This is a genomic window from Rossellomorea vietnamensis NBRC 101237, assembly GCF_001591825.1.
Lineage (GTDB): Bacteria > Bacillota > Bacilli > Bacillales > Bacillaceae_B > Rossellomorea > Rossellomorea vietnamensis.
In genome coordinates, this window is the sequence record NZ_BCVQ01000001.1 from 1 (window position 1) to 57,671 (window position 57,671).

General features: G+C 37.6%; 51 protein-coding genes (1 of these 51 running past the window's edge). 46 read left to right on the top strand and 5 right to left on the bottom strand.

Going from position 1 to position 57,671, the window contains the following annotated elements; translation table 11 throughout:
• The first annotated feature begins 128 nt into the window (after window positions 1–128).
• The 19 genes from BVI01S_RS00005 to BVI01S_RS00100 all read left to right on the top strand — a co-directional run bounded on the left by BVI01S_RS00005 (window position 129) and on the right by BVI01S_RS00100 (window position 13,764).
• Window positions 129–398 carry a DUF3949 domain-containing protein gene (locus tag BVI01S_RS00005; protein WP_034761663.1) on the top strand — a complete coding sequence of 90 codons (270 nt, stop codon included), beginning with the start codon at window positions 129–131 and terminating at the stop codon, window positions 396–398.
• Window positions 399–450: 52 nt separating this feature from the next.
• Window positions 451–723: a hypothetical protein gene (locus BVI01S_RS00010; RefSeq protein WP_034761666.1), complete on the top strand. Its 273-nt coding sequence runs from the start codon at window positions 451–453 to the stop codon at window positions 721–723.
• 289 nt (window positions 724–1,012) lie between these two features.
• Complete coding sequence (locus tag BVI01S_RS00015; RefSeq protein ID WP_061808723.1) at window positions 1,013–2,062, top strand: thermonuclease family protein; 1,050 nt, start codon at window positions 1,013–1,015, stop codon at window positions 2,060–2,062.
• Between the two features lie 128 nt (window positions 2,063–2,190).
• Window positions 2,191–2,682, top strand: a complete 492-nt coding sequence (locus tag BVI01S_RS00020; RefSeq protein ID WP_061808724.1) for an LURP-one-related/scramblase family protein — start codon at window positions 2,191–2,193, stop codon at window positions 2,680–2,682.
• Window positions 2,683–3,241: 559 nt separating this feature from the next.
• Window positions 3,242–3,523 (top strand): YwqI/YxiC family protein, encoded by a 282-nt coding sequence (locus BVI01S_RS00030; protein WP_061808725.1) that lies wholly within the window; start codon window positions 3,242–3,244, stop codon window positions 3,521–3,523.
• Window positions 3,524–3,535: 12 nt separating this feature from the next.
• Window positions 3,536–5,353, top strand: a complete 1,818-nt coding sequence (locus BVI01S_RS00035; protein WP_061808726.1) for a ribonuclease YeeF family protein — start codon at window positions 3,536–3,538, stop codon at window positions 5,351–5,353.
• A 6-nt stretch (window positions 5,354–5,359) separates the two neighbouring features.
• Window positions 5,360–5,797 (top strand): SMI1/KNR4 family protein, encoded by a 438-nt coding sequence (locus BVI01S_RS00040; RefSeq protein WP_061808727.1) that lies wholly within the window; start codon window positions 5,360–5,362, stop codon window positions 5,795–5,797.
• Window positions 5,798–6,072: 275 nt separating this feature from the next.
• Window positions 6,073–6,282 carry a hypothetical protein gene (locus BVI01S_RS00045; protein WP_061808728.1) on the top strand — a complete coding sequence of 70 codons (210 nt, stop codon included), beginning with the start codon at window positions 6,073–6,075 and terminating at the stop codon, window positions 6,280–6,282.
• Window positions 6,283–6,440: 158 nt separating this feature from the next.
• A complete protein-coding gene (locus tag BVI01S_RS00050; protein WP_061808729.1) occupies window positions 6,441–6,923 on the top strand; it encodes an antitoxin YezG family protein in 483 nt (160 codons plus the stop codon).
• 47 nt (window positions 6,924–6,970) lie between these two features.
• The gene (locus BVI01S_RS00055; RefSeq protein WP_061808730.1) at window positions 6,971–7,465 is read left to right on the top strand and encodes a hypothetical protein; all 495 of its coding nucleotides are present in this window, start codon (window positions 6,971–6,973) and stop codon (window positions 7,463–7,465) included.
• Between the two features lie 77 nt (window positions 7,466–7,542).
• Window positions 7,543–8,082, top strand: coding sequence for a T6SS immunity protein Tdi1 domain-containing protein (locus BVI01S_RS00060; protein ID WP_061808731.1), 540 nt, complete (start codon window positions 7,543–7,545; stop codon window positions 8,080–8,082).
• A gap of 126 nt (window positions 8,083–8,208) precedes the next feature.
• The gene (locus tag BVI01S_RS00065) at window positions 8,209–8,697 is read left to right on the top strand and encodes an immunity protein YezG family protein (RefSeq protein ID WP_061808732.1); all 489 of its coding nucleotides are present in this window, start codon (window positions 8,209–8,211) and stop codon (window positions 8,695–8,697) included.
• Window positions 8,681–9,109 carry an SMI1/KNR4 family protein gene (locus tag BVI01S_RS00070; RefSeq protein WP_244886811.1) on the top strand — a complete coding sequence of 143 codons (429 nt, stop codon included), beginning with the start codon at window positions 8,681–8,683 and terminating at the stop codon, window positions 9,107–9,109. Before BVI01S_RS00065 ends, BVI01S_RS00070 begins: the two co-directional genes overlap by 17 nt.
• Window positions 9,110–9,241: 132 nt before the next feature.
• A complete protein-coding gene (locus BVI01S_RS00075) occupies window positions 9,242–9,709 on the top strand; it encodes a DUF6985 domain-containing protein (protein WP_061808734.1) in 468 nt (155 codons plus the stop codon).
• A gap of 46 nt (window positions 9,710–9,755) precedes the next feature.
• Complete coding sequence (locus BVI01S_RS00080) at window positions 9,756–10,205, top strand: SMI1/KNR4 family protein (RefSeq protein WP_061808890.1); 450 nt, start codon at window positions 9,756–9,758, stop codon at window positions 10,203–10,205.
• 120 nt (window positions 10,206–10,325) lie between these two features.
• Window positions 10,326–10,868: a T6SS immunity protein Tdi1 domain-containing protein gene (locus tag BVI01S_RS00085; RefSeq protein ID WP_061808735.1), complete on the top strand. Its 543-nt coding sequence runs from the start codon at window positions 10,326–10,328 to the stop codon at window positions 10,866–10,868.
• Window positions 10,869–10,994: 126 nt separating this feature from the next.
• Window positions 10,995–11,132: an SMI1/KNR4 family protein gene (locus tag BVI01S_RS22820; protein WP_244886812.1), complete on the top strand. Its 138-nt coding sequence runs from the start codon at window positions 10,995–10,997 to the stop codon at window positions 11,130–11,132.
• 436 nt (window positions 11,133–11,568) lie between these two features.
• Entirely contained in the window at window positions 11,569–11,892 is a 324-nt protein-coding gene (locus tag BVI01S_RS00095) for a hypothetical protein (protein ID WP_061808736.1), read from the top strand.
• A 189-nt stretch (window positions 11,893–12,081) separates the two neighbouring features.
• On the top strand, window positions 12,082–13,764 hold the full coding sequence (locus BVI01S_RS00100; protein WP_061808737.1) for a hypothetical protein: 1,683 nt from the start codon (window positions 12,082–12,084) through the stop codon (window positions 13,762–13,764).
• Between the two features lie 43 nt (window positions 13,765–13,807).
• Here the strand turns inward: BVI01S_RS00100 and BVI01S_RS00105 are convergent, their stop codons facing one another.
• Complete coding sequence (locus BVI01S_RS00105; RefSeq protein WP_244886813.1) at window positions 13,808–15,508, bottom strand: sigma 54-interacting transcriptional regulator; 1,701 nt, start codon at window positions 15,506–15,508, stop codon at window positions 13,808–13,810.
• 291 nt (window positions 15,509–15,799) lie between these two features.
• On the opposite strand from BVI01S_RS00105, the gene ahlS reads away from it, so the two are divergent.
• The 4 genes from ahlS to BVI01S_RS00125 all read left to right on the top strand — a co-directional run bounded on the left by ahlS (window position 15,800) and on the right by BVI01S_RS00125 (window position 20,635).
• A complete protein-coding gene (ahlS, locus tag BVI01S_RS00110) occupies window positions 15,800–16,645 on the top strand; it encodes an AhlS family quorum-quenching N-acyl homoserine lactonase (RefSeq protein WP_061808739.1) in 846 nt (281 codons plus the stop codon).
• Between the two features lie 14 nt (window positions 16,646–16,659).
• On the top strand, window positions 16,660–17,841 hold the full coding sequence (locus BVI01S_RS00115; protein WP_061808740.1) for an iron-containing alcohol dehydrogenase: 1,182 nt from the start codon (window positions 16,660–16,662) through the stop codon (window positions 17,839–17,841).
• Between the two features lie 247 nt (window positions 17,842–18,088).
• Window positions 18,089–18,676 carry a hypothetical protein gene (locus BVI01S_RS00120; RefSeq protein ID WP_061808741.1) on the top strand — a complete coding sequence of 196 codons (588 nt, stop codon included), beginning with the start codon at window positions 18,089–18,091 and terminating at the stop codon, window positions 18,674–18,676.
• Between the two features lie 57 nt (window positions 18,677–18,733).
• Window positions 18,734–20,635, top strand: coding sequence for an SH3 domain-containing protein (locus tag BVI01S_RS00125; protein WP_167562085.1), 1,902 nt, complete (start codon window positions 18,734–18,736; stop codon window positions 20,633–20,635).
• A gap of 139 nt (window positions 20,636–20,774) precedes the next feature.
• Here the strand turns inward: BVI01S_RS00125 and BVI01S_RS00130 are convergent, their stop codons facing one another.
• Window positions 20,775–21,389, bottom strand: coding sequence for a hypothetical protein (locus BVI01S_RS00130; RefSeq protein WP_061808743.1), 615 nt, complete (start codon window positions 21,387–21,389; stop codon window positions 20,775–20,777).
• Window positions 21,390–21,490: 101 nt separating this feature from the next.
• Between BVI01S_RS00130 and BVI01S_RS00135 the strand changes: the two genes are divergently transcribed.
• The 10 genes from BVI01S_RS00135 (at window position 21,491) to BVI01S_RS00180 (ending at window position 32,946) form a co-directional block, all read left to right on the top strand.
• A complete protein-coding gene (locus BVI01S_RS00135; RefSeq protein WP_061808744.1) occupies window positions 21,491–21,673 on the top strand; it encodes an alpha/beta fold hydrolase in 183 nt (60 codons plus the stop codon).
• 15 nt (window positions 21,674–21,688) lie between these two features.
• Complete coding sequence (locus BVI01S_RS00140; protein WP_280512974.1) at window positions 21,689–22,357, top strand: alpha/beta hydrolase; 669 nt, start codon at window positions 21,689–21,691, stop codon at window positions 22,355–22,357.
• 129 nt (window positions 22,358–22,486) lie between these two features.
• On the top strand, window positions 22,487–23,383 hold the full coding sequence (locus BVI01S_RS00145; RefSeq protein ID WP_061808746.1) for a hypothetical protein: 897 nt from the start codon (window positions 22,487–22,489) through the stop codon (window positions 23,381–23,383).
• Window positions 23,384–23,410: 27 nt separating this feature from the next.
• On the top strand, window positions 23,411–24,400 hold the full coding sequence (locus BVI01S_RS22825; protein WP_244886814.1) for a hypothetical protein: 990 nt from the start codon (window positions 23,411–23,413) through the stop codon (window positions 24,398–24,400).
• A 102-nt stretch (window positions 24,401–24,502) separates the two neighbouring features.
• Window positions 24,503–24,733, top strand: a complete 231-nt coding sequence (locus BVI01S_RS00155) for a helix-turn-helix domain-containing protein (RefSeq protein WP_061808747.1) — start codon at window positions 24,503–24,505, stop codon at window positions 24,731–24,733.
• Between the two features lie 279 nt (window positions 24,734–25,012).
• The gene (locus BVI01S_RS00160) at window positions 25,013–25,780 is read left to right on the top strand and encodes a hypothetical protein (RefSeq protein ID WP_061808748.1); all 768 of its coding nucleotides are present in this window, start codon (window positions 25,013–25,015) and stop codon (window positions 25,778–25,780) included.
• Window positions 25,781–26,073: 293 nt separating this feature from the next.
• Entirely contained in the window at window positions 26,074–30,822 is a 4,749-nt protein-coding gene (locus BVI01S_RS00165) for a PDDEXK-like endonuclease domain-containing protein (protein WP_061808749.1), read from the top strand.
• Window positions 30,823–30,954: 132 nt separating this feature from the next.
• Entirely contained in the window at window positions 30,955–31,308 is a 354-nt protein-coding gene (locus BVI01S_RS00170; RefSeq protein ID WP_061808750.1) for a hypothetical protein, read from the top strand.
• A 50-nt stretch (window positions 31,309–31,358) separates the two neighbouring features.
• Window positions 31,359–31,754 (top strand): hypothetical protein, encoded by a 396-nt coding sequence (locus BVI01S_RS00175; protein WP_061808751.1) that lies wholly within the window; start codon window positions 31,359–31,361, stop codon window positions 31,752–31,754.
• A gap of 10 nt (window positions 31,755–31,764) precedes the next feature.
• Window positions 31,765–32,946, top strand: coding sequence for a phospholipase D family protein (locus tag BVI01S_RS00180; protein WP_061808752.1), 1,182 nt, complete (start codon window positions 31,765–31,767; stop codon window positions 32,944–32,946).
• A gap of 226 nt (window positions 32,947–33,172) precedes the next feature.
• Here BVI01S_RS00180 and BVI01S_RS21965 read toward each other — a convergent pair whose 3' ends face one another.
• Window positions 33,173–33,487 (bottom strand): helix-turn-helix domain-containing protein, encoded by a 315-nt coding sequence (locus BVI01S_RS21965; RefSeq protein ID WP_244886815.1) that lies wholly within the window; start codon window positions 33,485–33,487, stop codon window positions 33,173–33,175.
• Window positions 33,488–33,705: 218 nt separating this feature from the next.
• On the opposite strand from BVI01S_RS21965, the gene BVI01S_RS00190 reads away from it, so the two are divergent.
• From BVI01S_RS00190 to BVI01S_RS00240, 11 genes are all read left to right on the top strand, one after another.
• Window positions 33,706–35,658, top strand: coding sequence for a DUF2075 domain-containing protein (locus BVI01S_RS00190; RefSeq protein ID WP_061808753.1), 1,953 nt, complete (start codon window positions 33,706–33,708; stop codon window positions 35,656–35,658).
• A 251-nt stretch (window positions 35,659–35,909) separates the two neighbouring features.
• Entirely contained in the window at window positions 35,910–36,362 is a 453-nt protein-coding gene (gene brxF, locus BVI01S_RS00195; RefSeq protein WP_061808754.1) for a BREX-3 system P-loop-containing protein BrxF, read from the top strand.
• A gap of 15 nt (window positions 36,363–36,377) precedes the next feature.
• Window positions 36,378–40,058 (top strand): DUF6079 family protein, encoded by a 3,681-nt coding sequence (locus BVI01S_RS00200; protein ID WP_061808755.1) that lies wholly within the window; start codon window positions 36,378–36,380, stop codon window positions 40,056–40,058.
• Between the two features lie 11 nt (window positions 40,059–40,069).
• Complete coding sequence (locus tag BVI01S_RS00205) at window positions 40,070–42,850, top strand: DNA methyltransferase (RefSeq protein WP_061808756.1); 2,781 nt, start codon at window positions 40,070–40,072, stop codon at window positions 42,848–42,850.
• An 18-nt stretch (window positions 42,851–42,868) separates the two neighbouring features.
• Window positions 42,869–44,761, top strand: coding sequence for a BREX-3 system phosphatase PglZ (gene pglZ / locus BVI01S_RS00210; protein WP_061808757.1), 1,893 nt, complete (start codon window positions 42,869–42,871; stop codon window positions 44,759–44,761).
• A 19-nt stretch (window positions 44,762–44,780) separates the two neighbouring features.
• Window positions 44,781–45,497 (top strand): hypothetical protein, encoded by a 717-nt coding sequence (locus BVI01S_RS00215; protein ID WP_061808758.1) that lies wholly within the window; start codon window positions 44,781–44,783, stop codon window positions 45,495–45,497.
• A 120-nt stretch (window positions 45,498–45,617) separates the two neighbouring features.
• Window positions 45,618–48,836, top strand: coding sequence for a DEAD/DEAH box helicase (locus BVI01S_RS00220; RefSeq protein WP_061808759.1), 3,219 nt, complete (start codon window positions 45,618–45,620; stop codon window positions 48,834–48,836).
• Window positions 48,837–48,873: 37 nt separating this feature from the next.
• Window positions 48,874–50,538: a GmrSD restriction endonuclease domain-containing protein gene (locus BVI01S_RS00225; protein ID WP_061808760.1), complete on the top strand. Its 1,665-nt coding sequence runs from the start codon at window positions 48,874–48,876 to the stop codon at window positions 50,536–50,538.
• 23 nt (window positions 50,539–50,561) lie between these two features.
• A complete protein-coding gene (locus tag BVI01S_RS00230; RefSeq protein ID WP_061808761.1) occupies window positions 50,562–50,954 on the top strand; it encodes a hypothetical protein in 393 nt (130 codons plus the stop codon).
• Window positions 50,955–50,984: 30 nt separating this feature from the next.
• Complete coding sequence (locus BVI01S_RS00235) at window positions 50,985–53,084, top strand: AAA family ATPase (protein ID WP_061808762.1); 2,100 nt, start codon at window positions 50,985–50,987, stop codon at window positions 53,082–53,084.
• Complete coding sequence (locus BVI01S_RS00240; protein WP_061808763.1) at window positions 53,081–53,956, top strand: HNH endonuclease family protein; 876 nt, start codon at window positions 53,081–53,083, stop codon at window positions 53,954–53,956. The genes BVI01S_RS00235 and BVI01S_RS00240 overlap by 4 nt, the downstream gene beginning before the upstream one ends.
• A 290-nt stretch (window positions 53,957–54,246) precedes the next feature.
• Here BVI01S_RS00240 and BVI01S_RS00245 read toward each other — a convergent pair whose 3' ends face one another.
• Both BVI01S_RS00245 and BVI01S_RS00250 read right to left on the bottom strand, forming a co-directional pair.
• The gene (locus BVI01S_RS00245) at window positions 54,247–54,438 is read right to left on the bottom strand and encodes a hypothetical protein (protein ID WP_061808764.1); all 192 of its coding nucleotides are present in this window, start codon (window positions 54,436–54,438) and stop codon (window positions 54,247–54,249) included.
• A 40-nt stretch (window positions 54,439–54,478) separates the two neighbouring features.
• A complete protein-coding gene (locus BVI01S_RS00250) occupies window positions 54,479–54,763 on the bottom strand; it encodes a helix-turn-helix domain-containing protein (RefSeq protein ID WP_218000672.1) in 285 nt (94 codons plus the stop codon).
• A 185-nt stretch (window positions 54,764–54,948) separates the two neighbouring features.
• Between BVI01S_RS00250 and BVI01S_RS00255 the strand changes: the two genes are divergently transcribed.
• On the top strand, window positions 54,949–55,272 hold the full coding sequence (locus tag BVI01S_RS00255; protein WP_061808765.1) for a nucleoside triphosphate pyrophosphohydrolase: 324 nt from the start codon (window positions 54,949–54,951) through the stop codon (window positions 55,270–55,272).
• A gap of 4 nt (window positions 55,273–55,276) precedes the next feature.
• A protein-coding gene (locus BVI01S_RS00260; protein ID WP_061808766.1) for a DEAD/DEAH box helicase family protein crosses the window boundary here: on the top strand, window positions 55,277–57,671 show its 5' portion. Its footprint extends 29 nt past the window's final position; the window shows 2,395 of its 2,424 coding nt (coding positions 1–2,395); the start codon lies at window positions 55,277–55,279; its stop codon lies beyond the right edge, outside the window.

The window sequence follows — 57,671 nt, forward strand, 5'->3', positions numbered from 1 at the left end:
GTGGGTTGGAAGCGGGAGAACCGTCCCTGTGCTCCCCCTGTGCTTCCATAAACGAAACTTTCCAATTCAGTTAAACGTATACATATATAAGGAATAAAAACAGAGGTGGACTTGAGGAGGCAGTTAAAATGGAATTGTATATCTTTCTAGGTATTTTCGGTTTATATGTGTTGATTTCCCTGTTGATCTTACCTATGCAATATCGCTTCTTGATCGCTTTAAAAGCTGAAGAGGAGAAAAACCGATTGAAGGGAAAGAAACAGGGAGAGATGTATGATGATATGAATGCTGGTGAACTGAGTCTTCATGGGAATATGCAGGGGAACCCGTTGTTTTTTCTGGCTAATCTATTTGCTTCGATTTTGTATAGGGTGAGGCACGGTGGGGATCGGAAGTAGGGAAACGAATTCTTTTTCCTTGGCTTTCTTAACCTATCAAGGAGGTATTTCAATGAAAGGGAAAATGAAGAAAATAAGCATGGTAGAAAACCTAATAGGTAGTTTGTTATTATTTTGGGCAGGGTTTCAAGCCTTTTACTTCATAAAATATGGACATGAGACTGAATTCGCCTATTATGTGAATATTGCAGGCCCTGCCCTTCTATGCCTGCTATTATTAACTCTAGCTATCAAAAAAATCACGGATAAAAAGATTATAATGTTTTCCTTATACATAAGCCTTTCTATTGTTGTCGCTTATGTATCTTCTGCCTATTTTTTATAAAAGAATAAGATTATATATACTACTAGATCGAAAGCATGGGGGAACGATCTCCAAGCTTCTTTTTCTGGAGAGTTGGAAGCAGGAGAACCGTCCCTATGCTTCCGGTAAGAGCAGAGGCTGCGAGGCTTCTGCTCTTTTTCCAGTTCTGTGCAGAAAAATCTTCACTAAATTACGAGATTGTCAGATAAATAAGGGATTTTGTAATACAATTAATGTACAAATCTTTTATGAGTAACGCGGTTAGGCAGAGGGAATAGAGAACGACAAAATAATGTAATGAGGTGCTTGAATGAACGGATTACGTGTCACAATGGCTGCCGTGGCCATCATTTTCACCTTGCGCATGGCCATAATAACGCCTGTAGCATGGGTTGGATTATTGATCGTGGGATTTGGTTTATACCAAACTTTTCAAAAGAGGACCTCCTTTAGGAAGCCAAGATGGTTGATGACGATCGGAATTCTAGTGGTCATCACCGGAGGCTGTGCAGCTCCATCAGATCAAGTGGATAAAGCAGCTAGCGAGAATGCTGAGAATGAAGCCGACCAACAGGCGAAGGCAGACGAAGAAAAGAAGGCGTCTGAAGAGAAGAAAGCCAAGGAAGAAGAAGAAAAGAAACTGGCTGAAGAAAAGGAAAAAGCAGAAGCGGAGAAAGAGCAGCAAGAGCTTGCCGACACATTCGGAATGGAAGAAGTACTAATTACCCGAGTGGTAGACGGTGATACAGTCGAATTGAAGGACGGAAGAAAAGTACGATTGATCGGAGTTAACACCCCTGAGTCCACTACTAGAACAGAAGAATACGGAAAAGAAGCGAGTAATTATACGACGGAAAAGTTAGAAGGCAAAACGGTCTGGCTCCAAAAGGATGTGTCCGAGACGGATCGGTACAATCGTTCCCTGCGTCTTATCTGGCTTGAGATTCCTAAGGATGACATGGACGAAGAAGAAATCAGGATGAAGATGTTCAATGCCGACCTCGTATTAAACGGATATGCAGAGCCTTCCACCTACAATCCAGATGTGAAATACAGCGAGTACTTCGTAAAATTCGCCCGGGAAGCAAGGGAGAATGGAACCGGCCTCTGGGCTTACGGGGAAAATGGCACCACCAAAGGGGATCTGGATCCAAAGGAAGAAAAGAAAACAACGACAGCCGCCACACCTAAATCCAGTTCCAGTGCCACAACGGAAGAACCGGCAACTGGTCAAGGACAAGAGTATTATCAAAACTGTACGGAACTGAGAAAGGTCTATCCAGATGGAGTCCCATCTGATCATCCTGCTTATGCATCGAAGCATGATCGGGATAAGGATGACTGGGCGTGTGAGAGATAAAGAGAGAGTATGGCCATTCCTTTTGAGAGGGAATGGCTTTTTATATTTGCAAAAATGTTGATGAATGACTGGAACTTCCCCCCATCTCAATCGTATATAAAGAAAAGACGTAAAATGGGGGAACTGATATGAAACAACTTTACATCAAACAGAAAGTATTCAGTCTGAGCGAAAAATTCACCGTAAAGGACCAGGACGAGAAGGACGTTTATTATGTTGAGGGAAGTTTTATGAAGGTCCCGAAGACATTCACCATTATGAATCAAGACCGGGATGAAGTAGCCCTGATCACGAAAAAGGTGTTGAGCTTTCTGCCGACATTCTTTGTTGAGGTGAATGGTGAAGAGGTTGTGACAATCAAGAAGGAATTATCCTTTCTGAAGGCAAAGTATTCCATAGATGCGGCAGGCATTGAAGTAGAGGGAAACTGGATGGATATGGACTTTCAGGTGTTAAATCAGGGAAGAGTGATAGGCGAAGTGGGCAAGGAATGGTTCAGTTGGGGCGACAGCTACAGGGTGCAAGTTCTGGAGGAAGAAATGGAGACCATTATTCTTGCGCTTGTGATTGCGATTGATTGTGTGAAGGCGGATCAGGCAAATAATACTGCAACGTTTTAAAGAAGGAAGCACGGGAACCGTCCCCGTGCTTCTTTTAACCTTCAACCTTCTTCTTCGAAAATACATATCTAGCATTAATGAAAAATAAAGTGCCAAAGAAAAACAACCCGGTAAGCACCCAGCAGGCGATCGCCCAATATTCTCCGTTTAATAGATATCCACTTATCAAATTCACACATATCATCATAGACATAACCACATACATGCCGACTATGTATTTCATTTCAGACACACCTTTCAAGATTGTTAATAGAAGCAAGGAACAAGCATGATGCTTGCTACACCATTTGCCTGTTCCCAGTATAAACCAAATCGTTGGTTTAGTACCATAATGATCCATTAAAATAGGAGAGCATGGGGACGGTTCTCATGCTTCTTTTTACCAAAGAAGGTATCTCATTGTTTCTTTGTTACTTAAGAACTGTGAGTATTTTCCTATTTCTAGAAAAACCTGGGTTCATAATAGAATGACCACAGAAACGATGGTACGATATTCTATGAATTGGAATTTTATAGGATATTGAAAAATAAATAGATTTATATAGAAAGGACCGATCATATGCACACTGAAATCAAGATTCAGTATAACGAGACGGAGCGGGCACTCTCCAAGCTTCGTCAAACGATTGACGCTTGGAATACAGCTTACCCAATGCAGATTGGCGGGGCCAATGAACTCGAGGTCATCAACAAGCTGAATGAACTCAATGAACAATGCCAGAAGATGCTGGAGGGCTATCAACAGCTTCTGATGGAAAACCAGGCGGCCACGCAACTATCTGTAGAAGGCATGGAAGAAACCGATCGTACTCTTTCTTCTACCATGACCTTGAGCCGGTAAGGGAGGCACTCTATGAAAATACTTGATGTTGACGGCTTTCAACATGGAATAAAGGAGATAGAGGAAACCCTGTCCTCCCAGAAAGATCAGGTAGAACAGATTGAAAGAGCCGTTCAGGACGTGGTCAATCTGGATGAGGCGTTTAAGGGGGAGGGCGGGAATGCGATCCGGGATTTCTACCGGAGTCAGCACCTTCCCATGCTGGAACAGTACCAGTTGTTTTTATCCGACTATCAATCCGTCATCCGGCAGATGAAGGAGGCCCTTGATCACGTAGAGCCATCGCCTGACGGGTTCATAAGGCAGAGCTTTCTGGACAACGAAGTAGAAGAAGGTCTTCACCGGGCACGGCGGACAACGGTGGAATTGACAGGTGAAGCCAATGCTACCATCAGAAGTGTTTCAGACATCGTATCAGTGCCAAGAATCCAGGACTGGTCGTTTTTACAGCAGGTGACCCATGCCCAGGAGGAAAAAGAACACAGCCTCCGAAAGCTGTATGAGTTCGACCATACTCAAACGGCTTCCCTTGCGCCCCTCGAAGAACAGGTCCACACGATGACGCAGCAAATCGCTCGGCTCCAAACTGTTTTTCAAAAAGGAAAGCTTGGTATAATAGAGAAGAAGGCTCATCAGGAAGACTCATCGTTTTTATCCAAACTATCCGAGTTTACATCGGTCATGGCCAAAAATAAAGTATCCGAGTTTCTTGGAACCGTCGAAGGAGCCCTGTTTGCGATTGTCGATATCGTCAGCGATCTCGTCGACACGCTCATCGCCCTGTTCACCGATCCCATCGGATTCTTCAAAGGCATCATTCATACCGTCCTTCACCCTATCGACACGGCGAAGTACATATGGAAGGACCTGAAACAATCCTTTGAAGAAGAAGTCGTCAACGGAGATGTGCGTAGCCGGGCGAGATACTTTTCCTACGCGGGAACCTATATCGCCGCATCCATTTTCGGAGCGAAAGGCGTAGACAAAGTCGGCAAGATGGGCAAAGCCGGCAAAATGAGCTCCAAGACCGACATTCCCTACAACGTCATGACGACAGCCAAAATCAAATCCTTCATCCACAACGGAGTCAAAAGCACCTTTGGAAAAGTGGAGGACACCGCCCATCAGCTGCTTTCTTCCCGAACCGGAAAAAGGGCACTGGGACTGAACTCTTTTTCCGGACATCTTCAAGAGCTGTTCAGGAAAACTAAAAACGTCTTAAATCCGAAGAAAGTGAAATTGGTGATGGAGAAGACGTATCAAAAGGTGGTTGCCGGTCCGGTTTCGAGGGTTGCGCAGTCTGAGGCTTTCTCCAAGATGGGGAAGGTGTTGGTGAATGAGGATGGGCATGTGGTGGTGTCTGGGAAGGATAGGAATCGACTGATTGAGACTAAGGGCAAGGTGAAAATTGATTACGATTTGGCTAAAGATTATATTAGGGATGTTGAAGCAAAAACAGGATTAAAACTTCATAAATCACAAATAAATAATATAAAAAGTACTTTAAGGGAAAATGTGTACAATAAAATGACTCCACTGGAAACATTGAAACATAGAAATAAATTTAATAGTTTAAAAAACAAATTGATTAATGAGTGGGAAGAAGAGACTGGACAGGTATGGCCAAGATATACTGAGGAGATTTACGATAGAAAAGGAAGATTATTAAGGGATATAGGTCAACCATATGATGCACATCATATTATAGAAAATAATTTTGGGGGTCCCCATGAATGGTGGAATATACATCCTGCTAAATTTCCTGATGAACATCAGGCAGGTATTCATGGAAAAGGTTCTCCATCAAATAAGTTATTTCCGAGGAGGTAGCTTTTAATGGCTACATTTGATTTTATTAAAAATGAGAAGCATAAATTTATTAAACTACAAAATAAAGAACTGTTAGATGCTGAAAAGCGACTTGGATTTGGATTACCTAATGAACTTAGAGAATTTTATCTAGAAGTAGGTTATGGCTTTATTAAAGGTAGCAATATGGATGCAATAAATAGATTAATGGACCCTGATACTATAGTTGATATTACATTGAGAGAAGGTATTTACGAGTTTGACCCAGATTTAGACGGAATTTATGAGGAAGAAGATAAATTAGTATTTTTTGAAGTGAATGAGGGTGTATATTTAACGCTTGCTTTAGATACTTCTAAACAATCACCAGTATATTTTTTTGAAACACAAATTGCTGCATCGTTGGAGGAATTTTTAAGAAAAATTGACGATGATGCCGATTATTTTATTGATATGGTTGAATAATGCTCTAGGTTCTCAGCAATGACAAAGATATGAGATGTAATTTTATTTTAGGGGATAGATGGGGACGGATCAGATTTGGATTTTGTATCAATATTGAAAATGAATACGGTCGGAGAAATGTACCACCAGTAACATTATATTTACCACTATACCTTCTTTATAATTAGTGAGCAAACCTTCGGGTGGTCATTAATATTCAGGAGGTATTTTTTATGATTCATTATCTTGGCTAATAAGTCATAGCTTCATGGAACAGTGTTAAGGAGGAAAAAAATATGAGTATTTTACCTGAAAGACTGAATGAAGTATTACGAGAAGAAATATATACAAGGAATAATAGCAATCTAGTGAGGGATAGTATTGACAGGTTAGGTGTAGACACATCAGCTGCTTTTCAGGGGGGAGATGAACTGCTCTTTCAAGGAGCACTTAAGGAATCATGGCCAACGTTTTGGGATTTCCTGAAGGCGTATTTCAATTGTTAATTATACTTCAATCGTATGATATGGATGGCAGCGCTCAAAAAGATATAAAGTCGTATTTTGATAGGACTCTATTCAAATCAGATTATGATGAAATTGCTCATGAATAGATGGTAAAGAAGGAAAGGTAAAACCTTTGAAACCACAACAGGAGGCTGAGAATGAAAAAAGAAATGGATAGATTGTATAAAAAGTTAGCTGAAACAGTTAATGAAATGATTCCAGAGGATTGGAATGAATTTTACTTGTATGCCCAAATATCTGAAACCGGGGGAGGAACTTATTTTTTTTATAATACATTAGAAGATGAACAATATAAATATAGCTTGGAAATTCCCTTCAAATATCAAATTGATGAAGATGAATTTGAGAAAAAAGAAGATCACTTATATAAATTAAGTAAGGAACTTAGGAAAGTTTTTAAAGATAACGATCAAGAAGCTTGGTATTCTTTTACAATGTCTTTAAACAGTAGTGGGAAATTTACGTTACATTATGATTATACAAATTGGTTTGATACAGAGTATAGTTTTAGTGACCAGATGATCATTTGGAAATATAAATATTTAGGCGAGGTACCAACATGTGAAAAGAGTAAAACATTAATTGATAAGTATCTAAACAATTTATCAAAACTTTCCTAAAGGCTATTGATACAATCCTTGAATATCGAAAGCGTGGGGTGAGAGACTTGGGTAAAGTGTTTGAAGATTATTTTTCTGAAGTTCAAGCAGATATGGTGGCTGTTTGTTTAGAATATGTCGAAAATGAAGCAGATGATATTTATATTTACTGTTCATACGAGCCGGAAATGTATGCGTTTGACGTGTTTTTCAAGATAAATAATCATCTGGTACATAAGCATCATGTAAATGAAGCGGTGAATAGCGGAAGTTCGACAGGTGAGAAAGTGATGATTGATACTTCTACACATAGGCAAGAAGCGGTCTTAGATATTGGAATAGAAAATGTTAGGAGACTTCATGAAATCTGTAAAGAATATGGAAGGGAAATGCCTACAGAGATAAAATTACACTATAATGTAAAGAATGGTGATTTAAAAGGGAAATATAGATATGATTGCGTTTATTCAAATGATGAAGTACTTTTGCCGGATGATATCTTCGATTTATGGTTTGAAGAGGTCAGTAAAGGAATGATTTGGAATAGATATGGTGAAGTATAGGTGGAGAGATAGTAATGAGATGGTGCGAATGATAAAAACTGAAAATTAAAAATGATTCAAGTAGAATTTGGGAGGTAATTACTTTTAGAGATTTTATAAAAAATAAACCCGTTGATGAAGATGTTATTTTCCAATACAAAAATAAACTTCCTCAAGAATTAATCGAAACATGGATAAGGTATGGTTATGGCACTTTCGCAGATGGTTTTATAAAGGTGATTAATCCAGTTGATTATTTAGGGATTTTAAAGAGAAGCTATTCGAGGTATGAGCAGGCGATTCCCATTTTTGCAACAGCAATGGGGGATCTGATCGTATGGGAAAAAGGGAAGTATGTAAAGTTAATAAACTATCGAAAAGGATATGTTAGGGTGGTTTCATCCGGGTTTGAATTCTTTTTTGATGACTTAAAAGATCCAGACTTTATGAACGATGAATTAATGTGGCAGCCTTATCCCGATGCAATTAGAACATACAGTGCCCCTGACTATGATGAGTGTTTTGGATACACTCCTTTACTAGGGTTAGGTGGAAATGAAAAGGTAGAAAACTTAATCAAAGTGAAGTTGAAGGAACATATTCTTGTTATTACTGAGTTTATGGGACTGGTTCAGTAATGCTTGAAATTGTTGAACTGCTAAAACACATGCTTTTCTTTCAGCAGCCTAGATCGTTGTAATGATATCGATAAATAACCCATGCGAATTTCCAATGGTGGCATTTAATCCAGGAGGTTACAATTCATGAGTTTTGAATTAGAACTAAATCGTTTATACACAAAAATTGCTCAGCAAATTACTGATATGATCCCAACAGAATGGGAGAGTTTTAGTTTTAATGGAGAAGTGACAGATGAATCAGGAGGGGTCTTCTTCTTTTTTATTCCTAAAGATGAAAAGCACCAGATTTATTCGCATGAAATTCCGGAGTTATACAGTGTGGATAAGAAGGTGTACAACAAGGAATTGAATCGATTATTTGAATTATCTGTTGAGCTTCAAAAAATCTTTATTGAAAACAACCAAGAACCTTGGTTTTCAGTCACTCTATTAGTCAATGATGCGGGTAAGTTAAATGTGCATTTTGATTATACAAATTGGCATGAAAGCAAGTTTGGTCCGACAGATAGAATAGAATACTTTGAGTATAAGTACTTAAAGAATGAAGAGGTAGATTTAGATTTGGTGAAGAGAATGCAGAAATTTGAGGGGGGTGATGGAGTTGGATCATAATCTATTAAAAATGATTAATGAATATGTTGAAGAAGGAGACTTTACAGGGAGCATTTCTGAGAATGATATTATGAATGCAGAGATAGCATTAGAATTGAGCTTCCCTCAGGAATATAAGGAGTTTGTCAGAATGTATGGATCTGGAGGTATAGGTGGAGTTGAAATCCATGGTGTGGAAGGACCGGAATATGCATCGGTTGTTGAACATACAGTGCGTTACAGAAAGTTAGGATTACCGACTAAATATGTGGTATTGGAACATGCAGATGAGTTTGTCTATTGCTTAAATACGGAAGAGGATCATGTGGTTGTTCGATGGGATGCTGTATGGAAAAAGGAGATAAAACGATATAATTCGTTTGATGAATATGCGGAAGATAGTTTTTCAGAGGCGATAGATAATTTAGATTAAGTATTTTCACCAAAAATAATGGCCATTGATCTCGTGCTTCTTTTTATTTCGATCATAAGCATCGGAACGGAACAAATACAGATGTTTTGAACTTGGAGCCTTTGCCAATATGCAAAATAAGGAGATTAAAGCATGACGATAAAAAACGCAATTTTCGGAGAACTTGACTATGATTTTGGTTGGTCGAGAGTCATCACGTTAGATTTCTTTGGGATTAAAACTGAAATAGACCTTTTGATAGATGGTGAAGAGGATGGTCAGTTTGAGGAGGGGCAATACAAAGCATACCAATCGTTATTGACAAGTTGGTCTGATATACAAACCGATATCTTACATTCCATAGCAAGCTATTACGTACAAAAGAGAAGAGACATGGGTTTTAATTTGCTAGTAAATGAAGATTATCCTGAAGTTGAGAAAGCTGCTCAACTACTTGAAATGGTGAGATTGGACGGAATTGTTGTTCCGTACGCAGATATTTCTGCAGAAAGGCATATTGGTATCACATTTACCTGTACGTGGGATATCGAAAATGGAGTAGGACTGCGTTTGTTAAATGAAAAGGTAACAGAAGTTGGTTACCAGGAGGTTGCCATCTAAAGGAATGACACCATATATCACCCTGAACCGAAAGGAGGCATTCAAAATAAATAAACAGGAATTAACCCATTTTATTCAAGATCATATGGAGCCTGATGATTTCACAGGAGGAGTAGAGGAAAGACAGATCGATCATGTACAAGATATCTTAAAGTTAAAACTGCCAGAAAGTTATAAGTGGTTTTTAACTAACTTTGGTTCTGGTGGATTATATGGTGTGAATATTTTAGGAGTTGCCAAATCTTATACTCCTACTGTTGTGATTGAAACGAAAAGGTATCAGGATCTGGGAATGAGTGAAGATTTAATCGTCATTGAAAGCATTGATGAGTATGCATATTGTTTAAATGTAGCCAATATGGAAAATGGTGAGTGTCCAGTCATAGCTTGGAATCGGAATGGCGGACTTGATGACTACAACACCGCTGATCATTTTTATGAATTTTTATCGAATAGATTATTAGATGCTAAAGATGCATGGGAGGAAGGCTTTTAGGCAGGGCAGCATAGGTAACATTCCTGTATTGGTTAGAAAAAGCTTTCATAAAAACGATGACAGTAAAAGTATATAAGATGAATGTTTTTGGCCAATTCACACGTTAAGGAGGTTTATTTAATGGAAAAAACATTAAATGATTTTAAGATAACAAGTAAAGTTCCTGGCGTGGTAATAGAAAAATATAAAGATTTTGTTCCAAAAGAAATAATAGATTTGTGGCAGGAGTATGGATTTGGAACTTTTATGCAAGGTTACTTAAAAAGTGTTAATCCAGAAGAGTACGTTGATATTTTAAAAGAGGGTAGCCAAAGATATACGGATTCTGTCGTGCTGTTCGCTACTGGAATGGGAGATTTAGTTTTATGGGCGGATGGTTATGTAAGATTGCTTCATTTTAGATATGGAGTCATTAAAACAGTTATGCCGAATTTTTTACATTTTTTCAGAAGTCTAGAATCAGAAAAGTTTCGAGATGAGTATATGAAGTGGAAACCATTTCCCGAAGCTGTTGAAAACTATGGAGAACTATCTTATGAAGATTGCTTCGGTTATACACCCCTTCTAGGTTTAGGTGGAGAAGAAAAAGTCGAGAACTTAAAAAAAGTAAAACTTAAAGAACATATTTTTATTATTACTGAATTTATGGGGCCAGTTCAGTAATCGTATATTCTAATTTAGTTTAACAAAACATTTGCTTGGTTTAAGGCGACAGGAGTTTTATTTGGAAGTTGTAAGTATGCTTTAATAGATGAAAAACGACAGGTATGGGCACTAGGAGGACTGTATATGGTTATTGATAAATCAACCTTAGCACTACCTTTACCGACAGATGAATTATTTGCTAGGAAGGAAAAGTTTTGGCGTGTAGAATTACCTAAAGACTTTGTAGATTTTATGAAAAAAATAATGGTGGTAAACCAATAGATGGTACATTTAATTGTAATAAACATGAGTATGCAATTGATCGATTTCTCTGCTTTTTAACGACTCCAAGTGAAAGTGATTTAGGAATGTATGAGATAAGTGTTACATTAACACAGCTTGAAGATAGACTTACAGATGATGAAGATCTTATAGGTGCAGATATGATTCCGATTGCGGTTTTATTTGCAGGTGACTGACTTTGTATGTTTGGATTATAGGGAGAACAGAAAAAATCCAAGCGTCGTGGTATAGAGTCATGAAGAGTCAGCTGAATTAGATCCTGTAACCTATTTTATAACTAATACATTTTCGGAATTTATTTCTGAAGTTCAATAATGTTAGTTATTGGACTAGGATCCAGGTGACAACGATATATGGTGACGCAGAGAAGTACCCCTTGAGTATTTTATTTGGTTTCATGAAGGGAGTGATTTTAATGGCAAAAATAAATATACAGATAGAAAAAGATACTCATGAGGTCAAATACATTACTATTCTAAGAAAAAATACTAATAAGAGTTTATCTGAACTAAAAGAATTACTTAATAGTGATTATATTTTATCGTATAACTTAATAGATATTGATGAATTGTTAGAAATGAAAAAAATAGTACGTTTATTATCAAAAGCTGGTGCTAAAGTTCACGTATTTGAAGAAGATAGAAAGGTGAGTATTGAGTTTCTAGATATTGTAATAGAATCTCATTTAGATACGGAAAGGTATCTGGAAGAAGTTGATGAACAGATGTTTGATGATTAATATAGCTATGTTGGTATATTTGATTAGAAGAAGCGTGGGGACGAATCTCATGCTTTTTTAGGTTAAAAGGAGACAATTCTAACTGTAAAATATTTTTATTTACCTAGTTCCAAAGACACGTGTACTCCCCCCTCCCTCATAATAAAATAACAAAGAAATAATCAATTTTCTTACTAAGAAGGGGTACCTATGAACGAGATCAAGATGAGAAGTTTGGTAAAGCAGCTGCATAGCGAGGATCCGGGGAATCGGTATGAGGCGCTTGGGACGTTGTATGAGTTGAAGGGGCATGATGATCTGAAGATCCGCGTGGAGATGTTGAAGGATATGATGAAGGAGGCGGCGACATCGTTTCCTGAGCGGGTGGATGTGTGGGATAATCCTTCGCTTGGGTTGGTGGAGTTTGTGTGTGATTATCCGATGCCTGAGATCATTGATGAGATTCTGCTGCGCTTTGACGGGTTTGATCCGGATGCGAAGGTGCGGGCGCTCGAGTGTCTGCTGTTGACGAAGGATGAGGGGATCTTTCAGGAGATTCATGACAAGACGGTGCAGTTGGTTACCCATGAGGAAGTCGTGTTGCCGGTGGAGGAGCTGTGTGAGTTTCCGGTGCTGTTGAAGGGGATTGTGGATAAGACTTTCGATCAGTTGGAATCCCCTTATTATAAGTATATTTATTATGACTTCATTACGGCGATCAATGAGTCGGGAGTGGAGGCAGGGTATAGGAGAGCGAGGATCCTTCCGGTGCTGCTGGCTGATTATGCGACGCTTCGGGACGAGTATTTGAAGTATCACAAGGAATACCGGTCCGACTATGCGTATCAATCGTGGAAAGAGTCGTACTTCCGGCTGAGGTACCGTATCAATGTGCTGATCGGGTTGATGAACTTCTATTACTCCGAGGAGGCAGAAGGTTTCCTGAAGGAGGCCGTTTCGTTCAAGGATCCACGCATCAGCACGAATGCGGTAGTGGTTGCGATGAATAAGAACATCCCGGTTCAACCGAACATCCTCCAATCGCTTTCCACCCATGTCGAAAGTGCCGAGATGATGTACTGGGGGCTCGCGGAACATAATAAAGAGCATCTCTTCCCGGTCAGTCCGAAGCAGCCGGTGCTTGCAAAGGCGCATCTCTTCAACTATCTGGTCCATTTGCAGGATGAAGAAGGAGAGGATCTCAATATCTTTCCGGAAAACATCGAGGTCGTCGATTCCGTCGACACCGTGAATTCATACGGTCAGCCACTGCGCTATTATCTGATGAGCTTCTCCCATGGGGACGACGTGCTCGCTGCCTGGGTGGGTGGATATAGCCTTGAGGATGAGGATGACAGTGCGGAGATGTGGGAAGGCACCCATACCGACCTCGAGCAGATTGAGAAGAGAACAATCGAGGAGCACAAACAGCATTTCCTGAAAAAACGGGAAAAATACGCACGTGAGAATGAAGAGACCGTCTACTACGAGAGCTCACCAAGCCTACCTAAAGGCCTCTGGTTCTTCTATGCCATCCTGATTTCCCACTGGATCAGGGTCTTCATTAACGGAATTGATGAGGAGGTTTACATCTCTATCGGCTTCACTCTCCTTGGAGGGATCCTCACCCTCTATGAACTATGGAAGAAAAAGCGGAGTACCGTCGTCATTGTGGGCAGGGAATTGAGGAAGGTTACGGATGAGAAAAAGGAGATTATTCATCTTCAAGAGATTAAGAAGGTTACGTATGATAAGAAGCAAATTAGTGTGTATAACAAAGAGAATGTTCTTACGATGAAGGTTCCATTGCGCTGGGTGGAGTATGGTGAGTTTTATTATGCGATGGTGGAGCAGACGGGGCATTTGAGGGAGCAGCCTTATATTGAGGAGTGAGCCAAGGGGATCCTTGGCTCATTTATATTGTTGGAAAGAATAACTATCTCGAAGAGGGAATACCCCACCTTTTCAGCTTTTTAATTAATGTAGAGTGGTCAATGCCCAGGGTTTTAGCTGTCATTCTGATAGAATCATGGTTTTTAAGAGCATCTTTGACCAAGTTTTTTTCGTACTGTTCGACTTTTTGTTTCAGGGTTACTCTTGAATCAAAGGAAACTGCTTTATTCTTTGTTTCCCTATGGATATGCGGCGGCAGGTCTCCCACTTCTATGATGAGGGAAGGAACGGACACGATCATGCTTTCCACCAGGTTTTTGAGTTCCCTGACATTACCTGGCCAACTATACCGCTTCAGCATTTCTCTAGTTTCGGAGGACATCTCTTTCTGGATGTTATAGGATTTACAAAAAGAAGTGAAAAAGTGGTCCACCAGTACTTCGATATCATCGGGTCTTTCAACCAAGGGGGGAACGTGGACTTCTACAACCTGCAATCGGTAGTATAAATCGTCCCGAAAGGTGCCCTGGTCCACTAACTCTTTTAAATCTTTATTGGTAGCGGAGATGATGCGGATATCCAATTGTTTTACTTTGCTGCTTCCGATTCTCTGAATCTGTTTTTCTTGTATCACACGGAGTAGCTTCACTTGAAGGGAAAGGGGAAGTTCACTGATTTCGTCCAGTAGAACAGTGCCATTGTCAGCGAGTTCCAGTAACCCGATTTTCCCAGCCGAATGTGCTCCAGTAAATGCCCCCTTTTCATAACCGAATAATTCTGATTCGAGCAAATGCTCGGGGATGGCCCCGCAGTTTACTTTAATAAATGGTTTATCTTTTCTGTTGCTGTAATCATGGACTAGATTGGCGAGGACTTCTTTTCCTGCACCGGTAGGACCCAGCAGGAGGATGCTGGTGGGAAAGGGGGCGACTTGCTTAATTTTATGAATGATTTCCTTCATTTGAATGCTTTCGAAGATGATGTTATCTTGGCTGCCTTCCCCGGTGTAGGTGAATCGATTCTGATTCATCTTGGAGAAGCTTTTGGCCTTTTTCAATTCGTTGCTCATTTGAGTTAACTGTGTAATATCCCTGACGCTTGTGACAACCATTTCAATAGTTCCGGAGTCATTCATCACCGGATTTCCTGTTACGATGACGTCTTTTTTATTTTCGATTTTTTGGATGATGGACAATGGCTTTTCTTCTTCCAGAACTAATAGGGAAACAGATTGGTCAAAATAGCCCCCTTCCATTAAATCGGCCATATGATGGCCAATCAGTTCATCTCGCTTAAAGCCGGTAATGTCTTCATAGGCGGAATTGACGAATAAAGTGAGACCGTTCTTATCCACTACATAAATGCCGTCGGCAGAAGATTCGATGACCTGCTCCATCTGATTTAGAAGAAGCCGGTAATGTTCCATTTGTGAGATCTCCTGAAGAACACCGACTGCACCCATCAACGTTCCGTCCTGGTACAATGGTGTCCGGTTCACCATGTACTGCACGCCTGCAATACCCATTTTTACACCAATTGAACTCTGCTCTGTTTCCAACACTTTATGCAGTTCAGAATTAGGGATGAAGTTTCTGATATCCTGACCTGTATAGTCTTTATTTCCATTACATAATAGATTGCTTGCTGCATGATTCATGAATAATATTCTTCGCTCCCGGTCAATTACAATCACACCATTGGTCATGGAGTGAAAAGTGCTCGTAAACAGACCTATATCCAACATGACCTCCTGCAAAAATCATCCCACCATTTCCGTTGATATTTGTCACCATCTGGTGAAAGATGTCACCAGTGTAGAAAACGTTTACATAAATGTATAAAGATGTCTTTTGGTGAATTTTATCACCACCAGCAAGAAACTTCAATTTATAAATATGGTTATTTCAATATTTAGATAGTTGGTACAAATCTTGCATGGATTGAAGTAAAGGAGGGTAGGAATTGCCCATAAACCAAAGACTGCACTGGGAAAAGAGAGGTCCTGATTAAAGCCACCATTTAAGGAGGAGAAAGAATGAAGATTATCACACCAAAACCCAAGCTATATGTAATGGATAATGGAAGAATGAAAATGGACAAGAACTGGATGATTGCCATGCATAACCCCGCCACGAGCAGTAACCCAAATGCTCAGACCGAATTCGTTGAATTTCCTGTCTACACGGTATTAATCGATCATCCAGAAGGGAAAATCCTCTTTGACACAGCTTGTAATCCAAACTCAATGGGAGCTGAGGGAAGATGGGGAGAAGCAACGCAGCAAATGTTCCCGATCTCTATGAGCGAGGAGTGTTATCTTCATAACCGATTGGAGCAGTTGAATGTCAGACCGGAAGAAATTAAATATGTAGTCGCTTCTCATCTTCACCTGGATCACGCCGGATGCTTGGAAATGTTCACCAATGCCAAAATCATTGTCCATGAAGATGAGTTGAACGGAACCCTTCAGACATATGCGCGAAATCAAAAGGAAGGGGCTTATGTATGGGCGGATATTGATGCATGGATCAAAAACAATCTTCAATGGCAGACCATTAAACGTACAGAAGATAACCTTCAGCTTGCGGAAGGAATCAAGCTATTGAATTTCGGCAGCGGACATGCGTGGGGAATGCTCGGCCTCCATATTGATATGCCGGAAACGGGTGGGATCATCCTTGCCTCTGATGCTATCTACACGGCAGAAAGCTTCGGACCTCCTATCAAACCGCCTGGAATCCTCTATGATTCAGTAGGATACTCGAATGCTGTCGAAAAGATCAGGAGAATTGCGAGAGAAACCAATTCAGATGTGTGGTTCGGCCATGATTCAGAGCAATTCAAACAATTCCGCAAATCCACTGAAGGATATTACGAATAAAAGGAGGCACACAGATGAGTGTTTCAAAATTGGTTTTCGCTCCTTTAAGTTATACAGGGTGGGGTTCATTAGAGCAGCTAGTGCCTGAAGTGAAAAAGTATGCCCCCACGAAAATCCTCGTCGTGACAGATCCTTTATTGGCGGACATTGGTCTCGCCAAACGAGTAACAGACCCTCTGGAAGAGAACGGATTCGATGTTACGCTGTACACAGAGGTAGTGCCAGAGCCTCCTCTCGAAACAGGGGAGAAGCTCGTAACATTCACCAGAGAAGGGAAATTTGAACTGGTGATCGGCGTAGGGGGAGGAAGTGCGATGGATCTTGCGAAGCTTGCAGCAGTGCTCGCTTCACATGAAGGTCCGGTTGCAGACTATCTGAATTTATCAGGATCTAAACACATAGAACACAAAGGCCTGCCTAAAATCTTGATCCCCACCACCTCTGGTACAGGGTCAGAGGTGACCAATATCTCCGTCCTCTCATTAGAATCAACCAAGGATGTCGTCACCCACGATCATCTGCTGGCGGATGTAGCAATAGTCGATCCCGAATTAACGGTCTCGGTCCCACCGAAGGTAACGGCGGCAACTGGAATCGACGCCCTCATCCATGCGGTAGAGGCGTACCTGTCCGTCAATGCAAGCCCGACATCGGATGGCCTTGCCCTTCAAGCGATCAGACTGATTGCCCGTTCAATCAGAACGGCCGTGAAGGAAGGGGAAAATAAACAAGCCCGTATCGATATGAGTAATGGCAGCTATATCGCCGGCCTTGCCTTCTTTAATGCCGGAGTAGCAGGGGTGCATGCACTGGCCTATCCCCTTGGCGGGCAATTCCATATCTCTCATGGAGAATCCAATGCAGTCCTTCTGCCCTACGTCATGGGGTATATTCGAAAAAGCTGTACAACGCGCATGGCGGACATACTTAATGCTCTTGGAGGAAACTCGGCCTACTTATCGGATGACCAAGCTTCCTACCATTGTGTAGAGGAACTGGTGAGACTTGTAAAGGATGTCGGCATTCCCCAGTCACTATCGGAATTTAATATTCCTGAATCAGCTTTAGAAAGCCTGACACAAGACGGAGTGAAGCAAAAGAGGCTGCTGGCCAGAAGTCCATTGCCTTTAGGGGAAGAGGATATAAGGAAAATATACAGATCTGCTTTTGAAGGCAGGATTGTGGAGGCGGAATAGCCTTTATATAGACATCCCCATCCAAACAAGTCCGTAGCTTATAATGGCTGCGGACTTTTTATATACATTTACAGGGGAGATTTTACAAGGCTAGAATTTGGGAGCAGTCCCTCGGTATACTAATGCGTTATCGTGACGGGGGACTGGTATTTTTGGTATATACTACTAAAAAAGGTGTTTTTAGTCTTGTTACCACTTTTATGTAAATTTATAATAGTACTATACTCATAGGATAAGAGGTGCAGAAATGATAGGTTACGAATCTGGGTTATTAGGTGCTATATATGCAAATGATACCTTTAGCGGTTTAGGAAATGGAACCCTTCATGCGAAAGAGAACTTGCTGGGAGGTACTACTTTAACTGACGGTAATGGAAATGTGTTTCTAGAGACTATGCCAAATGTAACAGGTGGGGAAACGGTCACGTTTACCAATGGAGAGACCGGTACTCTTTCAGAAAATATTTATGGAGGCACTACTTTGGATATGCCAGGGATTGAGAATGATATTGTTGGCAGACCGTCAATTTTCAATGGTGAAAATTTTAGTCAAGGAGGAGAACATATTGGTTCCATTGAACCAGGGTTTATGGAGAATAGTATTGACTTTACAGGAACTTCCGGTGGAGTAGACATCACTGCAAGCCCGGATATCTTAGGAGGAACGCAATTCGACGTTTCTTCATCATTTATGGATCATAGTTCCAGTTGGCAGGCATATGATCTCAATCAACATTTTAGTGACATTGATACCATTTCTTCGCATTTTTCTGCAGCAGATTTAGGCTCTGTGACCGATGGTATAGATGCATTGAACTTTTTGGATTTGTTCTAAATGGGAGTTAGACAGCTTGACTCCTACTTCATCAATGCCAACTACGAGTACCATCAAATGGAACAGGATTTGAAGAATCGGTTGAATAATAGTGTTTCTGAAGAGGTTATTGCGTTCATCCAAGTTAAGACAAATGAAGCGATGGAGCATGTATGGGACGTATTGCATGCTCGGTATGAGGATTTGAAGGTGTTGGAAGAATCTATGCCTGATAAGCCTGCTAAAGAAGATCAATCCAATTATTTGAAAGAATTCTTCAGGCTCACAGATCCAGCAAGAGTTTCTGACGATTTAAAGACAGCGATAAGATTTACTTCCATTGAGAGTGACTATGTGGATTTCATCAATGCCATGTCCAGCCAGGAGTATGGAGAAATATTCAAACGGTACATCTATCCCACACATTTCTTTAATGGGTTGAAAAATGCAATTGTTCATCACATTGACCAGCTTACAACATCCTTGAAGGACTATGCTGAAATGATTGGGAAGCATGCGATTCTTCTTGATACCCTGAACAAAGGAAAAAGAGATAAAGCGTTCATTAAAGGTGGAGCATCACTGCTGGGTATGTTAATTGGAATTCCTTTTGCAGGTGCAGGGGTTGGTGCTTTAATGGGTGGAAATGATGAATCGCAAATTAATGATTCATTGAACAAGGTGTTTAAAAATTGGAATACATATATTGAGAAATTTAATACATTTCACCACTCTTTGGAAGAAAACTATCGCCTCGCCATGATGACCATTTATGGAGGAACCATCATTCGTGTCAGTGACCAATTTCAAGCCATGGAGTTTACATTTGCAGAGATGTCTCTACTAGAGTTTCAATATTACTTAACGTTAACTGATAAAGAAAGAAAAGAAACGAGAGAGTGGATTAGTGAAACAACTAAGGGAGTCACCGAACTCATTAAGAGAAAAAGCTGGAAGGAAGCACTTAGTGTCTCTCAAAAGCTATTTCACATTGTGAAACAACGGCCAATTACAGCAAGGACCGAGCTTCAAGATGGAAAGTCTGGTTTATACATGGCTCATGTGTACTATTATTCCAGCTATCAGGAAGCATTGTTAGAGGAATATAGGAATGGTCACCTAGATAGCTTCTATACAATGACTAAAAAACTCTATAATGAATTGCCCCTGCTTGTTCAGGATAAAGATGTAGAGAAGAATTTTTCTTCTTCTGGTCACCTGCTTTTACGTTTTATTAAAGAGAGTTTGAAAAGGAAAGAAACTGAAAGTCTCAAAGTAACTATAGAGTACTTAGAGAGGGTTGAGCATAGAGGTGAGAAAGAAGGCTATTATCCTGGAGAACTACCCGGATCAATAAAGGATTTTTCCCAACAGTTTAAAGTATACCTTTTAATAGAGAAATTCTTAGAAAAGGTTTATTCCATTGGTGATTCAAATAAAGATCCAGATGAACCAACAGTACACCTCTCTATAAAAAGCTTGAAAGAATTAAAAAGGATGGATGATGACATTGGCATCAAAGATGAGTTATCTATATTTATTAAGAAAGAATACATTAAATCGATTCTACTACCATGGCGTGGTGTTTCTTTCACCTGGTTGAAGGAAAATAAGAAGAAAGTAGCAATTAGCCTATTCATACTTTCATTACTGCTCTCTGGAATTACATATGGAAACGAACTGCTCAATCAAGGTAAGAATGTGTTAGGAAATTTAAGTTGGCCATTCTCATCAGAAACTTCTACAGAACAAGAGGAACAGCTCCTGACACATATGAAAATCACATCCGAATTCGGCAATATTCGTTCAGAACCTTCCTTAACAAGTGGTGTGGTTTATAGCGCGGATTCATCAGATAAATTGAAGTTTCTGAATGAGGAACAGAAGGACCAAGATGGGCGTACATGGTTCAAAGTTCAAACAGCTGATGAAACTGAGGGATGGATTAGCAGTAAGATTGTGAAGGAAGTCGAAGAATAAGTTTGATCCTAAGGGAGCTTTTTAACTGATTATAATATAACCATATGGAAGAAGCTGCTTACTCTATCAGTGTAAGCAGCTTTTTTTAAAAAAATTATTAATGATAGATTGACGGGTTGCTCTCTTACTTGAGAAGTTCCTACTCCAAACTCCGAGAATAATGATCCTTCACCCAATACGTCAACGTCCCATCCTGTTCGATTCTATATCGCAGATCTGCTTTCTGCAATCCCTCAATCATGAGAGGTCGTATTTCACTCATCTTTCGATTACTTTCTTCTATATAAGTAGAGAGTATTTCAGAATGATAGGTGTTGGCTTTCGCAGACGATACGAGATAATCGACGGCTGCCTGTTTGATGACGTATAGTTCGATGGTTTTGTCGTGCAGCTCCTTGAAATCATGGGGAGGATCCAAGTCGATGAGCTTCTGATAATTTTGAGTGAGCGTCGTATTGGTTTCGTTGATGTCGATTGAGAGGGATGAAAGATTACCGTTAGAAGCGTTGAGCTTGGTCATCAGCTGTTTGAAGCTTTGGTCACTGGAGCTGAAGTATTGCTCGCGCTCCTGTAGGTAGCTTCGTATCTTTTGTTCTTGCTGAATTGTGATTTCGTTGTAGATCTTAATTGGTAATCCGCTTGCGAACAACGCCAGGAGGATGAATCCGATGACGCCCCATGACCATTTGGGAGCTTTCTTGCTTTTAGGTCGATACCGGTTATCATTCCAGTAGTCTCTTTCAGCTATAGGCATAAGTGGTTCCTCGTTTCATTCGATACTAGTAAAATACTCCTTTTATGTTACCATAATATTACATAATTCTACATATAAATCGAACGGTCAGGAGGAAGTAAATGCACGATATCGACCTTGAATATCTCATCATAGGAGAAGGAAAACGGATTCTTGTCCTTGAAACGGGGATCGGGAATTCGTTCTACAGCTGGCTGCCATTCATCGACACCATCAAGAAAGAGTATACGATCATCCTGTACCATCGGGCCGGTTACGGTAAAAGCGCGATCTCCAAGCATTGAAGAACCACCGCCAATATAGCGAGGGAGCTTCATATGCTTATTGAAAAGTTACAGCTTGATCGGTTTCTATTAGTCGGGCATTCCTTTGGCGGACTCTGTGCTCAACAATATGCACGAATGTATCCTGAAAAACTGGATGGAGTCCTCTTGATTGACTCTACGTCACATCATTTTCACCGCCTTTATGATCTGGATCTGCCGGTCATGTATTCCATGATCTCTTTAGAGAAATTGATAGAAGCCAACAAGGAAACGTCAACGAAATCCAAGAATGAGTTAAAGGAAGAATTCATGGAGAGTATAGAAGAAAGTAAGGGGTATCTTCCCGAAAAGGAAGCGGCTGATTATGAAGCGTTCATGACGACTCCTCATTTCTACAAAACGGTTGCGGAAGAGTTTGAGAACTGGTCCACTAGCAGTGAAGAAATTAAATCAGGAGAAGCATTTCCGGACATTCCACTGATCGTGATAGCAAGAGATCAAGAGCTTTCAGCCAGGCCTTATGTTGAACATGGGATACCAGAGACAGAAGCAATCCTGCATGAAAGAGTGTGGAGGGAGCTGCAGGTGGAGTTGGCTGGGTTATCGAGTAAGGGAGAGCTGGTGATTGCGGAGGGGAGTGATCATGAGGTGCATAAGGATCGGCCGGGGGTTATTGTGGAGTGTTTGGGGAGGTTGGGGTGAGGGGTTTAGAAGACGTCGGCTCTTGTAACCTTCAATCACTTTGAAAAGAAGGATTTCCCTATATCTATTGTTCTATCGACACTTAAGAAGTACTATAGAATTAGCAGATTTTTGAAATTGGGGGATGACATGAGTACAACGGATAAAGTGAAATATGTTTCTACCACTGCACTTTCAAAGGAATTAAAAATAAATGTTAAAGAAATGTTTAATATTTTCCTTGCAAATGGGTTCATTAACAGAGTGGATGATAATTGGGTGTTAACTGAAAAGGGAAAGCAGATAGGGGGCACCATAAAAAAACTTCCAAGAGTGGGGGAGTATATTGCTTGGAAGGAAGATATAAAAGATCATAGCATGTTTAAATCCGATAGTCCTGATGTACTTATAAATGCTACTGCCTTAAGTAAACACTTCGGAATTTCAAAACTTAATATGAATCCAATCCTGTCAGAGCTTGGCTTTGTACAAAAAGGTCTAAAAGGGTGGACCGTAACTAAACTTGGTTTAAGTTTGGGTGGAAAACAGCTTGAATACGATAAAACAGGAGTCCCGTATGTAAACTGGCCAAACAGCATACTGCAGAACAGAAGGTTAGTAGAAACGATGAAGGAGCTTCAAGGGAATGGGACGGAAGAGAAATCAGATTCTCTCCAACACAACCCTTTGGAGTTCAGAGAAAAGTTTGAAGCCAAACATAGGGCAACTGATGGACATTATGTCAGGTCTAGAGCAGAGATGTTAATTGATAATTGGCTATACATGTCAGAAATTGCCCATGCGTACGAAAGAAAGTTGCCTGTAGAAGAAGATGTATATACGGATTTTTACCTGCCGGTTGGTAAAGTGTACATAGAATATTGGGGAATGGAAAACGACCCGAAATATGCAGCAAGAAAACAAGAAAAGTTACGAATCTATCATAAATATGGGTTTAATTTAATTGAGCTGAATGACGCGGATATCCAGAACTTAGATGATATTTTGCCTAAGAAGTTGTTGATGTTTGGGATTAAGGCTTATTAAAAGTAAAAAGTAATTGGGGGAAAAACATTGAACAACTTTGATTGGGTTTGCAGCGGATATCGCCTGTTTTCTACTGTGGATATACAAGCTAAGGTAAACGCAGATAAATTATTTGTGAGTTTATTGAAGAAGATCGAGGACAATCGGTTAGATATTAACAAATCGTTTACTATAAAAGAAATTACTGAACTCATACCTAGAGGAACTGCGGATGTAGAAAATTATGCAACGTATGGATTCTCCCTTATGAGTATGCTCAGTAACCAGAAAAAAAGGGATTATTTTATCTTTGAGAATGAAGGCGTTGGGGATGAGTTCACTAGTATATGTAACAACAACCATAATAGAGATAATTATTATTGGAAGAAGCATTATCTAAATGAAGTAGTTAGAATCAATCCTAAGTATGTACTGAACAAGGAATATCCCAAAAATTTTTTCAATCTAATGCAATTCTTTGAAGGCTACGTAAGAAATTATAGAAGGCTAAATTTGTCTGTTAATCATAATCGTTCGATGTTTACTAAAAGAGAAATCGACTATTTTGCCAGTTTGGGAGAGATGCTTGGTTTCGAGGTTTTTATTGAAGATAGGAAAATGGATAAGGTGAAGGGGCGGTCCCGTCCAATGGACCTGGCTTGGTGGAAGTGGGATAAACGAATCAGTGAGGAAGAGTATGTCTCTTTGGATTTGCATCTGGAGCGAGAGAGTGTGTGGGGGAAAGATGTCGAAACAGTAGAGAAGTTGTTTTCCGAAACGGAAGAAGGCTGTGTCCCTACTCATGTAATTGGTATTCAATACATAGAATCTGAGAGAAGAATTGATTATTTGAACAATCTTGTTGTGGAGAAAAATCGTCAGCAGCAGTCAAGTGTCTTAATGGTCTATCGGTATTGGGATGTAGAAACAGAGATGGAAAAGGTGAGTGTCTTCTGGTTTCATCCGGATGGAAAACAAGATGAGAGGCATGCGTTTTGTAAGGTGGATGAGTCGGGGTATTGGTTTATGTGTTTTTAAGAGGAACTTAATTGAGAAGAAAGTAGCCATGGTTTCCCAGAGTATAGTTTGTGTGAGAGTGTAGTATTTAGCTGAAAAAAAAACAAAAGGAGGACATCTAAGATGCTGAAGTCTAATCTAAAGGAAATACTTGATGACAGGCGTATTACGATAAGAGAGTTTTCTAGAATGGCGGACTTCCGTTTTGAATCCTGCCGGCAGATGTACCACGGTACTATGACGAGATTCCCTGGTGAGTTAATTGAAAACGCATGCAAGGTGTTGAACGTAACGCCTAATGACCTATTTGTATTTGTTGAAGAAGATAAAACTGATGGTGTAGGAGGCAAGTAACAACATAACAGACTGATTTAACGAAAGTTAAGAAGTGATTAATAGAGTTGTTACATATAAAATTTATAATAGACTCCCCTTCTCCTAAATAATCGAACGGCATATTGTAGAAGTAGAAACTCCGATATCATAATTAGGAACTGACCTTATAATAAATTTGCTTTATGTGGGGAATTTTTGCAAGGTTTCCGTGCTGAGGGTTCAGATCCTAAACTTCAAAATAAAAATTTATTCAAAGAAAAAAAGAGATAAAGATTGTTGAAGTAGGGGGATATAGAAATGTGGTTGATTAATTATTTTTCTTTAAGCTCTATTAATAAGCCTGTCATTTTATACGAAATTCCAATTTATATTATATTTACTGTCTTAGGTACGTTCTTGGCTGCAATTCTAGCCCAGATTATTTCTCATTATTTAACTAACAAGAGAGAAAAAAAGAAGGAATTCATGCAAAAGTATCAAGATTTATACGTAAATATTATAGCTCCGATATCGACTTACATGCATATAAAAACTAATCCAAGAAAACTCCACGACGTCCATCATAATGTGATAGAAGGTGATTTGCTGGAGATTGCATTAAGTGAACTGAAAGAAAAAATTAAATATGCTTCTCCAACTGTTCTAAAAGTATATGAAGGGTTAATAGGATATGAATATTATGAAGATGGATGGGGAAGCAGAGCAGAGATTGATAAACATGCTATTGTTTATTTTTTATTAGATGACATTATAAGGACGAGTAAGAGAACTGGTGTATTTAGTAGGAGTGATAGAAAACGATTAATACAGCTTAAATATTATTATGGATTGTTTGCGTGTGCTCTTAGTTTTTTTGAGATGAGGGAAGCGGAAGTGATAATTCAAATGGAGAATTTTAGCGGGGTACGCAAAAAGGTTAAATATAAAGAGCTTAGAAAAGAATTGTTATCATTTGATCGAAACTCAATGAAGAAGCACCTTATTAAGCACTTAAAATTAGTCCAAAGTTCTAATAAGGATATGTATTCCTCATATATTGAAGAGTTATCATCCTTTAGTAAATAATCACTATGGTTATTCATTAAGTTTCAATCAGAACAGGAATTAGGCGCTTTTCTTGTACGATTACTAATAAGGTATTAATCATAAAAAATCATTCCATCAAAAATGGTGGGGTGATTTTTTATGTTGAACACATCTTACCTGCAGTCCGAATCTTTAGTAAGGATGCACTTTATAATTAAAATAAGAGTTACAGTATTTTAATTAGGAAATGTATCCCACCCTCATTAACTTAATTTCCCAAACATACAATTGTGATATATTTACTATTAGAAATCATAAAGAGGTGTTTGTAAGTGAACGACAAGGCGAGACAGTTATTTGAGTATTTATTAGCCGTTAACAATTTGCGTTTTAATGTGATTCGGGATTATACGGAATATGATAAAAGTTGGAGTAAGCAATCCTTGGAGGAATACGGGGAGGATGTATTTCTTTTTGGAGATGGGAAAGACGAGGAAGCAGTCTTAGAGATTCATAGGCAGAAAATAACCACAGATGTATTAACCCCGCCACAACCAGATAAAAAGATTAAAGAGTGGATTACATATCCTTATAATAAAGAAAGTCAACATCCACAAATGCCTGATCCTAAAGTTGTAATGAAGGATAATGAGAAAGTGGAAGTGAAATTTGAAGATGACACCACAAGGGTGAAGCTATTTAGTGAGTGGAAGAAGGAATGGCATGATTGGGCAAAAGAAGTAACAAGAATGAAGAAAGTACAGTCTCTTTATGAATTGTTCTTCAGAATCCATCAAGATTTCCAAAAAGAAGGTGAGGGGCTTGAGCTCCTGTTAGGTGAAACGTTATTTACTTGGAAACATGAAGTGGGAACCATTCATCACCCTTTGTTTACAACAAAATTGGATATTGAGCTTGATACTGACAAAGGTGTAATTACAGTTAAACCTACAAACCAAGGGTATAAGCTCGAACTAAATATTTTAAGTGGAATCTCACTTCCTAATATGGAAGGCATTCAGAACATTGGAAGGTTAGCCAGGTACAAGGACGTTTTAGAAGAAGATGTGAAAGATCTTTCGAGTCAATTTATGCAATTAGTGGATGCTGGAGGAAGAACTTCAGGTAAAGGAGAAACATTACTCCCTTCAAAAAATGCGGTAGGTCACTTAGACGAGTATGTTATTCTTCTTAGGAAAAAAGATAATCAGGTATTGAAGAATGATTTGGAGCAGATTATCGAATTGATGCAGGAGGAAGATTATCCAGTACCTGCAACAATTGATTCAATTGTAGGGAACCAAATTAACGAAGAAACAATCCATAATCTGAATTGGGATGAAGTAGGTACTGATTTGTATTTTCCTTTAGCAGCAAATGAGGAGCAAAAGGATATCGCAAGGAGGTTAGCGACAAATTATGGACTTACTGTTCAAGGTCCTCCAGGGACAGGTAAAACCCATACAATCGCTAACATTGTGTCTCATTTACTGGCTCACGGAAAAAAAGTATTGATCACAAGTCAAAAAGAGAACCCCTTAAAGGTATTGAAAGATAAAATTCCAGAAGAAATTCGTGACTTGTGTGTTCCAGTGCTCGGAGGTGGAAGGGATTCCCTGAGAGAGATTGAAAAATCAATCCGTACCATATCCGAAAAACTTGGAAATGCTTCCACAGAAAAATTAGAAGCTGAAATCACGCGCAGTAAAGAGGAATTAGATAAAAGTAGAAGAAAAGAAGCCAAACTCAAGAGTCAACTCTTAGAATACAGCAAGAGCGAAAGGACAGAAATCGAGTATAAAGGCAATGTAATGACGAAGGCAGATGCCGCTAAAATGTTAATTGAAGAGTCTTTAGATTACAAGTGGATCTTGGACAAAATACAGCTCAACACTGACCTCTCCATTTCAGAGGAAGAGTTTCGATCCCTATGGGAGCTAAGAGGAAAATTAAAAAAAGAGGACTTATATCTTAAAGAATCCATCCTTCCTGAAACCGACTTTCTAAAAAGTCCTGAAGAAATGAAAAAGTGGTTAAATCTTGGAAGAGATTTAAAACATAAGAATGATACGGCTAATGTTCATACAGACAAAGTCCGATTCCCTATTGAGAAAGAGTATGCTCAAACGATAAAAGAGCAGCTGTCAGCTATTCTTGCTTACAAAGAACTTTTAGCAGAAGACACTGCATCCCATAAGATTCTTGATGATATTCTGGCCGGAGATACGCGTAAAGAGCGTTGGGTTACGTTCCTCAAGGAAATGGAATCAATGAATAAAGAAATGGCTTCCATTAACAGTTCGATTATTAGTTACGACATTAATCTACCGGATAAATCGGATTACGAATTAGAAGCGGATATATACGTGTTGGGCGAAAGATTAAGACAGAATAAAAAGCCCAATGCTGTGTTTGGTCTCACTAAAGGCAAGAATACCAAGTACTTATGGCAAACTCCGATCATTAATGGGCAGCCTATAAGAAATGTAGAAGAAATTGATGTACTTCAGCAGTATTTATTGTTGAAGAAAAAGAAAGAGGAAGCGGTTAGGACTTGGAATGCCAACCTTGATGAAGTCAGTGGTGAATTCATCGATCATGAGGATAAGCGTCTTATTAGTTCCATTGACAAAAAGATTGCTGATTTTGTAAAGATTATTTCCTTAGCCGATAAAATTGTGAAATTTAAAGGAGCTGCTAATCGATTAAATATAAGTAATGAGAATTGGCTAGGTTATGATTTTTACAATGAGTTATACAAGATTACTGGATTCGTCTTTGACGTGCTTAACTATAATGAGTGGAAAAATGACTATTCGTTATATGAAGAGAAACTAGAGAACGCCCTTAAAGTGCAAAACACTCATCCAATAATGAAAACCTTGATACAGGTTCTCCAGGAACAGGATGAAAATAGATGGGCTACCGTTCTGACTGAAATGTCGGCCTTACGAAGAACAAAAGAGGATGTACTGCAGTTCCATTCTTTAATAAGTCGACTTGAACAGCAAGCTCCTCAAACAGCAGCTATGATTATTGATTTGATGGGGAATGAAGCCGAGATGCCTCATAATCCTTCAAGAGCTTGGGAGTTGAAGTCATTATACGATTGGATGACAGAAAACCAAGAGGTTGAAGTAGAGCGTATAGAAGGTCATATTAAAGCTGAGCAAGAGTACCAAAAGAAGATGATTACTTCAATCGTGTCAAATTCAACGTGGTTAAATCAGATTACTCGAATAACCGAAACCCAAAAGAGGGCTTTGGTAGCATGGAAAAACTTTATTAAGCGCTACGGAAAAGGAACGGGTAACAACAAGCGTTATTTAACAGATGCCCGCCAGGAAATGGAGAAGGCTCAATCAGCTATTCCTGTCTGGATTATGCCAGTCAATCAAGTGATTGAAAACTTTCCTGTCTACAACGATAAGTTTGATGTCATTATCTTCGATGAAAGCAGCCAATGCGATATCATGTCCGTTCCAGTATTATTACGTGGTGAAAAAATTGTCGTCGTTGGTGATGATGAACAGATTAGTCCGTACGGTATTGGAACAAAGGATTCTGAGATAGAAGAATTAATCCAGCGTTATTTAGATGGAGTACCAAATAAGCGATTATTTGATCATAAGATTTCACTATATGAAATCGCAGATCAAATTTTCCCTAAGAGTGGACGCTTGATGTTAAAGGAGCACTTTAGATGTGTACCTGAAATTATCCAATTCTCTAATGATTTAAGCTATGGTGGACAAATGGTGCCACTTAGACTGCCGTTTGAAAATGAAAAGATCGATCCTCCAGTACTTGCAACTAAAGTTGATGGAGGGTATGCAACGGAAGGCGGCACTGATTTTGTGAACGAACCTGAAGCCGAAAAGATTGTCGAAGATATAGAAACCATCATTTCAGATCCTAAATATGATAACCAAACAATAGGGGTTATCACGCTTCAAGGTACAAAGCAGGCAGCTCTCATCGAAAATAAGCTCCGTGAGAACATTTCCGATAGTGAATTTGTAAAAAGAAAAATAATTTGTGGAAATGCCTATAGTCTTCAAGGGGACGAAAGAGACATCATTTTCCTTTCAATGGTTATCGCAAGCAACAGAAGGTTTGTTGCTATGACGAGAAAGGATCAACAGCAAACATTTAATGTTGCAGCCAGCCGCGCAAAAAACCAAATGAGGTTATATCACTCAGTAGACTTAGATGACTTGAAGAAAGACTGCTACAGATACAAGTTATTAAGCTATTGTAAGAACCCTACTAGAGTGAACGACATTGTAGAGAACTTAGAAGAGCAATGTGACTCTCCATTTGAAGTTGATGTGTTACGGATGATCGTGGCCAAAGGATATAAAATCCAGCCACAAGTAAAGGTAGGTAAGTACCGTATTGACTTTGTCATTGAAGGGATCAGAGACCGTCTGGCTATTGAGTGTGATGGCGAAAGATGGCATGGTCCTGAAAAATGGGAAGAAGATATGCAACGTCAGTATGACCTTGAACGAGCAGGCTGGAAGTTCTGGAGAGTTAGGGGAAGACAGTTCTATTATGATCGAGTGGCTGCAATGGAAAGTCTATGGGAGAAGTTAGATAAGTTAGGTATAGAACCGACTCCCATCGAAAATTCTGAGGAGCTACAGACTCAAAAAGAGAATAGACCTAAAATTGAACGTGTAAATTTGAAGGCTCAACCTGTGGCTGTAACCAGAGAAAAGGAAAGGGTAAAACAATATGTAGCTCCTAATGGACAAATAAAGTTAGATTTGTCTGGACTTACTGAGCCATCTAAAGGATCATTTGAGCAGATAGCATTGTTTGAAGAGGATAGTGAAATCACTGAAGATGACACTCAACCTTCACCTTTCTCTTTACTGAATTATTTAAAACAAAGAAAGTTAAAGGTCATTGATCAACGAGAAAAAGGTGGTAAGCTGTGGATAGTGGGTGGAGAAGACATAGATACACTAATGGAAGAACTGGATAAAATGGGTATCAAGTTTAACTTTACTCAAAACGGGAGTAAGTCTACAAATTATATGCCGGGTTGGTATTCGTCTTATAAGGGTTTATAAAGCTTATTACACGTGTAGCAAATCTATAAAAAGTTAAAAACCAGCATTTCCCTATTATGAAGGGAAATGCTGGTTTTTTGTCGAAAGTTCTAATTATGATTTAAAAACCTAATGCTCAGGAGGAATCCTTTAATGGCAAAGCTAAATGAAAAAGAATTATATTATCTAGACAAACCCACCATAAAAGCCATTTTAGACTGCAGCTTCGGTGTAACTGAGCATTTAAAACCGTCAACCAAGCGTATGCTTGAAGATAAGAAGTTTAGTGACTTCGTTTCTTTACTATTAACCATGCAGGACTTTAACTATCGCTATCGAAACCAAGGAGTAAGTCAATTGTTTCCTTTGTTTGAGGAGACGATTGGCCCAATGGAGAAAAATTCAGATGGTACTACACTTATGCTTGCTCTCGGATTAGCTTTAAAAGAGCTATACGGATTCAGAAATACAACGCTGAGACGCGTGCTTGCATCGAGTGTTACATAAGACACCCTCGGAGTCTTGATAAGAAGAAATTTGAAGGGATGGTGGGCTGATTGAAAGAAAATTATTTTTTAGCTGTATGTAAGGATAGACCAAATGATCCAGAGAGATTTTATTATACAGTGTATTTTGTGAATAATTCCTCTGAAGAAATTAAAGAATTGTCCTATGAGACAGGAGGATTCGCCACTTTTGATGATGAACTCGTCCAAACCTCCACTCATCGCCAAGTATTAGGTGCATTGCCTGCATTTAGTGCAATGGAAGTAGAAACAGATGATGAAGGTGCATTTGACTTTGATCTGAACTTTAACTTTAAACTTGAATTTCTAAATGGAAAATGTGAAAGTTGCTCCTTTTCTATAGGTAAGTATCTAAGAGGGGGAGAAGAACCGTTTGAACCACTACCTGTGTTAGGTCAAATGGGGCATCGTTATAAAAGTAGATAGGGGTGTGGACATGTCTGTTAGTTTAATATCCGATGATTTATATAGACAGTTCAATGGTTTATTGAATAAGACAGAAGGTGAGTTAAACATCATTTCACCTTTTATCGGAACACAAACAGCTAAAATGTTAGCAGAATGGTTATCTGAGAATCCGGAAGTTACGTGTAATATCATTACCCGATTTTATCGTGAAGACTTCATTGAACGTGTGAGCAGTATACATGGGTTGGAGATGCTCTTACATTCAAGGGCAAATATTTATGCATTGATAGATTTGCATTCGAAACTTTACCTATTCGATTCCCACTCTACTATTATTGGCTCCGCTAATTTTACCAAGGGTGGCTTCGTTTCCAATCATGAGATATGTGTATTGATGAACGATGAGCCTGAAATTGCAGAAAAAGCACATGAATACTTCTCTGACTTGCTTGAGCAGATTGAGGAGACTGGAACTGATGGGAAAGTTACACAGGAGTGGATCAACGAAGAGAAACTGCAGGTTTCCTTATTAGCTGCTAATCAAAAAAGTAAAACTGTCACATACTCTAATGATAAGAAGAAGGGTGCGGTATTGAAGAAAATCGTCCAACCGGATTTATTTGAATCAATCCTCGAAAGTTCTAATACAGAAGACGCATCTACTAGTGGGACTTGGCTGAAGTTCGAAGGCACAGGGGAAGACAGAATTCCGAACAACTGGGATTACAAGGTTATGAAAGGTGAGAGAAACAGAGATTTAAATTCAACGTTTTTTCCTCGCCAACCAAGTGGTATTGCTGAAGGAGATACATTGTTCTTGACCATTGTTAGTTATGACGAAGTGGATAGACCCACTCCAATGATCGTAGGTTATGCGAAAACGGATGGATTTAAGATTGAAAATACTGCCGATGATTTGGATATAAAACATACCCCCTGGAAGCATCGTTTTCCATTCTATGTAGACTTTACAGGCGGAAGGGTAATCAATGCTCCTATCAAAAATGGGATTAGACTAGTAGATTTGTATAATACAATTGGCAAATCAACCTTTCCTTCCTTGAGAAAAAGAAAACAGGTAACTCAAAGGACTTTGCAAAGCATGCATTTTAGGAGGTCTCATATACGTATTACGAATGAGGCTCAAGACTTTTTAATGGATGAATTAAACAAGAGGTTTAGTGAGCATGGGGTAATATCGCTTGGATGACAATGTGAAAAGGAAAGCTGCAACTTACCCTCGCCGTAAGTTGTAGCTTTCCTTCTTCACCAACCTAATAACTTCCTTCACATCCGAACCCCTAAATATAGAAGTAGTTCTATTATTCTCCGTAAAATAAACTTCCCCATAAGAAGCATTCCTCTCATCAAACCCAACAATCTTAAAACGGTAAACCTGCTTATTCATCATCAACACAAATTCCTGCTTTTTAATCTCAATCACCTCTATAGTATAGATCGGAGTATAGATGTTTTAATGCAGAAGAGTTATTGTCTTTATGTTTCTCTATGTTCTCCCACACTTCTTCATTTAAGCGGTCCAGGCTGATCCCCAATGCTATGGCAATTTTCGATAGGGTATACGATTCTGGGGTTCGTTTACCGCGTTCAATATTGCTTATGGTGGTTCTAGCAAGGCCAGCTTTTTCTTCTAGTTCTGCCTGAGTATAGCCCATTTCGTTTCGCCTTAATCGTAATAAAATGGATATGTACTTCCCGTATAACTCCCGTTCAGTCAATGGCTTATCCAATACTTTGACCCCTTTTACAACCATTATCAAATGGTGAAAAATGGCTTGGAACGTACAAGTCGTCAACTTATTACAATAAATGGTATTTATTAAAAGTTATTTCTCCATTTGCATCTTTATGTAAGGAAAATAAAGGGCATAAAATGAGGACTCTTCTTGCTAAATCCCAAATTTAACTAAATAATAGGAATATACTGTTAGACGAAAGGCTGCCGATAATGATCGTATATGAAGCTACTAAACAAGAATTTTTAGAAGATGTTTTTCATGATGAATTAGTCAATAATATATGCAGCAATTACACATCGAAAATAGGAAAGATCAATGAGCGGGAAGTTCGCTCGTGGGATAATTCAATGCAGTACATGTTTCGTGTGCTTAGTGATCAAGAGATTCCTAGTGACGCTGGGGTGGCGATTGAGTTTAAGATTCCGCATACGTCGCGACGGGTTGATTTCCTGATCTCTGGGAAGGATGGGGAGAAGAATTCCATTGTGATAGTGGAGCTGAAGCAGTGGGAGTCCGTTGAGGTGATCAAAGGGAAGGAAGCGATTGTAAAGACGGCGATGAATCGCGGTCTGGTGGAGACAACTCATCCATCCTATCAGGCATGGTCCTATGCATCTCTCATCAAGGATTACAATGAGAATGCCCAGAACGCGGAGATGGAGCTGTATCCTTGTGCGTATTTACATAATTACTTGAATCAGGGGGAAGGGGATCCTCTGACAGACCCGGTCTATGATAATTATATAGAACAGGCTCCAGTCTTTGTGAAGGGTCAGGCCAAGAAGCTTCGGGACTTTATTAAGCGTTATATTCAGGTTGGGGATAACAAGGAGAACCTTTATAAAATAGAGAATGGTCGCATCCGGCCATCAAAGTCACTTCAGGACTCGTTAAATCGAATGCTCAAGGGGAACGACGAGTTTGTGATGATTGATGATCAGAAAGTGGTGTATGAGGAAGCCATTCATTTGGCAAAAGAAGCTCTTCGGACAAATACAAAGCAAGTACTGGTCGTCCAGGGTGGGCCAGGAACTGGGAAATCGGTTCTAGCTATCAATCTATTGGTCCACCTAACCAATCTCAGCATGGTCTGTCAGTATGTTACGAAGAACGCGGCACCTCGAAACATTTACTCTACCAAACTGAAGAAAGATTTCAAGAAGGGGCATATTGATAATTTGTTTAAAGGATCGGGAAGCTACTTCGATGCTCCTAGGGATGAGTTTGATGCTCTAATCGTGGATGAAGCCCACCGACTGAATCTGAAGTCCGGGATGTTTCAACACCTCGGTGAAAATCAAACGAAGGAAATCATTGAAGCCTCGAAACTTTCTATCTTTTTCATTGATGAAAGACAGCGCGTCACGTTAAAGGATCATGGGAGTCTTAAAGAAATTGAACGATTCGCCAAAGAAAACAATGCACCGCTCACGATCATGAACCTCGAATCTCAATTTCGCTGCAGTGGCTCCGATGGTTACTTAGCATGGCTAGATGACGTTCTTCAGATCAGAACAACAGCAAATGCTCATTATATTGGCAGCCAGTATGATTTCCGAGTATTTAACGATCCGAATGAACTGAGAAACGAAATCGAGAGAAAAAATGCCAACAACAAATCCAGAATGGTTGCAGGCTACTGTTGGAACTGGGACAAGGAGGGGAAGAGCAATACGGACTATCATGACATTGTTCTTGATGAATACGACTTCAAGATGAGCTGGAACCTCGATAATTCAGCCACCTGGGCAATCGATGTTGATTCAGTCAAAGAAGCCGGCTGTATCCATACGTGTCAAGGTCTGGAGTTTGAATATGTAGGGGTGATCATAGGGGATGACATGAGATATGAAGACGGGCAGGTTATTACAGATCATACCGAAAGAGCTAAGACCGATTCTTCATTGAAGGGTATAAAGAAAATGCTGAAGGAAGATCCAGAGAGAGCTGAGAAGGTAGCGGATGAGATCATACGGAACACGTACCGGACGTTGATGACTCGTGGGCAGAAGGGCTGCTATGTGTATTGTACGGATCCTGAGCTAGGAGAGTATTTGAGAGAGCGGTTTGAAGAGAGTAGTCGGGAGTATGATGAGAATGAGTTTTTTAGAGGTGTGAGCATGGTTGCTGAGGAAAAGAGTAATTATATTATAAAGAAATAATTTTCGGGAAATCTTATTTGCACATCTATCAGTAGGTTAAGGAAATGAACTGTAAAATCAAAAAGGTGATAGCTTTGCTTTCGAAGAGCAAAGTTATCACCTATTATATTAATATAAACCAAACCGTTGCGAAAATTCATATAGGTCATCTGTCATAAATTACTTTATAGAGTTTTCCCTTATCCATTTAAATGAATTAACTATTACTGTAAAATAGTTTAGTAGACCTATTGCATGAAGAGGTGTGAAAAATGAACTTTAGTGAGCAATTAGAAACCCTTATTGAAGCTATAAAAGGACAAAGGCATCAATTCTTACTATTAAGTTTTCAAGCTAACAATAAATCAAAAATTATTGATACTCTTAAAGAAATAAGAGCAACTACATTTAACGTAAACTTGCTATTAGCTAATAAGCTAATAGAGTTACCTATTTCTAGAAGGAAAAGAGCAGTAAAGGACACACTTAGAGAAGCATTAAATGAAGTGGAGAACGAAGTAGTATACTTTGAGAGAATAGAGTATTTATTTGATGAAGAATTAAATCAAGATCCACTAAAACTTTTTGAGTATTTAAGTGGAAACAAAGTATTATTAATAAATTGGCCTGGTGATGTGAGGTGCAATGGGTTGAGTTATGCAACGCCAGACCATCCAGAATATTATCAAGTTGATGGTTATCGAGACCATTTAATAGTTATATAGAAGGAGTGAAGAGATATGAAATATGGTGAGTTAATTCAGTTTGATCCAGTAGAAACAATTGTGCAATTAAAAGAAGCTTCTGATTTGGATAAGGCCTTTCAGTTAGTGGATACATACGTTATTTCTGATCGTATGGCAGAGGTCATCAACGATACAATTATTGAACAGCTCCAATTCGAGCGCCCAGCCGATAATAAGGGTTTATTGGTAGTTGGTAACTATGGAACTGGTAAATCTCATTTAATGAGTGTCATTTCAACAATTGCTGAACTTGATAATTCTGCTCAACGAGTAAATCATCCGCAAGTATCAGAAAAGGCAAAAGAAATTCAAGGGAAATTTAAAGTCCTCCGAACAGAATTAGACGGAATTCGCATGTCTTTGCAAGAGTTTGTTTATGAAGAGATAGCGGAATACTTACAATCAATTGGTGTTGATTATGAGCTACCTGAAATTGAGAAAATTAGAAGTAACAAGGACGAATTATCTAAGATTATGGCTGCTTTTGAAGCTGAATATCCGGGGCAAGGTTTTCTGCTAATCATCGATGAGTTACTTGATTTCTTGCGTTCCAGAAAAGAACAGGAGTTAATGCTAGACCTTAACTTTCTACGTGCAATGGGAGAAGTATGTCGTACATCACGATTCCGTTTTATCACAGGTATTCAGGAAATGCTATTTGATAATCCGAAATTTGCATTTGTTGCCGAGCAATTAAATCGAGTGAAAGAACGTACTGAACAAGCGGTAATAGTTCGTGAAGACATTGAGTATGTCGTTTCGAGACGCTTGTTAAGAAAAGACGACAAACAGAAGGCTACAATTCGTGAGCACTTACAAAAGTTTACTAACCTTTATGGAAAGCTTAATGAGCAACTAGAAAAGTATGTTGAGTTGTATCCAATTCATCCGGCTTATTTAGCAACATTTGAAAGAGTAACTGTTGCTGAGAAGCGTGTAATTTTAAAGACATTAAGCCGTGAAATGAGAAATTTGCTGAATGTAGAAGTTCCTAACGATCAGCCAGGGTTCATTTCCTATGACAGCTATTGGCCATATATTGAAGGAGATAAGGCACTTAAGTCTAATCCTAGTGTTAAGGAAGTAATGTCTAAAGCTTCTACCTTACTAGACAGAATAGATAACGCGTTTACTCGTCCAACCTATCGTCCCATGGCAAGGCGTATTGTACAAGCATTATCTGTATTCCGTCTTACAACAGATAATATTTTCTCTAAAGTTGGGGTTACGGCAGACGAGTTGAGAGATCAATTGTTTTTGCATGCTCAATTACCAGAGGAAGACTCAGAGTTCCTACGTAGTACAATTGAATCGGTTTTAAAAGAGATTCTTAAAACAGTTAGTTACCAGTACATCTCGGTAAATCAAGAAAATGGTCAATATTATCTGGACTTACAAAAGGATATCGATGTGGATAGCTTGATCGAACAAAAAGCTGAGGTATTAAGTAATGATCAATTAGATCGGTATTATTTTGAGCTTCTAGCATTAGCAACAGAGACTACTTCAAGCACTTATAAAACCGGTTACCGCATTTGGCAGCACGAACTTCCTTGGTACGATCGAAAGGTAACACGTCCGGGATACTTATTTTTTGGAGCACCTAATGAACGATCGACAGCACAGCCAGAACGTGATTTCTATATCTATATGCTACCTGCTTTTGAGAAAAAGACATTTAAAGATGAACAAAATCCTGATGAAGTATTTTTTGTTCTCGATACAAAGGACGAAGAATTTTACCGATTCATGAGTTTGTATGCTGGTGCTAAAGAGATGGCTATCTCTGCTTCAAGTGGTTCACGAAATTTATATGAAGACAAAGCTAGCGAATACTTAAAGAAGCTAACCGCTTGGATGAAAGTGAATATGCCTACTGCATATAAAATGACATACAAAGGAGAAACAAAAAAGATTGCGGAATGGAGCTTCTCCGCACAATCTAATGAAACTATTCGGGAAATTATAGATGCAGCTTCGGATGATTGCTTAACATCTTGGTTTGATGAGAAATACCCGGACTATCCTACATTCCGAAATGTAAAGACACCTATTACACGAGAAAGTATGAGAACAACCTATATTCCTGAGGCTTTACGTAATATTAAAAAGCCTACGACTAAAAATGGAATTACTATTTTGGACGGTCTGGTACTACTAGATGAAAATAATAGATTGAACGTTCGAAAATCCGGTTATGCAAGATGGGTATTAGAACGACTAGAATCAAAGTCTGAAGGCCAAGTTGTTAATGCTTCTGAACTGCTTGATATCATTCAAACTTATAACAAAAATGAAGAAGTAAAACGTACAACAAACTTTAATCTAGAGCCTGAGTTATTTTCTGTGCTTCTTGCTGCATTAGTATTTAGTGGTGATATTGTAATCACGATAAATAATGTCACTTATGATGGCATGAAGTTTGATGAATTAATAAAACTATCTGCAGAGCAAATTGCAGATTTCACTCATATAAAGAAACCAAGTGACCTGCCTTTAGCTGCTCTTGGAGAGCTCTTTGATCTGTTTGAAATAGGTAGAGGATTATTGCAAACAAATGCTTTACAAACTGCAGTAGGGCAATTAAATAAAGAATCAAGAACACTTCTCGATCAAGTTGTACGTTTAGAGCATGAAATTAAAGACGGTATCCCAATTTGGGAGGGTACCCTATTTAATGTAGATCAAGTTAGTGAACTAAGAGATGAGCTAGGGATGTTGAAAACATTCTTAAATGATCTACAAATTTATGATACTGCTGCTAAGCTTAAAAATTTCAAGTTTACCGTTGAGCAAGTAAAAGACCAAGCAGAGCGCATCAAACTGTCCAATAAACTTATGGATCAGAAAAAGCTTGCATTGGAACTGTCGCAAGAAGCAGCGTATCTTGTGAATGCTCAGAACCATCTACCAACCTCATATGATTGGCATACCAAAGTAGAAGGTGCATTAGAAGACCTGCTTCATGCTTTAAGAAAAAATGACGATTGTCAAATAGAACGGAATGAACTGAAGAAATTAAAAGGTGAATATCAAACCATTTATTTAAGTTTGCATGATAAGTCTAGACTGAATGCTACTGAAGAAAATAAAAGAAATGCTTTACTAAGTGACGGTAGATTAGATGCTTTAAGAAAACTTTCTAGCATTGAATTATTATCAGCTCAAGCAATTGAACGCTGGCAAGAAGATATAAATAAGAAAAAAGCATGCTGGAATCTCACGAAAGAAAAACTTGAACACTCACCAATTTGTACAGACTGTCGTTATCGTCCAAAAGATGAGTCGTTTGTTCAAAGTAAAACGTTAGAAGAACTAGACCAAGACTTAGAAGCACTTCTTATAACCTGGACGGAAACTCTATTAACTAACTTTAACGATTCAGAAATTAAAAGTAACATTAAGTATTTGCGAGAAGAACACAAATTGCTTATCGAAGAGTTCATTAGTAGAAAAGAGATTTCTCTTCCAGTTAACTTAAAGCTTATTGATGCCATTAATGAATTGTTACAAGGTATAGAAAAAGTTTCTATTTCTGTTAATGATTTAGAGCTCATGATGAATAATGGAAATCCACTTACAATTGATGAATTAAAAAGGAGATTCGATCTCCTATTAAGAGAAAAAGTAGGAGCTCATCCAAAAGGAAATGTACGAGTACTATTAAATAAATAGGAGGGAAACGTGTGTCAAATAATGTAGAACAAACATCATTATTTAATAAAATAAATTCAGACAATGAAGAAGTTACATGTCTTGGTATTACTTTTAAAAATGACAATGAACGACGGGATTACTTTCGTAATGAACTAAGAAAAAAGTTACCAGAGTTAAAAAAATTAGAAGGATTCCCAATAGCTGAGGATGAAGAAATTATTTCTTTGTCCAACCCTCCATACTATACAGCTTGTCCTAATCCTTGGATTAATGATTTTATTTCAAATTGGAATATGGAAAATAAGCAAAGAGAAAATAAAGAGTATAAAAGAGAACCATATACTGCAGATATTTCAGAAGGAAAAACAGACCCAGTTTATAATGCTCATAGTTACCATACAAAAGTACCCCATAAAGCAATTATGAGGTATATTTTGCACTATACTAGTCCTAACGATGTAATATTAGATGGTTTTTCTGGAACAGGAATGACAGGTGTTGCTAGTCAAATGTGTGGTGACAGAGAAACTATAAAGAAACTAGGATATTTAATTGATGATAATGGAAATATTTTTGACGAAAATAATAATAAGTTTTCCGAACTTGGTTCAAGAAATACTGTATTAAATGACTTATCTCCATTAGCTACTTTCCTAGCATATAATTACAATACTCCATTAGATACAGAGCAATTTGAATTAGAAGCAAAAGGAATTTTAGGACGTGTTGAGAATAAGATGGGATGGATGTATGAAACAGACCATAATGGAAGCAAGGGCAGAATAAATTACGTTGTATGGTCTGATATTTTTAATTGTCCAGAATGTTCACATGAAATTTGTTTTTATAGTGAATGTGTAAATCAGAAAGATGGAAAAGTAAAGGAAAGTTTCCAATGTCCAGGTTGTAGTAAAGAATTAAATAAGAAAAGTTTAGAGCGCTCAATTGATTTTAAGTACGATGCATCGATTGACCAATCTGTTGGACAAACAAAACGTATCCCAGTATTAATTAATTATAGTTTTGATAACAATACCTATGAAAAAGAACCTGATGAAAATGATATTAAGATAATAAATGAAATAGATAAGTTAGAATCCTCCGACTGGTACCCTACAAATCCAATGATGAACAAGGGTGAGAAGTGGGGAGATACATGGAGAGCAGGTTATCATACCGGAGTTACTAATGTACATCACTTTTATACAAAGCGTAATCTAGTAATTTTATCAGCTATTTTATCGGAAATTGAGAAAAATGAGCATAGAGATGCGCTTAAATTACTTTTTAGTAGTCACTTGATTAACATGTCTCTACTAAATAGATATAGACCAGGTGTCTCGTTTCCCTATAATCCTCTTAGTGGGACATTGTATATTGGTTCTCAAATATCTGAGGCAAATATTTTTGATGCATATAAAAATAAAATAAATAGGATTGTTAAAGCATTTTATATGCAAGATAAAAAAAGTATTATTGGTTGTTCATCATTAACATCTCTTGAGCTAGAAGAGAATTCTATAGACTATATATTTACTGACCCTCCTTTTGGGGAAAATATTATGTACTCAGAGTTAAGTTTTATTTGGGAATCTTGGCTGAGATTACAAACCAATAATAAAAAGGAAGCAATTATTAGTAAAAGCCAACATAAAGAACTGTCATCTTATCAAAAACTAATGGAAGAATGCTTTAAAGTATATTACCGTTGTCTAAAACCGAACAGGTGGATAACTATAGAATTTAGTAATTCAAGGGCAAGTGTGTGGAATGCAATTCAAGAAGCAGCACAAAAAGCAGGTTTTATTATTGCAAATGTTTCGGTGCTTGATAAGAAACAAGGAAGCTTTAAAGCCGTGACTTCAACAATTGCCGTTAAACAAGATTTAGTAATCTCTGCGTATAAGCCATCAAATGAAATGGTAGAGCAAATTAAAAAACATACAGATTCCGAAAACTCAGTATGGAATTTTATTGATAACCATTTAGAACAATTACCTATATTAATTAGTGAAAATAGTTCTGGTCAATTGGTATTAGAACGGACTCCTAGAATTTTATTTGACAGAATGGTAGCATACCACGTTCAAAATGGTTTTCCTGTACCAATCTCTTCAGGAGAATTCCAGGCGAAAGTTTCAGAGAAGTATCCTTTCAGAGACGGGATGATTTTCTTAGAAAAACAAGTAGCATTGTATGATAAGAAGAGAGCTTTAGTAAATAATCTTAATCAGTTAAGTCTGTTTGTATCAGATGAAAATAGCGCAATCGAGTGGCTCCGTCAGCAATTAACAAATAAGCCTCAATCAAGGCAAGATATACACCCTAATTATATGAAGGAAATTCAACACATCGCTAAACATGAGCTTTTACCTGAACTAGATTCATTGTTAGAACAGAACTTTTTAATATATGAAGGTAAAGAAGAAGTACCAAGTCAGATTCACGGTTATTTGAGCTCAAATTATAAGGATCTTCGTGGACTACAGAAGACTGATTCGAAATTAAAAGAAAAGGCTAAGAATCGTTGGTATGTTCCAGATCCTAATAAACAGGCTGACTTAGAGAAATTACGTGAAAAATCATTGTTGCGTGAGTTTGAAAGTTATAAGGCAGAAATTGAAGGTAACAAGAAAAAGCTTAAACAATTCCGAACTGAAGCAATTCGTACAGGATTTAAAAAAGCATGGAGCGAAAAAGATTACCAAACTATTGTTAAAATTGGTGATAGACTCCCAGAGAAAGTATTGCAAGAAGACGATAAACTGTTAATGTACTTTGACAATGCACAAATTCGATTAGGAGTCTAAGACAGGGGTTGGGTTTATATGAATGGTTGGCGTAAACAAATTATTGATCGGCTTCCTTATTCTTATCACTCAGCGATTTTTCTAAAAGATGTGGATAATTTATTATCAGATGAAGATATTATCCTGTTTTTGCAGAAGGAGAATATTTCTCTTGTTCAAGTTGATGATCGTGCTGAATTGAGAAGAATATATGAAGGTAATCAAGATTATGAAAAAGGGAAATGGATTTACCGTGTTACCGGTAATAAAGAATTTACATTTCCGTTTGATATGCTACAACAAGGATATTATGTAGAATTAAATATTCAGGATATTATGCCATTCTTTTCAGCCCAAATTATACGACAACTAGATTCTGAAGTGTTAGATGCCTTGTATGCTGTTTCTCCACAGCAGCAAGGCTCTCTTTCTAATAAGGACACTTGTAACTTTATATTAAAGCGCGTATATAAGCTTGCTTATGATTTGGTTGAAACAGAAGAGGAATGGATGGATTTGCTTATAAAGATACATGAGAGTAGATACCCATTAGCTCCTATTTTAAAGGACTATATAAAAGAGACAATTGAGAGAAAAGGAATTTCAAGCGATAAATTAACACTTATTGAAAGTAAAGGATTTTTTTATCAGTATCTACAGGGTCAATGGGAAGAATTCGTTAAGCAAAATATAAATAATGATATTTCGGTTAAAGATGGCTATATAGATACATATCATAAGGAACATTTTCTGCATTCAGAGCATATTCAAAGAGCTATTCAGCATCTATTCATTGAGGGAAGATTACAAGCAGTTGAAATAGATGTTGAGAGGAACATTCCGTTATGGGCACAAAACGGAGTGAAGCAGAGGTCGTATAATCCTTTTAAAGACATCCAGTATCTTGTTGATAAGGTTGATTCGAATTTATCAATTGAAAGAAAACATCATAAAGACTGGATAGAAATCATAGACACATTTAGTCAGATAAGGGACTTACAACTTAATTACAATACGGAAAAAGAAATAGTGAACTCGTTAACTAGTCAGGTAGACGCACAATTTAAAGAATGGATGTTAACTGACTACAAAGCATTAGCAGGTCTATCACCATATATTAAGCCAGCTATGGTACATCATATCCTACCTCACCTTCAATTGAAGGATGAAAAGAAACAGGCATTAATTATAATGGACGGGATGAGTTTTATTCAATGGAAACAAATTAAGCGTGCATTAGAGGCACACTTTACATTTGAGGAATATGGAGTCTTTGCTTGGGTACCAACTATTACAGAAATAAGTCGAATGTCTATCTTTCAAGCGACTATTCCTAGATTACAAGAATCAATCAGAGAAGAAAAAGCGTGGAAGCAGTTCTGGAATAAAGAGTCTATCTCTGATATGCATATCACTTTTGAAAACCTCCTTGCACAAGGAGGTTTCAATTCAAAAGAACTTTCAGCAATAGAAAGAAGTAATAACAAAAAGGCTGCAATTATCTTGAGAAATATAGATAAGCTTACACATAGTGCTATCCAAGGATTAGAAGGAATGTATGCGGAAATAGATGTATGGTTAAAGACCAACTATCTTCAAGATCTTCTGCGTCATCTAAAAGAATCAGGATATTCTACGTATATTACATCAGATCATGGAAATAAAGAGAGTGTAGGGATTGGAAAAGTAAAACAAGGATCTCTAGTTGAAACCAAAGGGGAACGTGCTAGAATATATTCAGACCCTGTTTTTAGAGATGATGCGGCAACACAATATTCTTCAGTAAAATGGCCCAATTATGGTTTCTCTGATGATCGACATTTTCTAGTCGCTGAAAGTGGGGAAGCATTTGTAACAAAAGGTCAGCATATCGTTAGTCATGGTGGTATCAGTATTGAAGAAGTGATTGTCCCGTTTATTAAGGTCTATTAATGATAGAGGATTGATAAATATGAAAAAAGCTGTTGGATTTGATCAAAAAATTCTCCTTCATCAGTTAGATTTTATGGCTAGAGAGATTCCAAGAAGCGAAACTAGACAAGAACTATACGAAAAAGCGGATGAATTTTTAACTGCTGATATTGCAGGATATAAGTCTCGAATGAATGCCCGAACCATCCTATTTAAGATTTGGTATCTTGTTGACGTTGACTATAAACATTTACAGCAAGAAGCTCTTCGATTAATGGATGAGGTATCACACAAAGAAAGAATTGTTATCCATTGGGGTATGACAATGCTAGCATATCCATTTTTTAAAGATTTAATTAATGAGATGGGTATGTTGTTTAAACTTCAACAAGAAGTGTCATCTGATCAGATTTCACGTAAGATAAAGGCACTGTATGGAGACCGAAGAAGAGTAGAAGTGTCAATTAGTGCCTCATTAACAAGTCTGAGGGCATGGGGAGTTATTGTAACAGAAAAAAGAAACATGCAAGAAATTACGAAAGAAAAGATTTCTATTCAATCTAATGCCTTAAAGCAATGGATAGCAGAAGTTTTGATTCATGTTTTAGGTGTTGATGCTTTGCCGATCGAATATTATAGGAACAATTCACTGTTGTTCCCTTTTAACTTAGACTTATCAACAGATGATCTTGAGAAACAACGTTTTAATGTAATTAGACAAGGTGTAGACATGAGGATGGTAGGTCTACAGAAATAAATATAATGTCACGCAAATCTAGACCTTTTACTTCACATAAAAGGTCTTTTTTTGTCGAAAAACACAATAAACTGGTGTCTTTTAATATAATTATAGAAAACGAGATAGTAAGGTGGTTTTATGATAAAAGTAGGAGATATTGTTTTTGGAACGCATTTTCCGGAAACTGTAGAAGTTAAAAAGGTAGAGAGTTTTGGAGACGAATATTTCTCTGTAGCTGCAACAGGGAGAGAATCTCATACATACTATGAACGAATGCTTGATCATCAAGAAATAGAGTCCTTAACAAAAGTCACTAATAAGTCTATTAGTAAGGAAGAAATGGATGCTAGAGATATTCAACATATCCTTCAATACTATTCATTACAAGTAGAGCAAAGATATTCTAAAGGGAGGTCACTAGGAAACAAAAATCTTATGCCTCTCCCTCATCAAATTGAAGCAGTATATAGCCGAATGCTTCAAGTACCTCAAGCCCGTTTCCTTTTAGCCGATGATCCGGGTGCGGGTAAAACGATTATGTCTGGAATGCTAATTAAGGAGTTAAAAGCACGAGAAAGTGTAAAAAGAATTTTGATCTTAGTACCTCCACTCGTTTTAAAACAATGGCAGGAAGAATTACATGAGAAGTTTGAAGAACATTTCTTTATTATTAATCGATCAGTAATGAGGCAATATGGTGGGAAGAATCCATTTATTGAACACGATTTTTGTTTAACATCATTATACTGGGCTTCTAGGGAGGATATTAAATCATATGTACAGGAAGCTGACTTCGATTTAATCATTGTGGATGAAGCACATAAAATGGCAGCATACACACATGGAGCCATTAAAAAGAAGACCAGCAAAACAAAGTTATACCATCTTGGAGAATCACTCCTAAGAAAAGTGCCACATTGTGTTTTATTAACAGCGACTCCACATAAAGGTGATATGGAAAACTTTCGCCACCTAATGAGATTAATTGATAACGATATATTCTCTAGTGTCACAGTTAATGAATCGTTAAAAGAAAAGTCTAACCCTTTTATTATTCGACGGTTGAAGGAGAGTCTTACAAATTTTGATGGTACTCCACTATTCCCTAAGAGGACGACTAAATCGTTGCAATTTGAATTGACTGAAAAAGAGTTGGAACTTTATGAGTCTGTTACTGAATATGTTCGGAACCATTTTAATAGAGCCATGAATAACGGAAATAATAGTACAGCATTTGCCATGATGCTTCTACAACGTCGTTTATCATCATCCATTGAAGCAATACATCTTTCACTTGTACGTAGAAAAGCTCGTTTAGAGATACTCCTTAATGAAACCGAACAAGAACGTAAGAAAATATTTAAGAAGATGAGTAAATTAGAAGTTGATGAGTATGATGAAGAAAGTATAGAAGAACAACAGAGACTTGAAGAATCGCTTGAATATGCGGTAGACCTAATCGACACAGAAGAGTTAAAGATTGAAATTAAAGAACTCGACAAACTAATCAGCCAAACCTCTTACCTACGGGCAAATATGATCGAGAGAAAATATGATGAACTGGAACGTACATTATTTGGAACTAATGGATTGCTTGAAAAAGGTGAAAAGATCTTAATATTTACAGAATCAACAGATACGTTGAATTATTTAGAACAGCGTTTAAAAGACCGTGTTACACAGATCGCAAAGATTGTAGGACGTTATTCGATGGACGAAAGGAGAAGGCAAGTAGAGCTGTTCCGAAATGAATGTCAGATTATGCTTGCAACAGATGCAGGAGGAGAATCGATTAATCTTCAATTTTGTAATCAGATGATTAATTATGATATCCCTTGGAACCCTAATAAGCTTGAACAGAGAATGGGTCGTATTCATCGAATTGGTCAAAAGAACGAAGTAGATATCTTTAACCTTATTGCTGCAAATACTCGTGAAGGCGATGTAATGATTCGTCTATTAGAGAAAATGGAGAGAATGAGAGATGATCTAGGATCAGACCTTGTTTACGATTTTATTGGCGAAGTATTGGATGATGAATACGGTAACCTGGCTAATTTAATGGAAGCAGCAATTTTAAAGCGGGAAAACTTGGACGATATTATTGCAAACATGGATAAACGTATGTCGGAGGAACATAAACGATTATTAAGATTCTTTGAAGAAGAAAGATTAGCTGAACAGTCTTTTGATTTACCTACAATGAGAAGAGAGCAAAATGATTTAGCAGTTCAGAAGCTTCCTCAACGTATATACGCACCATTTGTAGAGCATATCTTTAAGAAACATAATATACGAATTTATGATAGCCAAGAAGGCAAAACACAACGTATTGATCGCTTTCCGAAGTTTATTAGGGAGGAGTCTAGAAAATTAAACCTGGGGATTGAGAGTATAGTAGACTCAGTAAAATTTACAGGTTATGCAGATTATGAATCAGATGAGGTAGTTCGCTTAAATAGTGACCACAATCTAACAAAGCTCGCCATGTATCTAACTAAACGTGAGGTAGATCAACAAGCAACTAATAGATATTCTGTTTCTTATCCTACATCTGAACTACTATCAGTTGGAGTATATTCTTCAATTATTAACGATGGAACGGGAGAAGAATTAAGAAGAGAGATAATCTTTTTAGCTGAACGGGAAAATGGTGAAGTGATCGAGTTGGATTCATATTGGCTGTATCAACGGTTTACAGGGAGTGTAATGACCTTTGATGAAAAAGTTTATCCTTCTATTCAAGTTAAAGCCGTTAAGAAAACAATAGAATTACGTAAGCTCATTAAGAATAAAAGGGAACAGCAGCTGGATAAAGTATCTGGTTACTTACAAAGGACATTTAAAAAGCAAATCGACGAGATTATCGATAAACGCCAACAATACGAGTTAGAGAATGTTGAAAATAAAAATAGCGCCCTGATCAATCAAATGAACGCTAACTTAATTGATACAGAAGTTCGAAGAGATGAACGCTTAATGCTTGTAGAACGCCAGAGAAACATCGGAATGGAACCACCAAAGTTACTTATGCAACTAGAATTATCACCAAATGGTCAAATAAGTAGACTTGTATCAACAGACTTTAAGGGGATTGTTGAGCAGCATGAAAAGGAAAATGGCAGAGGTAATTTCAAAGTGTACAAGCCGTTTGCGCTTGTAGATTTCTATAGTGAGCGGTTTAATGGTGAGCCTAGGTTTATTATTGTGACTAATCAACATCATTATTCTCTTAGTGAAGACCATATTGAAGATTTAGGGGATATTCTGGATAAGGTTTATATATATGTTGTCGAAAACGGTAATGTAATAGTGGAGAGAGCGATGGCAGAAGAAGTATTTACTTTTAAGCAGTAATAGGAGAGGACAAAAGCAGAATAAGGAGTGTGAACAGATGAAGAACCAAAGAGAAACTATTAGGAGAATGGTTGGATATTTAAATAATGAAGAAAAGGATGGTGGCTTCTGGCTACCCAATATTCAAAGACCATTTGTTTGGAAAGAGGAGCAAACAGAGCGTCTCTTTGATTCGATACTTAGAGAATATCCCATAAGTACATTGCTTGTGTGGAAGACTAAGAGCAATATTAAACGTCGAGAATTCATCCAAAACTATAAAAAGAAACAGAAGTTGTCGGACTTTTACGTATTAGAGGATTCAAAAATAAAGATGTTAGTGCTAGATGGGCAACAACGCTTACAAAGTTTGTTTATTGGCTTAAAAGGCAGTTACGAGGGAAAAGAATTATATTTGGATATTTTAAGTGGCGATTTAACACAACCTGATGATATTAGATACAAATTTAAGTTTATGGAAAAGGAAAAGGTTAAATTTCCTTGGATAAAGTTCAAAGATATTGTGTTTAGTAATGGAGAATATGATGAAATTAGTGAAAGACTAATTGATAGATCAGGTATTGATTTAACTAGAGAACAGGAAAGACGCGTAAGAAGAAACGTTTCTAAAATAATAAGGATTTTCACTTCAGATGAAACATTGATTTATCAAGAATTAGATAGTGTTGATAATGAGGAAGCATATACCGAAGATGATGTTGTCGAAATTTTTATTAGAGCTAATTCTGGAGGAACTGTATTAGGAAAATCAGACCTATTGTTCTCTCTATTATCTGCTAGTTGGTCAGAATCTGATGAGAAGATGGAAGAATTACTAGAGGATATTAATAACACAGGTTACAAATTCAATCGTGACTTCGTGTTAAAAACATGTTTATCACTGCTTGATAAAGGTGCAGCTTATAATGTTTCGAAATTTAGAGATGAAACTACGCGAGAAGCAATTTCAGATAAATGGGATGATATTGCCAATGCAATCAAGGATGTAAAGGACTTTTTATATGGTAAGACGTATTTAAGGTCAGATAAAGCATTAACATCTTATCTGGGGTTAATACCAGTCATTTATTTTAGATATCATTTTAAAAACCAGTGGAATAGCGTTAAAAAGCTAGATGAATATATATTAAGGACATTACTAACTGGAGCTTTTAGCGGAAGTCCTGATACAGTTATAGATCGTTGTATTGATGCGATAAAAAAATCACAAGATTTTAAAGTAGATGATCTATTTGACGCTATTCGAAGAAGCGGCCGAAACTTACAAATTGGTGAAGAAACAATTCTTGAACTGTCTTATGGATCTAAAAACATCCATTTAATTTTTAACCTTTGGTATAAGGACTTTTCATACCATCCTGCATTTGTAGATAATCAACCACAAGTTGATCACATCTTCCCGCAGAGTGCATTAAAAACAATAAAAAATGTAAATTCGACTACAGGAAGGAAAGTTTTAGCATATAGAGCAGAAGATCGGGATCAGATTGCAAATTGTATGTTATTAACACAGCAGGAGAATGGCTCAGGAGGTAAGAGTGCTACTCTACCGGAAAAATGGTTTGAAGGTAAATCAGATGACTATTTAGATATGCACTTAATACCTAGAGACAAAAACCTTTGGAAGTTGGAAAACTATCCTCAGTTCATAGAGGAAAGAAAAAAGCTTATATTGGATAAGTTTAAGGATTTAATCTACTAATCTATTGATGAGGAGTTAAGGCTATGGAATATAAATCTGTGGAAGATATTTTTCCTCTTATGAAAGATGAATACCACCGAAATACGGCAGAAAAAATCTACACTTTTATAGACGATAATTTTGATGATATTGAAATTGTCTCACTTAGGAAATGTATTTCAATTGCAAAGAAAGGTTTTATAAAGTTTGCTACGATCACGACAGAAAATGGTAATGCACTATTACTGCATTTTCCGCCTGAAATTAGAGATAACCTCTTAACACGAAAAGATCAATTTAGTGTTCAGTATGAAAAGCCAAAGCGGGAACTGTATATAAACCAAATCAACATTCCTTTTGCTTACATACATGATGTGAATGAGTTATATAATTTATTAAAGATTGCTTTCGATAATCCAAGAAGAATCAGAAATTAGTCATAAGCAAACAATTAATAGGAGGTTTATATGATTAGAGTTTATAAGAGTAAATGGCCAGAAACATTTTTTAATGAATGGGTTAAAAAAAAGGATATAGAATACTCTGATAATTATATCAGATATAACTTAGATGAGTATTTTGAATATTTTAATAATAAGTGTGTTTTCTGTGAATCCTCCTCATCTGATATGAAGTTAATGGTTGGGTATTACAGACCAATTGAAGGTGCATTAAATATAACTAATGGTCAGTTCTCTGAAGAACACTATCGATGGTTGGACAAAGATTGGTCAAACACATTAGTCCTATGTGTTGAATGCCATAGAAGTAAAAGCAATAGATTCCCTCTTGAAGGAGACTTTTGTTCACTTGAAGCTAATGAATTTGACTTAATTAAAGAAAAGCGTTTATTAATAAATCCCTTTCGTGATTTTCCAGAAAAGCATTTCTTGTATGATGAAGAAGGAATGATCATACCCAAAACAAAAAAGGGAGAAGTAACAGTAGAAATATTAAATTTAAATAGAAATTCATTAATTGAAGGAAGAAGAATGGAATTTTCTCAATTTAATAGAATTTGTCAGGCCTTCATAAATGATAAAGAAGATGAGAAAATTCTTGAAGAAATAATAAAGCAGATAAGTCAAGAAGCGCCATTTGCAGGAATGAAAAGATACTGTTTATTAAGAATGATTGCAGATGACTTAATTCCATATATACGGGACTTTACACCATACCTTAGCATGCTTAATGGAAGAAACCCTGTTGCAAGAGAAGACATTCCAAATAAGGTTGCTAAAGAGAAATATTTTAATAGAACGAAAAAAAATGATTATTATGATGTAACCGATGAAAGAGACATACAGAAATATTTTTCTAAACAGAGGTTTATAGAATCAGTTGAAATAAAAAACTTTAAAGGCTTAAACCATGTGAATATTGACTTTAGGTTAAGTCAAAGTAAGGATGCCCCATGGTTAATGCTGTTAGGGGAAAATGGAATTGGTAAGAGTTCAATACTTCAGGCAATATCTATTGGGTTAATGGGTGAACAAAAGCGTAAAGAAGTTATTAAAAAGAACGCTAGTAATTTTATAAAGAATCAAAAAAGTGAAGGTTTTATAAAAATATATCTAACTGGGATGATAGACCCTATTATAATATATTTTAAAAGAAACAGTCATTTATTTGAGGGAAAGAATCATATTGACCCTAGAGTCTTAATACTATCGTATGGTTCCACTAGATTACTACCAACCGAAGAAAAATCGAATAATTTTAAACTTTCTTGGGCTCGAGTAGAAAATCTTTTTGACCCATTTGAACCATTGGTTGATGTAGAAGACTATTTAACATGGGTAAAACAAGAAGACTTTGATAGAGTAAAAAGTGCAATTGAGGATTTATTCTTGGAGAAAGTAGAAATAACAAGAACACATGATACTAAAGAAATAAGATTTCAATTCGCTAACTCGTCAGTTAAATTAGAAGATTTGAGTGATGGGTATAAAACAATAATTGCACTAGCAACTGATATTATGATGGTAATGAAAAATAGATGGCGTAACTATGATGCTGAAGGGATAGTTTTAATAGATGAATTAGATGCACATCTTCATCCAAGGTGGAATATAGAAATTGTAAGGAGATTAAGAAAAGCATTTCCTAAAATACAGTTTATTGCTACAAGTCATAATCCCTTAACACTAAGGGGGCTATTGAAGAATGAAGTTGCTGTAATGTTTGAGGATAATGATGATAAAGAGACTTTGCTAATACAAGATTTACCCTCACAAAAAGGGATGAGGATTGAAGATATTCTTACCTCTAAATTTTTTGGATTGTATGATACTATACCTGAATTGAATATTTATTTTCAAGAATACTATAAATTATTAGCACAACCATCCCCAAGCGGAGAACAAGCAAAAAGAATTAATGAGTTAGAAGATTACTTATCTGAATATAATAAGCTTGGATTAACAAAAAGAGATAAATTGTTTTATAAGGCAATAGATATATATTTAGCAAGAGAAAAAGAAAGAAACGAGGAGATAAATATCTCTTCTTTTTCTCAAGAGATTGAAGAAGCTATTAATTCACTTACAAGGTTGTATGGAAAATGATTCATATAAAAAGGATAGAGTGCCCGGAAGTATTAGATTTTAGTAACCCAGATTCTGAAGGTTCTAAAGAATTACAAGAAGCAATTAAACATTTTGAGAAAGATGATCGTAATTTTGAATTCAAGGCTTATAAAAAAGGTAATGTAAAAGAGATACTTGAAACTATGTTTAATTATAAATGTGCTTACTGTGAGAGTAGGATATCACCTGTCACATATGGAGATATAGAGCATTTTAGACCCAAAAAGGCTTATCATTCTAGCAACGATGAAGATTTAAAATATCCAGGATACTATTGGCTTGCTATGAATTGGGAAAATTTATTACTTGCATGTGACACATGTAATAGAACTTATAAGAAAAACCAATTTCCTTTATTAGATGATAATAATAGAAAGAAAAGGCATGATAATGATATTATTGAAGACCCAAAACTAATAGATCCTTGTGATGAAGATATAGATCCACAAGACTATATGTATTTCACAAAAGAAGGAATAGTTAAGTATATAGGGGAAGAAGGAAGTAAAGGAGATATATCTATTCATGTCTATGGTTTATATAATCCAAAACTAACCGAAAACAGGAAAGAGTTAGCAATAGATATAGAAGATAAAAAGACTCTAATATTAGGGTACCTTAAAAGAATTTCAAAATTAACGAAGGCTTCTAATGCAGAAGAGCTTAAAGAAGTAATAGAAAGTGATGTAAAAGACTTGGAAATTGTTTATAATTCTTTAAATAGAATAAACCTTCCTACAGCACCTTATCTAGGAATGGTTAATAATCTAACTGCTGATTTTTTTACAGAGTATGGCCCAATAATAGAAAAGTTGTTATCCAGGTTTAATCAATTAACAGATAACAATTAGTACATAATAAATAAGAAAATGAATAAATGAAGGAACCCCTCATCTAGAAACTAATCTAAGATGAGGGTTGTATATTATAACTCATTTATTAGTTTACCCTATCTAACTTTACGGTAAAATGTATTAAATATAAGAATATTATAATCTTGAAAAAGGTACCTGTCACAGTTGCTTGAAGGTAATGACGTGTAGATGCTGTGGTTAAGTGGATGTGAGTAAAAAAATACAAAAAAGGAGAAAAAACTTGTGTCCCTTTTTTAAAATGAATAAATAATGTTTAGTGAAGCTATCTAAGACAAAAAGTTAATCTGCCTCTTAGCTTCCTTCAATGTCTTTTGTCTATTAAATCCCCTAAAAGCATAAGTTGTTGATTTTTTATCTCGAATAAATACTTCTCCATAACCGTCCTTACAATTAAACCCCATAATGGTATAGAGTGTGGTTTCTTTATCTTTAATAACGTAAAATTCTCTTTTTATCATGATACCTCCCTAGATGAATAGAGATTAATAAAATGAAAGTTTACCTTTTCTTAATTGTACGCTTTTTCACTTCTTCTTGAAAGTGAGGGTAAAGATCTTTGATGGCTTTGGTCAACAAGTCAGATGGATCATCAAGGTTTAACGCTGCAGCTACATTGAAAAGGGTGACGATGGTAGTATTAACATTCCCTCTTTCAATGTCTCCCATGTGGGTGTGATGAAGACCAGCAAGTTCTGCCAATTCATCAATCGTTAAATTCTGAAGTTTTCGTTCTGTACGAATCTGCTTGCCAATAATGTTGTTTAATCCGTTATGTATATCCAACTCTCACTACCCACCTCTACCTCTATTATTCAAGGGGGAATTGAGAGTTAACACAGACTAAACACGACATTTTGAAATAAAGTGAGGCGAAATAGTAGATTTTTAATAGGTACATCTAAAGTATTTTCATTTGGAACTATCTGTCGTGTTAAACTATTCATATACATAAAATAGGAGGTCGTAGTATGCCAACGTATAACAAACTAGTCAGAGACAAAATCCCACAAATCATTGAAAACACAGGAAAGAAGTTTTCAACTAAAATCTTAATTGATCAGGACTACATAAAGTATTTAAAAGAAAAAAGCTATGAGGAACTGGATGAGTATTGTGCAGCTGAATCGAATGAAGAAGCAGTAGAGGAGCTTGCGGATCTGTTAGAGATTATTCAAGCTCTGGCTAAGCATCATGGATCTTCTATACAAGAAGTTGAAGCGGCACGGAAAGAGAAAGCGGAAAAGCGTGGTGGGTTTGAAGAAAAGATCTTTTTGATTGAGGTAGAGGATTGATTGGATGAGTTCAATTGAATTGATTACTTCTCGTTTAGGCGAGGAATTAAAAGACAGAATCCGTAAAGGGAAGACAGTTTACATCATTACGTCTTTTTCAATGAGATCTGGTGTAGAGTTACTGAAGTCATCTTTGCGTTTTGCTGCCGAGCAGGGGGCCGACATAAAGATCCTAACGGGGGATTATCTTTACATCACCCAGCCGGAAGCATTAAAGGGTTTGCTGTCTATCCATCCTTCTATAGAGGTTCGTTTGTGGAAGAGTAAAGGTGTCAGCTTTCATCCAAAGGCTTATCTTGTTGAGACGGCAGATCATGATCATTTTTTTATTGGGTCTTCCAATTTATCTGCTTCAGCTATGGGGAAGGGCATTGAGTGGAATGTTCTGATCAATGATGAGAAGAAGATATTCGAGGAAGGATCAGAGGAGTTCATGAGATTGTTTTATCATGAGCAAACCATCGCATTAAATGCTGAGAGCCTTCTAGAGTATGAGGTGTCTTATAGAGAATTCCATCGAAATCATGGGAATCTAGCAAAAGTATGGACGGAGCAGGAAGAGGTTAACATGATGCTTCCTGCTGGAAAGATGGAGCATTCAGAGGATGTCGTTTTAGAGACTCCTGCACCTTACGGGGAGATTGCCCCACGCTTTGCTCAGATTGAAGCTTTAGAAGAACTGGAGAAGACGTATGACGAAGGCTACCATAAAGCATTGGTGGTTATGGCTACTGGATTAGGGAAAACGTATCTAGCTGCATTCTTCGCAAAGCGTTTTAAGCGAATTCTCTTTGTTGCGCATCGAGAAGAGATCTTAAAGCAGGCAGAGAGATCGTTTAAGAATGTGCTCCCTGATCTAACCACAGGGATATATAATGGAACCACAAAAGATGGGGAAGCGGATGTTGTTTTTGCTTCTATTTTCACACTGAGTATGCAAAAGCATATTAATCGTTTTACGCCAAAAGATTTTGATCTCGTCATCATTGACGAGTTTCATCACGCAGCAGCCAACACGTATCAAAGGGTGCTGAACTATTTTAAACCGGAATTTCTTCTAGGTATCACAGCCACCCCTGATCGTAATGACAACCGTGACATCTACGCAATCTGTGAAGGTAATCTTGCTTATCGGATCGATTTTCTCCAGGCGATTGGTCATGGATGGCTGTCTCCATTTAATTATTATGGAGTCTATGATGAGACGGATTATTCTCAGCTAACGTGGCTGGGATCGAGGTACGATGAAGAAGAACTTCTTTCAGTGCAATTAAGAACAAGCTATGCCGAGAAGGTTATCGAGGCGTGGGAATCTCACAAACAAGAGAGGTCCCTAGTGTTCTGTTCATCCATTCGCCAAGCAGAATTTTTATCCGGGTATTTTAATGAAAGAAGATACCGCACGATTGCTCTTACTTCAAAGCCGAATGGTATGAGTAGGTCTGAAGTTATTAAAATGCTGGAAAACGGAAGCCTTGATGCGATCTTTACGGTTGACTTGTTTAATGAAGGAGTAGATATTCCTTCTGTTGATACCCTGCTATTCGTACGACCGACTGAGTCATTGACTGTATTTACCCAACAAGTTGGTCGTGGTCTTCGTTTACATGAAAGCAAAGATCAGTGTGTCATCATCGATCTGATCGGAAACTACCGTAATGCTGATATTAAGATGTCTTTGTTTGATCAAGGAGAGAAGGCGAAGAAGGGAAAAACAAACGTTATTCCAACTACTCCAGCCAGTTGCTCATTGAATTTAGAAACGAAAGTAGTAGATCTACTTGCCGAGATGGCACGGAAAAAGCAGCCGAGAAGGGATGCTCTTAAAGATGCATACTACGAGCTTAAGTATGAGATGGGACGACGACCTAGTTATTTGGCGCTTCATTTGCATGGGAAAATGGGTGCGAAAGCTTATTATGATGAGTGGAAATCGTATCATCGGTTTCTTTATGAAGTGGGAGAGTTGACTGAGTTAGAACAGGACGTATATTTACAGTATGAACTTTGGCTGAAGGATGTAGAAAAGACGGGAATGAGCAGAAGCTATAAAATGGTGCTTTTAAAAGCAATGCTTGAAAGAGGGCCATCTGATTGGTACAAGCCTGTAACGTCTATTGAGGTGGCTCCATACTTCCATTCGTATTTAACTAGTGAGGAATATCGGAAGCGGATTGATTTTTCCGGGAAATCACATAAGCAGATGTGGGTGTATGATGAGAAGAAGGTTGCTGGATTGATTGCAAAGATGCCTATGACTAAGTGGAGTGAAAGTTCTGATGGGTTGATTAGGTTTGAAGGTGGACGTTTTGCGATTCAGCTAGAGGTGCCTGAGGGATTTGAGCAAATTGTTTTTGAGTTTACTAGGGAGATTTGTGAGTATAGGTTGCATGCTTATT

Bases quoted from the DNA above. Each gene is read 5' to 3' on its own strand.
- BVI01S_RS00005 (WP_034761663.1), top strand. From the start codon at position 129: ATGGAATTGTATATCTTTCTAGGTATTTTCGGTTTATATGTGTTGATT.
- BVI01S_RS00010 (WP_034761666.1), top strand. From the start codon at position 451: ATGAAAGGGAAAATGAAGAAAATAAGCATGGTAGAAAACCTAATAGGT.
- BVI01S_RS00015 (WP_061808723.1), top strand. From the start codon at position 1,013: ATGAACGGATTACGTGTCACAATGGCTGCCGTGGCCATCATTTTCACC.
- BVI01S_RS00020 (WP_061808724.1), top strand. From the start codon at position 2,191: ATGAAACAACTTTACATCAAACAGAAAGTATTCAGTCTGAGCGAAAAA.
- BVI01S_RS00030 (WP_061808725.1), top strand. From the start codon at position 3,242: ATGCACACTGAAATCAAGATTCAGTATAACGAGACGGAGCGGGCACTC.
- BVI01S_RS00035 (WP_061808726.1), top strand. From the start codon at position 3,536: ATGAAAATACTTGATGTTGACGGCTTTCAACATGGAATAAAGGAGATA.
- BVI01S_RS00040 (WP_061808727.1), top strand. From the start codon at position 5,360: ATGGCTACATTTGATTTTATTAAAAATGAGAAGCATAAATTTATTAAA.
- BVI01S_RS00045 (WP_061808728.1), top strand. From the start codon at position 6,073: ATGAGTATTTTACCTGAAAGACTGAATGAAGTATTACGAGAAGAAATA.
- BVI01S_RS00050 (WP_061808729.1), top strand. From the start codon at position 6,441: ATGAAAAAAGAAATGGATAGATTGTATAAAAAGTTAGCTGAAACAGTT.
- BVI01S_RS00065 (WP_061808732.1), top strand. From the start codon at position 8,209: ATGAGTTTTGAATTAGAACTAAATCGTTTATACACAAAAATTGCTCAG.
- BVI01S_RS00070 (WP_244886811.1), top strand. From the start codon at position 8,681: ATGGAGTTGGATCATAATCTATTAAAAATGATTAATGAATATGTTGAA.
- BVI01S_RS00075 (WP_061808734.1), top strand. From the start codon at position 9,242: ATGACGATAAAAAACGCAATTTTCGGAGAACTTGACTATGATTTTGGT.
- BVI01S_RS00085 (WP_061808735.1), top strand. From the start codon at position 10,326: ATGGAAAAAACATTAAATGATTTTAAGATAACAAGTAAAGTTCCTGGC.
- BVI01S_RS22820 (WP_244886812.1), top strand. From the start codon at position 10,995: ATGGTTATTGATAAATCAACCTTAGCACTACCTTTACCGACAGATGAA.
- BVI01S_RS00095 (WP_061808736.1), top strand. From the start codon at position 11,569: ATGGCAAAAATAAATATACAGATAGAAAAAGATACTCATGAGGTCAAA.
- BVI01S_RS00100 (WP_061808737.1), top strand. From the start codon at position 12,082: ATGAACGAGATCAAGATGAGAAGTTTGGTAAAGCAGCTGCATAGCGAG.
- BVI01S_RS00105 (WP_244886813.1), bottom strand. From the start codon at position 15,508: ATGTTGGATATAGGTCTGTTTACGAGCACTTTTCACTCCATGACCAAT.
- ahlS (WP_061808739.1), top strand. From the start codon at position 15,800: ATGAAGATTATCACACCAAAACCCAAGCTATATGTAATGGATAATGGA.
- BVI01S_RS00115 (WP_061808740.1), top strand. From the start codon at position 16,660: ATGAGTGTTTCAAAATTGGTTTTCGCTCCTTTAAGTTATACAGGGTGG.
- BVI01S_RS00120 (WP_061808741.1), top strand. From the start codon at position 18,089: ATGATAGGTTACGAATCTGGGTTATTAGGTGCTATATATGCAAATGAT.
- BVI01S_RS00125 (WP_167562085.1), top strand. From the start codon at position 18,734: ATGGAACAGGATTTGAAGAATCGGTTGAATAATAGTGTTTCTGAAGAG.
- BVI01S_RS00130 (WP_061808743.1), bottom strand. From the start codon at position 21,389: ATGCCTATAGCTGAAAGAGACTACTGGAATGATAACCGGTATCGACCT.
- BVI01S_RS00135 (WP_061808744.1), top strand. From the start codon at position 21,491: ATGCACGATATCGACCTTGAATATCTCATCATAGGAGAAGGAAAACGG.
- BVI01S_RS00145 (WP_061808746.1), top strand. From the start codon at position 22,487: ATGAGTACAACGGATAAAGTGAAATATGTTTCTACCACTGCACTTTCA.
- BVI01S_RS00155 (WP_061808747.1), top strand. From the start codon at position 24,503: ATGCTGAAGTCTAATCTAAAGGAAATACTTGATGACAGGCGTATTACG.
- BVI01S_RS00160 (WP_061808748.1), top strand. From the start codon at position 25,013: ATGTGGTTGATTAATTATTTTTCTTTAAGCTCTATTAATAAGCCTGTC.
- BVI01S_RS00170 (WP_061808750.1), top strand. From the start codon at position 30,955: ATGGCAAAGCTAAATGAAAAAGAATTATATTATCTAGACAAACCCACC.
- BVI01S_RS00180 (WP_061808752.1), top strand. From the start codon at position 31,765: ATGTCTGTTAGTTTAATATCCGATGATTTATATAGACAGTTCAATGGT.
- BVI01S_RS00190 (WP_061808753.1), top strand. From the start codon at position 33,706: ATGATCGTATATGAAGCTACTAAACAAGAATTTTTAGAAGATGTTTTT.
- brxF (WP_061808754.1), top strand. From the start codon at position 35,910: ATGAACTTTAGTGAGCAATTAGAAACCCTTATTGAAGCTATAAAAGGA.
- BVI01S_RS00200 (WP_061808755.1), top strand. From the start codon at position 36,378: ATGAAATATGGTGAGTTAATTCAGTTTGATCCAGTAGAAACAATTGTG.
- pglZ (WP_061808757.1), top strand. From the start codon at position 42,869: ATGAATGGTTGGCGTAAACAAATTATTGATCGGCTTCCTTATTCTTAT.
- BVI01S_RS00215 (WP_061808758.1), top strand. From the start codon at position 44,781: ATGAAAAAAGCTGTTGGATTTGATCAAAAAATTCTCCTTCATCAGTTA.
- BVI01S_RS00220 (WP_061808759.1), top strand. From the start codon at position 45,618: ATGATAAAAGTAGGAGATATTGTTTTTGGAACGCATTTTCCGGAAACT.
- BVI01S_RS00225 (WP_061808760.1), top strand. From the start codon at position 48,874: ATGAAGAACCAAAGAGAAACTATTAGGAGAATGGTTGGATATTTAAAT.
- BVI01S_RS00230 (WP_061808761.1), top strand. From the start codon at position 50,562: ATGGAATATAAATCTGTGGAAGATATTTTTCCTCTTATGAAAGATGAA.
- BVI01S_RS00235 (WP_061808762.1), top strand. From the start codon at position 50,985: ATGATTAGAGTTTATAAGAGTAAATGGCCAGAAACATTTTTTAATGAA.
- BVI01S_RS00240 (WP_061808763.1), top strand. From the start codon at position 53,081: ATGATTCATATAAAAAGGATAGAGTGCCCGGAAGTATTAGATTTTAGT.
- BVI01S_RS00245 (WP_061808764.1), bottom strand. From the start codon at position 54,438: ATGATAAAAAGAGAATTTTACGTTATTAAAGATAAAGAAACCACACTC.
- BVI01S_RS00255 (WP_061808765.1), top strand. From the start codon at position 54,949: ATGCCAACGTATAACAAACTAGTCAGAGACAAAATCCCACAAATCATT.